Genomic DNA, 55773 nt, shown 5'->3' with positions numbered 1-55773 from the left:
CGGCCTTGAGGACATCGACGGCACCGTCGCGGTCCTGGATGTCGGCGGTGTGGACCATGATGAAGATGAGAAAGCCGCAGGTGAGGGTCAGGATATGCCGCTTCCGGCCCTTGATCTTCTTGCCCGCGTCATACCCGCAAGGGCCGCCGCTTTCGGTGGTTTTCACTGACTGGCTGTCGATCACACCGGCACTCGGCGAGGCTTCGCGCCCTTCGATCTCGCGCAGGTTCATCACCAGCACCGTGTTCATGGCCTCGAGCAAACCGGTGTTGCGCCAAGCGTAGAAATAGCGCTGCACCGTCGAGACCGGCGGAAAGCATTTGGGCAGAAGCCTCCAGGCGCAACCGCTTGCTGCTATGTAAAGCAAGGCATTCACCACCTCGCGCATGTCTGTCGTCCGACGACGACCTCCGCGCTTGGCCGGCGGGATGAACGGCTCCGCCAAAGACCACTCACGGTCCGTCATATCACTGGAATAGCGCAATCCTTTCCGGCTATGCTCCTGCCCGGCAATACCAGTCCATGTCATTGATCACTCCATCTCTCGCAGGACGGCGTGAATCACAACATGCTGGTATTGCTCAACAACTTTCGGGGCGGGCTCTAAGGCAAAGCGTCCGTTCCTGCGGCCGACCGACACCCGCCAAATTCGTTCTCCCTCGGGACAACGAATCTTCCGCCTGTTTCGACTTTATGTAAAGCTATTTGCGGGACAGGATACTAGGTGTTTAGTCCCAACATGTGATGGTTAGGTTTGACGATAAAGATGTGAGGCTTTGATTTCCAGAGTTCCTCGACAGCTTCGTAAGGCGTTCGGAACTTGAGCGCCTTGAGCTGCTTGGCGAAGTTGTAGGCGGTCAGCCAGTCACGGACGTGCCGTCGCAGTTCGTTGATCGAGGCGTAATGGAAGGATTTGACGGTCGCCTCCTTGATGGTTCGCACCATGCGTTCGGCCTGCCCGTTGGTCCAGGGATGATAGGGCTTGGTTAGCCGGTGCTCGATACCGTTTTCCTGACAGACGCGGCCGAAGATGTGCGGGAAGGACAGGCCGGTGCCACGCTCGAACTGGGCGAACTGCACGCCGTTGTCGGTGAGGATGGTGTGAATCTTGTAGGGCACCGTCCTGATCAATGCTTTCAGGAAGCCGGCTGCGACCAGCTTCGTCGCTCTGCGATAGATGCGTGCGAAGACCAGCTTGGATGTGCGGTCCACGGCGACATAGAGGTAGGCCTTGCCATCCTCATAACGCAGTTCGGCGATATCGATGTGGAAGTAGCCGATCTCGTAGTTCTTGAACTTCTGCGGCTTCTCGCGATCGGCTTTGGGCAACTGGCTGATCCCATGCCGTTGCAGGCAGCGATGCAACGACGAGCGGCTCAGATGCGGGATCACGTCCTTGAGCGCGATGTAAACATCGTCGAGTGGCAGCCGGGCCTGCACCCGCAGCGCCACGATCGCGGCTTCCTCCATTGGGGAGAGCACAGTGCTGCGCCGCTCCCTCGGTCCCATCGGCAAGTCTTCCACCGATTGCCGCTTGCGCCACTTCAGGACCGTTTTCTCGTTGATCCCGTACTTCTTGGCGAGGTGCGCGACCGAAGCTTGCGATCGCTGTAGCTCTGCTCGAATGGCGTGCGTGGTCTTGGCGCTGCCATGGAGAACCTGGCCCATAAATCCCTCCGCTGTGATGGGGATACTTTTACACCATCACATGTTGGGACCAAACATAATCCGCTCACGCAGGAATTCCATGTAAGGAGCGATCTTGCATGGTCGTCCCAATTTACGAGGGCCGTAAGCGGGCACCTCAACGCCGCGCTCGATGTATTTGCGAACGGTCTTGGGATCGCGGCCCGTCCGACGGGCGATGGCGGTCACCGACAGCCCCTGCCGGTTCAGCTCCAGTATCATCATGGCTTCTCCAAGTCGGATCATCGGGCGCTGCCTCCTGCAGGAGATCATCGCGCCGAATTTGGAGTTCCCCAATGAGCCGGGGTTAACCCCGGCTCATTGGGGAACCAGGTCCAACAATCAGGGAATTTTCAAAGCCCACATTTGCGGAGAATTACACGCCCACTGACAGATTGAACGTAAATCAGTTGGATGATGTCTGCGGGAGGTGAGTAGAAGATGGCCTGACAGTTGACCGGTGTCCGGGAACCCTATGGCGCAAAATGGCACTCGATGCCGGCCCCTTTATGAGGACCTGGACGCGCGGATCTCCATCTTGGCCAACGGCATAATGCCATAAGAGCCCGATCCAAAAGTTGTTGAGCAATACCAGCATGTTATGATTCACGCCGTCCTTGCGAGAGATGGAGTGATCAATGGCATGGACTGGCATTGCTCGAGAGGAGCATAGCCGCAAGGGACTGCGTTATCCAAGCGACATGACGGATAAGGAGTGGGCGCTGGTGGCCCCGTTCATTCCCCCGGCAAAGCAAGGCGGTCGGCGGCGCAGCACGAATATGCGCGAAGTGGCCAACGCGCTGCTCTATCTGGCTTCGGCCGGGTGTGCCTGGCGCCTGCTGCCCAAGTGCTTTCCACCGGTCTCGACGGTTCGGCGCTATTTCTACGCTTGGCGTAACGCGGGATTGTTCGAGGTGATGAACACGCTGCTGGTCATGAACCTGCGAGAGATCGAGGGGCGCGAAGCCTCTCCCAGTGCGGGCATCATCGATAGCCAGAGCGTGAAAACGACCGAAAGCGGCGGCCCGAGTGGATATGACGCGGGCAAGAAAGTCAAAGGCCGCAAGCGTCATATCCTGACCGACACCTCCGGTTTTCTGATCTCCATCCTCGTGCACACCGCCGATATTCAGGACCGTGATGGCGCCGTCGACGTGCTCAAAGGCATATGCCAGCGCTTCCCCTGGCTGCGCCATATCTTCGCCGATGGTGGCTACGCCGGAGACAAGCTCAGGAGAGCACTCGCCAAAGTCGGGAATTGGGTAATCGAGATCATCAAGCGTTCCGACAAGGCCGAGGGCTTCGAAGTCCTCCCGCGCCGCTGGGTCGTCGAGCGCACGTTCGCCTGGCTGGGGCGGTGCCGCCGCCTCGCAAAGGACTGGGAGGCGACCATCGCCTCGTCTACCGCCTGGGCCACGATCGCTTCTATCCGCATGCTCATCCGCAGAACCGCAAGATATTGCTACGCTTGAGACACTTTTGAATCGGGCTCTAAGGCCGGATACGTTTTCGCAAACTGTTCAGATCATTCGAAACAATCCGCTTGCCGACGGGGCGGGCCATACGTTAGCGCCAGCGGCCGACACGCGGCCCCGGATCGTGGTGCTGTCGATCATGTGCTGCCAGTCATCGGTCAAGCCGAGATCGACAAGCGTTTGGAGCATGGCATCCCAGACGCCTTGCTCGGCCCAACGACGGAAGCAGACGTAGACCGAATTCCACTTCCCATACCGCTCATGCATGTCGCGCCAGGGGCAGCCAACCCGCAGGACGTGCAGCATTCCATTGAGATAGCGCCGGTTATCTCCGGCCGGGCGAGCATGCCTGCCCTTCCAAAAGGCAGACTTGAATCAGAACTTCACCGGGTTGGGAATCCCTTTTGTCAACGCAACCTAGACACTGCGGCAAGCGGGGGTAGAAAACGAGCGGACATTTGCCCATTTCCGGTACACTCAGAGGTCGCTGGCGTTCTGCGTCGCAGTAAGTTAATCAAGTCATTCCATCTAAGGCAACCGGAATGGTCGGGTGACGGTTTTCTTGCACAGAACGGGATTCTGCTTCTTACCCATCGGCTATGCCCGGATATCCGCCGAGGACCAGTACCTCGACTTTCAGCGCGATGCATTGGCCCGCGCCTGCTGCGAGAGGGCGTTCGAGGACAAGAAGTTGGGTGCGAGGGATCTCGCTGGCCTTACCGCAGCGCTCGACGATGCGCATGCGCGCGGTCTTATGGGAAGGCGCCAGCGTGGGCGCTCGCTCGCGACGTGCTGTCACGCGGTCGAACTGCACCGTGCCAGAGGCAAAACGGTACGCGAGGCGTATCGGTTGATTGGCATAAGCAAGCTCATGCTCTACGCTCATGTCGCCGAAGTTGACGAGCAAGCCGCAGAAGAACGCCGGGCCGCGTGACGCGCGGTAGCGCAGTTTCGCCGCAGGCATCTGACCTGATCAGGCGGCGCGTACAACTTCCGAATGTGCGGCCGGCGCCTTGGCGATGGATCGTCGTGTCTGACGTCGTCCGGCTGGACCTCTTACACCGGGTGATTGAGGCGGCGATGGGCAGGGAGGGTGGACATCTTTGGCGGCTCTACCTCCACGGCGTCGACCATGGCGTGGAGTTGGGCCGGAACCTGCCGGTACCGTTATCCCGGTTTCGGTTGCGCGCAAGGGAGCACTTCTCTTACGTGTACGCTTCCGGCGACAAACGAGCGCGCAGCAGCATTGACGGGGGCGAACGAGGAGATGTCGCCATGACCCTGCGCTGCACCGCCCCCATCATGATAGAATTGCGATGCGAGGACGATCGGCACGGTATCGATGCGGCGATCAATCGCTTGGATGCGCCTGCGTTCGAGGTGCTCGGACTCATAGTGGCGGCGGTACATCCGCTCCGCCGGAACGTGCGGGCCCGGTTGATCGCGGCTCTAGTGGGCGAGTGGCAAACTGCACAGCGCGCGCGTCGGGCTAGCTGTGCCGCTTGCGGGCCGAAGGATTTCCGGCCGGTGGCGATACGCATCGCCTTCGATGAGCGGCGTGTCAGGCCTGAGCAACTCCGGTGTCGCGGATGCGGCAGCGATGCGGGACCGGATGCGAGGGCGACGCTGCTACCCATTCGCCTGATATCGATGGAAGGAATCCGCCGGCAACTGCACGCAGTGGCGGAGAGACAAGAGGAGGAACGCGAGTTCGAAGAGGGCAACTATATGGAGCAGCCCGACGGGCCTGTGATTCTCGGGATCAAAGGTGCTTACGTTCGTGACCGCGATGCTTCTTGGTTCTAGGTCATCGTACGCAAGGGCAGGGGCTCATTCAAGCGAAGCAGGGGGGGGAGGGGCAGTTGATCGCGCAGATAAGGCTCAACATGCCAGTATTGATCGACAATGTTGGATCAGGTTATTGGCCATAATCACGCTGAATTAGGAACAAGATTATGAATTATATTAGCGGAAGGCGAACCTTTTTAAGGAGGGTGGTGTTTGGTTATTTTGGGGCATTTACTTTAAATTGGGGTAAAAAATCGCACGGCGCTACTAAACCGTTTTCGGTAGGGGTCTGTGCACACCTCTGGAGTGCATCCCCGCAAGAGCTAGACAAGACATTTGCAGCTTTGTCGCGTAGCACCTTTAAATTTGTACGATGGGACCTGCCATGGAAATCTGTGGAGGTTACCAAGGGCGTTTTGGTTATGCCGGATAGATTCGATGATATAGTCAATCGTATTAATTCACTGGGCATGTCAAGTATTATAATTTTAGATTATGGAAATAGTTTCTATGACAACGGGGATAAGCCAATATCGTTCGAGGCTGTCCAGGCATTCGTAAGGTACGTCAAATTTGTAGCATCCCATTTTAAGTCAAAAATTGATTATTATGAAATTTGGAATGAGTGGGATACGAGGAATGGGGGGACAAGTTATACTAGTGTTGAGCGTTACCTTGATATAATTAGGTTATCAAGCGATGTGATTCATGAGGTTGATCCTAAAAATAAAGTTTTAGCAGGGAGTTTTTCTGCGTTCACTCTTAATAGATTTAATGACAATCCTTCTATGGATAATTATATGAGGAAATTTATAAATTCTGATGTGGGAATTTATATAGATATAATTTCTGTTCATCCGTATGTGAGAGGGGGGTCTGTCGAAAATATTTTATTGCGCACGAACTCGTTCCTTAAAAATATAAAAAATTGGTTTGATTATGGGGATTTTTCAAAAAAACCAATTATGATTACTGAGTTTGGTTGGAGAACCGCCGGGAATGATCTGGACGTGGTTAGCCAGGAAGGTCAAAATATTCTTATAAAGAATACTCTGCGCATCGCCCGCGAACAGGGCTATTTGGCTGCGTGCCTTTATGAGTTAAAGGACAGTGGACACGATGAGGATTATGGAATTTACTCCGAGAATTGGGAGAGGAAAAAATCTTCCAGTGCATTTGACGTAATATAATTCAGAAAGAATTTTTGAAATGAAGTTCTTGTTATTATTTTCAATAATTTTATGCTTTGTTCCAATATCTATTGGAACTCCAGTGGGTTATATTAGCCCGGTGGATGTCTCTGTTTCTTTGATGGCGGTGTATTCTTTTGGGGTTTTGCTGTCTCGCCGGGGAGTTGTTAACGGGAGAGATTTAAGGATATTAATAATATCCTCGCTATCATATTTGATTATTATTGTATGCACCATTGTTGGTGGTAATAGCGTCGATTTTGGTGCTTTGTTTAAGTATTTTGTTTTTCTGTGCATTATACCATTCTCTTTAATGATTGCTAAGGCGCAATACATTCGGAATGTTGGGCGCATGCCTATAGAGAGTGTAATTGCAATATCTGGATCTTTTCTTTCGGCATTTGTTGTGCTGCAAATACTACGTGGGCAGTATGCCTCAAACGGACCTGAAGAGTACTATATATATATAGCCGGGAACATTGTTCATAAAAATTACATTGGCGCCCTTTTGGTTTTTAGCTCGCTGAGTTCCTTGTGGTGTGCGTTGCAGAATAAGAAAATAAAATATATTCCTATGTATTTACTGCAAATAATGGTGACAATTTTAATAGGAAATCGGTCTTCATTCGTGGTTGAAATTATATTTAGTTTTATTATTTTGTTACGTGTTCGCCAAAACTCGCGCTCAATCGTAATAATAATTTGTTCTGTGGTGTTTGTTTTTTCAGCAATTTTCATAATACAATTGATGGGCTTGTTCCACGCGCAGACAGAAAGATTGTTATCGCTCAATGAAGTTGGTAATGGGCAGATGTCCTCTGCAAGTGCGCGACTATGGCTATGGAGCTATGCTTGGGATTTAATTGTTCAACGACCAATTTTTGGCTATGGTTTTGGGAATTTTCTTTACATTGCACCCAACTGGTTAAATGGTCGTGAAGAGCCTCACAATGCTATTCTGCAGATACTTTATGCTGTTGGATTCACAGGTGCAATCTGTATTTACGGCATGATTTTCTGGGGGTTGCTGCCGAAGCGAACAAATAGTTATAACGCGAGGATATTTGCGTTGATGGTAATGGCCAATATCGTCAACGCAATGGTCGGTATCATCTGGATACGTGGCGAAGGTCACTTGTTCTGGATGTTGTTTTTCATCCTCGCGATGGGCTATTTCCGCAAGTTGGACACCTCGAAGAACCGAACAATTGGACACCTCGAAGAACCGAACAATTGGACACCTCGAAAAACCGCTGGCGCCTAGCGGCTTGAGGTGATTCACTGTCTTTGCGCGACGGTGGAGGCGATGATTGCGGGACAGTCGAGTTTCTTCGATCTTTCGGACTGATACGAGGCGTTGAGCGCTGCAGGCGATCCGCTTGAACGGCTTGCGACTGTCGCCGACCTCGAGGTTTTCCGCGGCCCGTGGGTGGCAGCACTGCGGCGGAGTTGACGTGACCCCTTATACCAAGCTGGACACCTCGAAAAACTCGTGGCGCCTGACGGCCTGAAGTGATTCACTGCCTTTACGCGATAGCGGAGGCGATGATGGCAGGTCAGCCGGGTTTCTTCGATCTTTCGAACCGATATGAGGCGTTGAGCGCGGCGGGCGATCCGCTGGAGCGTCTGGCGGCGGTTGTGGATTTCGAGGTTTTCCGCGGCCCGCTGGTCGCTGCGCTGCGTCGTAGTCCTCGCGGCAAGAGTGGCCGCCCAGCCTTCGACCCGGTGCTCATGTTCAAGATCCTGGTGCTGCAGGCGCTGTACTCGCTATCGGACGAAGCGACCGAGTTCCAGATCAAGGACCGCCTCTCATTCCAGCGCTTTCTGGGGCTCGGGCTCGACGGCACGGTGCCCGATGCGACGACGGTGTGGCTGTTCCGGGAGCGTCTGGTGAAGGCCAAGGCGATCGACAGGTTATTTGCCCGCTTCGATGCCGCGCTGACCGACCGAGGCTACCTCGCCATGGGCGGGCAGATCATCGACGCCACCGTGGTGCCAGCCCCGAAGCAGCGGAACACCGAGGAGGAGAAGGCGGCCATCAAGGAGGGCCGGATCCCCGAGCGCTGGCAGGATAACCCTGCGAAGATCCGGCAGAAGGATCGCGATGCCCGCTGGAGGTAAGCGTACGGCCTCCCGCGTGTTGCGGCATTTCGGCTTGGCGCTGATGGACCTCCGCTAAGGAGTCTCTTTCTGGACTCCAGAAGGAGGCCAAGTGAAGGATCGGGTGGAGATCATCGCGCGCACCGAACGGCGCAGGAAGTTTTCGGATGCCGAGAAGGCGGCGATCCTTGCCGAGGCAGATGCGGACGGCGTATCGGTCCGTCAGGTGGCTGAGCGCCATGAGATTGCCGAGAGCCTGATCTATAACTGGCGGTCGGCGCGCCGCCAGGCAGCAGCCATTGCCAGTGAGGCGCTTGAGTTCATTCCCTACGGCGCGATCATAACGACGGAGCCCGCAGCTGCGCCAGCGGTGCCTGAACCCCAGAAGGCGCCGCGACCTGTTTCGCCGCCGGTGCCATCAGTGTCGGAGGAACTCATCCGCCCCCATCCAGGTGCGCGCCCCGGCGCGATAGACATAGATTTGCCCAGCGGCGTTCGCCTGTCGGTGGACAGCTACGTCAACGAGAAGGCGCTGGCCCGAGTGCTGCGAGCATTCCGGGATGTCTCGTGATCTCGCTTGCGCCCGGAACGAAGGTCTATCTGGCGAGCAAGCCGGTCAGCATGCGGCTCGGTTTCGATGGGCTGGCGGCGCTGGTCCGCCCGCTATTCGCAGTCGAGCCCTACGGCGGGCATGTCTTCCTGTTTCGCAGCAAGAGCGGCAATTACCTGAAGGCGCTGCACTGGGATGGCACCGGGCTTTGCCTGTTCGCCAAGCGTTTGGAACGGAGCCGTTTCGTATGGCCGCCGCTCATCGAAGGCGGTGTCGTGCTGACCCCGGCGCAGTTTGCGCTGCTGATCGAAGCGATGGATTGGCGGCGCACAGTGGCCCCCCGATCCGCCCCGCCTGCCGGAGCAGATTTGACGCGATAATCGCCGCATTTCCGGGCTTTCTGCTTGGGCGGAAGGCCGGATTCTGCTATCGGGAAGCGTGTCTCCCGACGATCTCGAACTCCCTGTTGATCCCGCAGAATTGCGCGCTTTTGCGGAGGCGATGCGCGCACGTCTGGCGGCTTCGGAGCAGGCACTGGAGGCGGAACGGGCGGCCCATGACGCGACCCGCGAGAAGCTCGAGACCACCCAGAACTCGATTCTGCTGACGGCGCTTCAGATCGAGAAGTTCAAGGTCCAACTGGCCCGCCTCCGGCGCATGAAGTTCGGTCAGTCGTCGGAGCGCCTTGCTCTTCAAGGCGATCAGCTCGAGTTGACGCTGGAGGATCTCGAGGCCGAGCATGCCCATGCCGAGTGTGTGGTCGACGGCCATGTGCCCGAAGAAGCCCCGGCCAGGACTGCCCCTCGCAAGCCTCGCCGTGCACCACTGCCCGACCACCTTCCTCGCGATGAGGTTATGCATGCAGCACCGGATGCCGACGGCTGCTCCGCCTGTGGGGGCACGATGGGCAAGCTCGGCGAGGACGTGACCGAAGTGCTGGAGTATGTCCCCGGTCGCTTCCGCGTCGTCCGTCATGTCCGGCCCAAGCTTTCCTGCAACCGCTGCGATATGATCAGCCAGGCGCCGGCCCCGGCGCTTCCCGTGCCGCACGGCCGTGCTGGTCCCGGCCTGCTGGCCCACGTCATCGTTTCCAAGTTCGCTGATCACCTGCCTCTGTACCGCCAATCGCAGATCTACGCGCGAGAGGGTGTCGAGATCAGCCGCTCGACGATGGCGGACTGGCTGGGTCAGGCAAGCTGGCTGCTGCAACCGATCGTCGATCGGATCGCCGATCACGTCATGGCCAGCGTGAAGCTCCACGCCGACGATACACCCGTTCCCGTGCTGGCGCCGGGGACCGGGAAGACGGCAACGGGGCAACTATGAGTCTACCTTCGCGATAACCGACGATGGAGCCATCTGGATAAGCCGGCAGCGCTGTTCCGCTACAGCCCCGATCGCAAGGGCGAGCGACCGCGCGAACATCTCAAGGCCTTTGCAGGCTTCCTGCAGGCCGATGCCTATGCCGGTTTCGAGCGTCTCTACGCGAGTGACCGCAAACCGGCGCCGATCACGCCCGTTGCTTGCTGGGCGCATGCCCGACGTAAACTGAACGATGTCTACAAGGCAGACCCGAACTCGGCCGCGCTTCAGGGGCTGCGGATGATCGGCGAACTTTACGATGTCGAGCGGCAGATCGTGCGTGAGCCAGCAGATTTCCGTCGCAAGGCTCGTAAACTCTCGAAACTCAAGGCGCTGGATTTCTTCGCCTGGGCCGACGATGTGTTGTCCAAGGCCTCGGCCCGATCACCGCTAGCCGAAGCGCTGCGTTATGCAGTGAGGCTGAAGCCGCAGTTGCTCTCTTACACCGAGGACGGCAGGCTGGAGATCGACAACAATCCGGCGGAGAATGCCCTCCGGGGCATAGCCGTGGGCCGCAAAAACTGGCTTTTTGCTGGCGCCGATTGCGGAGGTGAGCGCGCCGCTTCCATGCTTTCGCTGCTGGAGACGGCCAAGCTCAATGGCGTCAATCCGCAGGAATGGCTTGCTGATGTGTTGGACCGCATCGGCAACGGGCATCCGATCAACCGGATCGACGAATTGCTGCCTTGGCGATGGTCGGCGCCACTGTAATTAGCGGCTGATTTTGGTGGGAACGGTCCTTCGTCTCAATCAATAGATCACACCGATAGCCTCAAGGAAAAACGCTCCAGTCACGATAGTCAGCAGACCAAAAAAGAAGGTTCTGTAATGATCCTGCGCCAAAGCGAACTTGAAAAAAGTCGGATTACGATCGCGCTCCCCCCAACCAGGGATGTGCCAGAACAAGAATCGGAGGCGACCTGTTTGCTTGGCCTCTCTATTCGCGCGGAACGACATCACTGTGGCCCATGCACTGAGCGTCATGACGATAAGGGCGAGCCATGCGGGCATGACTGGATTTATGCTTCGGTTTAGCAAAGCCGGCAAGGGGGCGCAATTCAATGACGGGAGAAACCGGACGCTTACCGCTGGAGCGTCAAGTACACCAAGGCCAAGGTCAAAGAAGGCGCGGACCCCAAGGCCTTCAAGCCGGTCGATCTGGCCATCCCGATGTTCGGCTACAAGAACCATATCGGCATCGACCGGGCGCATGGCCTGATCCGCACCTGGGATGCCAGCGCCGCCAATGCCCACGATGGCGCAAGGCTGCCGGCGCTGATCAGTCCGGACAACACGGCCTCGGGGGTATGGGCCGATACGGCCTACCGCTCCAAGAAGAACGAAGCCTTTCTCGCCAAGGGCATGTTCACCAGCCACATCCACCAGCGCAAGCCGCACCGCCGAGCGATGCCTGAGCGTATTGCACGCGCCAATGCCAAGCGGTCGGCGGTCCGCTCCGCCGTCGAGCATGTCTTTGCCGGGCAAAAGCACCGCATGGGTCTGGTGGTGCGCACCATCGGTATTGCTCGTGCCCGCATCAAGATCGGCATGACCAACCTTGCCTATAACTTCCAGCGCCTGGCCTGGCTCGAGGGGCGAATTGCGCCCGCGTGACGCCAAAGATGGCCTGTGAAGGCGCCTCCCCGACGAAAATCAGCAGATCAGACCCCGAAACCGAGGCTCATACCAAGACTCTCTGATCATGACCCATGCGCCCATTGGCGTAACCCGATTGACATGATGCGCCATGGCTGATCGATGAGGCGGTTCCAGGCGTGGCAGCAGTGATCGACGACGTTGTCGTAGGACGAGAAGATGCGGTTCGAGAGCCAATTATCGCGCATGAACTGCCACACGTTTTCTACGGGGTTGAGTTCGGGGCACTTGGGCGGCAGCGGCAGGAGGGTGATATTGGCCGGAATGTCGAGTTTGCCGGACATGTGCCACGCGGCTTGATCGAGCATGAGCACGGCGTGAGCACCGGGTGCGACCTGGCTGCTGATTTCTGCCAGATGCATGTCCATGGCCTCGCTGTTGCAGCGTGGCATGACCAACGCCGCACCTTTCCCTTCAGCAGGACATATTGCGCCGAAGATCCAGGCCGAAGCCCGGCGTAGATCACGGGGCGCAACGGGTCTGGTGCCACGCTTGGCCCAGCGTCGGGTGATCTGCGTTTTCTGCCCGATCCGGGCCTCATCTTGCCACCACAGTTCTATCGGGGTGCCTTTGGGCAGGCGCCTTCGGATTTGCGCCAGACGGGCGGGGAAGGCTTTTTAAAAGCGGCAATATCTTCAGGGCGCTGCCCCTGATGGCGTGGCCGGGCCGAGAGCTTGCGATAGCCCATGGTCCGGAGTTCATGCCCCAGCGCCTGCTTGCTGATCGAGATTTCGAACTCCTCCCATAGCCATTGGACGAGGTTGCGGATTCCGAGGTCATCGCGCGCAGCATTCCGATTTGAAGGCGCGCGGGATTCCGAAATGATCGCGCGCAGCGTTCCGAGAATTGTCCGCGCAGCATTCCGAGATGATCGCGCGCAGTTTGCGGTGGGGAGCACCTGATCGTTGGGCCATTTCGCCGGTCGGATAACGGCCGGAGGAAATGGATGCCGACGAGGAGGGTAGCGATGCGCCATGTGCGCGAGATTTTGCGTTTGAGCCTGGATGCGGGGCTTTCGACACGGGTGGTTGGAGAGCGGGTCGGCGTTGGGCCTACGACGGTCCGCGACACGTTGAGGCGGTTCGGGTGGTCGGGACTGACCTGGCCGGTTCCGGCGGAGATGACCGACGCCGATCTGGAGGGGCGCCTTTATGGCGTGTCCGGTGTGAAGCCGGGGCGGCGCAAGCAGCCGGAACCGGACTGGTCGGTGGTGGCGCGTGAGTTGAAGCGCAAGCACGTGACGCTGCAGGTCCTCTGGGAGGAATACTACGCCGCGCACCCGGACGGCTATCGGTACAGCCGATGGTGCGATCTGTTCCGCCGCTGGGAAGGCCGGTTGCCGCTGGTCATGCGCCAGAGCCACGCCGGCGGCGAGAAGATGTTCGTCGACTATGCCGGCGACACGGTGCCGGTCGTGGTCAATCGCCGTACCGGCGAGGTGCGCGGTGCCCATCTGTTCGTGGCGGTGCTGGGCGGCTCGAGCCTGTCGTTCGCCTGTGCGACCTGGACCGAGCAGTTCCCTGACTGGGTCGAGGGGCACAATGCCGCGTTCCGGTACTTTGGAGGCGTCACCCAGCTTCTCGTGCCCGACAACGCCAAGGTCGCGGTGATCAAGGCCTGCCACTTCGACCCGATGGTCAACCGCGGCTACACCGACCTGGCGCGCCACTACGGCACGGCGGTGCTGCCGGCGCGGCCGAGGAAGCCGAAGGACAAGGCGAAAGTGGAAGCCTGCGTCGGCATTGTCGAACGCTGGGTGCTGGGGCGCCTGCGCAACCGGATCTTCTACAGCCTGGCCGAGGTCAACGCCGCGATCGCCGAATGTCTTGCGGATCTCAACGAGAGGCGCGTGCTTCGCCAGTTCGGCAAGACGCGGCGCCAGCTGTTCGAGGAAATCGACGCGCCGAACCTGAAGCCGCTGCCGGCGGAGCCATGGGTTCACGCCGAGTGGAAGCGGTGCCGGGTCGGGCTCGACTACCACATCGCGCTCGACCGCCATCATTACTCTGTGCCCTGGCGCTTTGCCCGCCGCGAGGTCGAGGCCCGCTTCACCGTGCGCACCGTGGAAATCTTCCTCGATGGCGAGCGCATCGCGGTGCACATGCGCGGGTCCGGCAACGGGCGGCACACGACGATCCCGGAGCACATGCCGTCGAGCCACAGGCGCTACCGGGAATGGACGCCGGCGAAGATCCGCGAGGAAGCAGCGCGGATCGGGCCGATGCTGTCGCTGCTGGTAGAGAAGATCATCGAGGATAGGCCCCATCCCGAGCAGGGTTACCGCTCGTGCCTGGGCATCATCGCCCTTGCCAAGCGCTTCGGCGCTGAACGCCTCGAGGCGGCCGCGCTGCGCGCGCTGGAGATCGGCGCGCGCAATTACCCCTCGGTCAAATCAATCCTCGAGAAGGGGCTCGACAGGATCCCGGCGCCGAAATCCCCGGAGCGCGAGCCGATCCTCCACACCAACATCCGGGGCTCCGGATATTATCACTGAAAGGACCTGTGAATGCTGAAACACCCGACACTTGAGCAGCTTAACCAGCTCGGTCTGACCGGTATGGCCCATGCGTTCGCCGAACTGGAGAGCAACGGCGATGCCGCCAGCCTCAGTCACGGCGAATGGCTGGCCCTGCTGCTCGATCACGAAGCGACCTGGCGCAACGACCGGCGTCTTGCCCTCCGCCTGCGTCATGCCAAGCTGCGCCACCATGCCGTGCCCGAGGACGTCGATTATCGCGCCGTGCGCGGCCTCGACCGGCGCCTCTTCGATATGCTGCTCAAGGGCGACTGGATCGCTGCCCATGAGAACTGCGCGATCATCGGGCCAGCGGGGGTCGGCAAGAGCTGGCTCGCCTGCGCCATCGGCCACAAGGCATGCCGCGACAATCGCTCGGTCCTCTATACTCGGCTGCCGCGGCTGATCGACGACCTCTCGCTCGCCAAGGGCGATGGTCGCATCGCCGCGCGTATGAAGAGCCTCGCCAGGGTAGACGTCCTCATCCTCGATGACTGGGGCCTCGAACCGCTCGACGGCAACGCTCGCCACCACCTGCTCGAAATCCTCGAAGACCGCTACGGACGCAAATCGACGATGGTCACCAGCCAACTCCCCGTGGCCCGCTGGTTCGACCTGATCGGCGATCCGACCTACGCCGATGCCATCCTCGATCGCCTCGTTCACAACGCCCACCGGCTCGAACTCACCGGCGAATCCATGCGTCGTCATCACGCCGCAGCCGCGGCTTGACCGCGACACAAACACGATGACATCATCACACAACGATCAGGTGCTTCACCTGCGCGCGATCAAATCGGAACGCTGCGCGGCATCAGATCGGAATATATGCGCGCGATCCTCGGAATCCGCAGACGAGGTCGATGATCCGCCAGCGAACCACACCATGAACAGCAGGAATAGGGCCCGCTTCGATGGTTTCGGCCAGCGCGCGTCGATGGCAGTCGTCGAGGATGGTATCCGGCCCCGGCGCCCTGCGGGTTTCGAGACCATCAGGGCCATACGCGTTGAAGCGCAGCACCCAGTCCCTGACAATCTGCAGCGTGACCCCGCCGACCTTGGCGGCCTCGCTTCGGCTGCCGCCGTCTAGGATCGTCGCAATCGCAAGCAGACGGCGAACTTGGTCTGCATCCTTGGCGCGGCGAGCAAAGGCCCGAACCTGCGCAGAACTGAAATCACCTCGAAGTCTGACCGGCGCTGCCATCGCAAAACTCCAACCGTTTGCGATGGTGAATCACGTCATGCCCCGGCCGCATACCCTCCGTGAGTCAGATTCCACAGGTTTTGGTATCATACTTCCCTCGTGAGCCTTCACGCCGCCATCATGCCGAAATCAGGCGGTTCTTCGAGGTGTCCAACTGCCACACGTTTTCTACGGGGTTGAGTTCGGGGCACTTGGGCGGCAGCGGCAGGAGGGTGATATAGAAGTGGCCCAGCTCGTCTGAACGTAACCGTCCGATTGTTACCGCGGTGGTTGGGCCTTGAAGCGAGTGGCGAGTTCGGGATCGTCAACGAAGTCATCGAGGAAGCCGTGCCAGGTCTGGGTGGTGCGGCGTGCTTCTCGAAGCATATCTGACAGTTCGTCGACGCCGTCGTCGGTGAGCGCCGTAATGGTCTCATCGGGGCCAGTGTAAACGCTGATGATGCTGCCGTATGTCAGATTGTCGCCGCTCCGGATGATGGCTTGCAACAGCTCCACGTCCTCGCCGAGCATTTCGGCAGCATAGGCCAGTGTGTGCACATGGGTGATCGTGGCCATCAGGCTACCTCTGCCAACGGTACCAAGGGCACCCATTTCCAAGGCAGCAATTCCTCGATCCGGTTGATCTTGTGATCATGGATACGGCCGAGCACGTCGGCGAGATAAGCCTGCGGATCAAGACCGTTCATCTTGGAACTTTCAATAAGCGTCATGGCTCGCGCCAGTGTTTCAGCGCCTGCTTCGGAGCCGGCGAATAGCCAGTTGCGTCTTCCTAGACCAATAGGTCTGACGGCTCGCTCAGCGGCATTGTTATCGATGGCGACGCGCCCGTCCTCGGTGAACAATGAGAAGGCTTGCCAGCGACCCAAGCCGTAACGAATAGCGCTGGCCAAGTCGCCCTTGACGGGAATGCGGGTGAGTTGCTGCTCGGCCCAGGCGCGCAACGCCTCGAGTTTGGGTTTGCTATGCTCCTGGCGGACGGCACGCCGAACATCGGCAGGTTTCCCGACAATTTCGCGTTCAATGTCGTACAGCTGGCCGATGCGATCGAGGGCTTCTCGCGCTATCGGGGATTTGTTCGCTTTCCAGATGTCGTGGAAGTCACGCCGCCAATGGGCGAAGCAGGCAGCTTCCCGGAAGCGCGGTTCGCCGTCCGCGCCGGGCTCATAGAGCTTCGCATATCCCTTATAGGCGTCGGCCTGGAGAATGCCGCTCGCATTGCAAAGGTGGCTTTGCACGTGCTCCGCCTTCCAGTTGGGGGCAAAGCGATAGACCACACCCGGCGGTGCCGGCCCGTTCCACGGGCGCTGATCGCAGACATAACCCCAGATCCTGCCTTGCTTCACGCCCTTGCCGAGCCCCTTGGCCCGCCTTGTGTGATCCAGCACCTGGATCGGTGTATCATCGGCGTGGATGACGGTGCTGGCAAGGACCGATGCCTCAATACGCTCGATCAAGGGCTGCAGGCTTCGCATCGCCTTGCCGCACCAGTCAGCCAGCGTGCTGCGGGGAATGTCAGCGCCCATGCGGGCAAGGATTTCGTTCTGCCGGTACAGCGGCAAGTGATCGTCGAACTTTGAGACGAGCACGTAGGCAAGCAGGCTGCTTCCGGCCATGCTGCCGGGGATCGGGCGGCTCGGAGCCGGCACCTGCACCATTTTCTCACAGCCGCGGCAGGACTTCTTCGGCCGCGCGACCTCGATCACCTTCAGCTTGGCGGTAATCATTTCGATGATTTCGCTTACGTCCTCGCCGACGAGGCGTAACTGGCCCCCGCAATCGGGACAAGCGCTGCCCGGGTCGAGTTCTTTTCGCTCGCGCGGGGTGTCAGGCGCAACGCGCGGGCGCCGGGCCATGGCCCGTGCACTGTCTACGTGCGCAGTGGCCTCATCCTCTTCGACATCACTCGGCGAAGCGACGGTTTGTGCCGCGGCGACCAGAATGTCCTCTAGGGCCAGTTCCAGCTGCTCGATCTCGCGTTCGATCTTTTCCGAGGATTTGCCGAAGGCCTGTTTCTTCAGTTTGGCAATGCGCAGACGCAGGGCCTGAACCACCAGATCATGTGCACGGACCGTTGCCGCCAGCTTCGCGTTTTCCGCCTGCAAGTCGGCGATTATCGCCTTCAGCAAAGCTGGGTCTTCGGGAAGATTTTGCGCCGCGCTCAGCATGATCCTGCTTACCAGCCAGGGGCAGGAATATCCATGAAAACAGGTAGATTCAGGAACAAAAATCAGCCCACATGGGCAGGCGGCGCGCCCCAATTTGGGCGCCTCCAGTCGATGCCTTCCCAAAGCATCGCGAGTTGTGCCGACGTCAGCCGCGCCGTCCCGTCTGCAGCGGAAGGCCAAGGAAAACGGCCACGCTGCAAGACCTTGTAGTACAGGCAAAATCCCTGCCCATCCCAGTACAGGAGCTTCACCCTGTCGCCGCGACGTCCTCGAAAAGCGAACACCGCGCCGCTTGTCGGTTTCTGTCGCAGCACCGTCTGGGCCAGCTGACCAAGACCAGAGATGCCTTTGCGCATGTCAGTGACGCCGCAGGCCAAGTAAACCCGCACGCCAGTTCCCGGCCCTATCACGCCGCCTCCACGCAGCGGATGAGCCGTGCCAGGGAGATGACCTCGATGTCGCTTCCAAAGCGCAAAGTCCGGCCTTTCGTCAGGCGCAGCTCAACCATGGACGTCGCGTCTGGGCCAGGGTCGTAAGCAACTTCAGGGGCTCGAACGGCAGGCAAGTCCAGGGGGAGAAAGACAGGTTCGGGGGCGGCTCCCAAGAGCCCGCGTTTCTTCAAATCATACCGCCAAGTATAAATCTGCTGTCGGGTTACATCGTGGCGCTGCGCCACCTCTGTCAGTGTAGCGCCATTCACGCCAACGGCACCAATGATCTCCAGCCGCTGCTGATCCGTCCACCGGCGCCGACGTTCCTGACCCAGTATCTCCACCCTCATCGCAATCCCCGATCAAGAGACGTCGTTAGCGACGTCGCTATGACCGTCTCTTAAGAGATTATCGCGCCATCAGGCAGGCGGTCCCAATCGGACGGTTACGTCTGAACAGCCTTTGACGTTTGATAAGTGGATCGTCTGCGGGTTGGTTGTTCAAGTTGCCGCCTGCGGGGCGTCATGGAGGTCGGGCGTAGCCCGGCCGGAGTGACGCCCCGCAAGTCGCGACCAATTCACGCTGCCACGGCCTGTGGCAGATTGTCAAAGTAGGTTTGATCGGGCGGACGCCCACCGAGGCTCGAGTGAGGTCTCCGGGCGTTATAGAAGCCCAGATATCGGCCGATCGCGTTGCGCGCTTCGCTGACCGAAGCGTAGGCGTGCAGGTAGACTTCTTCGTACTTCACCGAGCGCCACAGCCGCTCGACCACGACATTGTCGCGCCAGGCGCCGCGGCCGTCCATGCTAATCGCGATACCCTCGCGCCGGAGCACGCCGGCGAAGGCCTGGCTCGTGAATTGGCTCCCCTGATCCGTATTGAAAATCTCCGGCTTGCCATAGCGCGCCAGGGCTTCCTCGAGCGCTTCCACGCAGAAGTCGGCCTCCAGCGTGATCGAAATCCGATGGCTGAGAACCTTGCGGCTGAACCAGTCGACGATAGCTACGAGATAAACGAAGCCCCGCGCCATGGGGATGTAACTGATGTCTGTCGCCCAGACTTGATTGGGCCTCACGATCGGAAGCTTGCGCAGGAGATAGGGGTAGATCTTGTGTCCTGGCGCCGGCTTCGAGGTGCTGGGACGGCGATAGACCGCCTCGATCGCCATCTTCTTCATCAGGCTCGCGACATGGCAGCGGCCGATCTCGATACCCTCCTGGCGCAGGAAATCACGTAGCATTCGGCTTCCCGCGAACGGAAACTCCAGGTGCAACGCGTCGATGCGCCGCATGATCGCGAGATTCTCCGACGAAACCGGCCGGGGCAGATAATAGACACTGCCCCGGCTGATCCCCAGTTCCTTCGCCTGACGCTTCACCGGTAAGGTGTGCGTTCGGTCGATCATCGCTTTGTCCTGCCTTGCCGAGCGCGCCTTCCAAAAAATCATTCGCCAACGTCAGCTCGCCTATCTTGGCATGCAGCGTCTTCACGTCGACGGCGGGCTCGTCCGAGGACTTCTCCGACCCGAATACGCCGGCCGCTCCTTCGAGCAACTGCGTGCGCCACGTCGTGATCTGGTTGGGATGCAAGTCATAGTCCTGCGCCAGCTCTGCCAGCGTCCCCTCGCCCTTGATCGCGGCAAGCGCTACCTTCGCCTTGAATGCCGGGCTGTGGTTGCGCCGGGGTCGTCTGCTCATTCTCTGCTCCTGTCTTGCAGCCTTCCTGGCTGCTATCAGGCAGAAAATCCAATTATCTCAGTGTGCAGATTCTCCAGGCCACCTCTGTGGCACGAAATGATCGGTGCTCCGACGATCGCTGACGCCATTCTCGACCGCCTCGTACACAATGCCCACCGCATAACGCTCGAAGGCGACAGCATGCGCAAAACCCGCGCAGCGCCCCTCTTGACCGACACCGAGAAAGCCGAAATCATAACAGCCTGAACCTCAACAAGGCACCTACGACCAAACTGCGCCAGCTGTCCGGGATTTAGCGAAACGCTTGTCCGCGATTTTGTGAAACGGCTGTCCCGAACTTCTGAAATACGCAATTTCATGCCGTCAGACGCCCCGAGTCTTTCGAGATGTCCAGTTGCCAGCAACATCTATGGCTCTTCGGAAACAATCCTCGTAGCACGTGGTGGCGTGAGCCAAGGAATAGCGGAATGGTAGTCTTGAGCCTCGGTCGGCCGTGCCGAACGGGGGTAGGCTGGACAGGATCGCTTGGGCCACGCCATTGGCATCGTCGGGATCGACCAGCCACGTGTCGAGTTCGGCAATGGCGAGATGGCGCGAGAGAATGCAGGGCAGGCCGGTTGCCGCCGCTTCCAGCGGACCGAGGGCGAGGCCCTCACGCCGTTTCGAGGTAAACAAGAACACATCACCGGCGCTCAACATGCGAGGCAGGGTTTGACGGTCAACAGGTCCGACAAAATGCACTGCTCTAGCGATGCCAAGTTGTGCCGCATGTTCGCGCAGTCGCGCCTCGGCGGGGCCAGCACCAGCGATGATATAGACGAGGTTAGGGCGGGTTTGGCGCGCGCGCGCGAATCCGCTCAGCGATTCCGCGAGCCCCTTCTGGACGTGCAGGCGGCATGCAGAGACCACCGCCGGCGCGTTCAAGTCAATGTCTAGCTCTGTCCGGACTGCGGTCCGTGCCGCAGCATCGAAGGTGAAGCGCCGTTCGTCGATGCCGTTCGCCACCACCGTCACTGGTGTGTCGCCGAGCAACCAGCGAGTGGGCGGAGCGCGCAGCACGTCTTCGACCGCCGGGCCGACCGCTATGATCTCGTCGAAATGGCGAAGGGCTCGGTCCCGCGCTAGATCGAGTAGGTTCTTGGGTGCCTTGAGCCATGACACTGGGGAGGGAACGCTGAGCTTTGATATTAACTCGCCCCACGCTTGGCCGTGCGACTGCATCAGAACCGGCGGGCTATCGCGGTGGCGGCGTGTGAAGGCGATGGCATAGGCACCCATGCCGATGCTTAGGACGAGATCGACGCTATTGCGATATTCGGTTTCGAACAGATGCGCAGTCTGTCGCCAATAGGCGGCAGAGTAGCGACCTGATCGGATGTCCATCGTACGGATACGTACGCCGTCGCGTTTGCAGCGTTCGGGCAGGGCTGCAGTTTGGGTGGTAAGGATTTCCACGTCATGTCCACGTTCCGCGAGAGAGCGCGCCAAATCCCAGGCGACCGCCTCCATGCCGCCGACATGGTGGAAGGGCAATGAGCGGGTGAGGAACAGCAGGCGCATCTGACGTGTGGCTTCCTTATGCCATTTGGTGGTTATGGCCGCATCCGATATATATATGCTCTGGTTGCGCATCATGCTTCGGCACTTGATCGTACAAGTTTGGCGGGTGCCCCGACATAGGTACCTGGTTCGGTGATCGATCGGCTTACCACCGAATTCGCGCCGATCTTCACATCGTTGCAGATGGTCAGTCCGGAATGGAATGGCGTGACAATGACGGTGCCAGCACCGATTACGACGCGATCGCCGATCACCAGGCGTGAAGGGGCCTGAGGCGAATCCGAAACGGAGAGAGTGACGCCGTGCCAGATCATCACATCCTCGCCGATCGTCACGTTAGGATGAACAACGATGTTCATCGCCCAATGCCCGAGTTCGGGTTTACCGCGCAGAACCGCCTCAGGCGGCAGCACGGCGCGGAAGATGAAGAACAAATAGGCTTTGATGATGCGCGCGCTCCGAGGCTTGCCGTTCTGGTAGAGCTTGGTCGACAACAACCACAGTCGCGGCGGATCAAACAACATGATTGGCTTCGGCATCCGCGCCAGGCGCGGATCGCTTGGCTGGGCACGCTTGGGGCGGCGTAGTGGGAGCAGTCCCGCGAATAACACCGAAACTGCAAGCGCTGCGACTTGCGAGCAGACACTGATCCACGCCGCCGTCAGTGCCGTCATCTGGTGCCACAGCAGCCAGAATAGAACCGCGGTAAGGAAAGCGGCCGCGGCCTGCCCGGACGAGCCGCGGCCGGGCAGGCCGCGGCCGGTCAGATAGGATGCCACGACATTCGCCCAATAACTGACGAACGTGCCGAGCAGTAGGATACGTATCAACCCGATCGCAGGACCAAAATCCGCCCCGAACACGATCGGCATGACATAGGGCAGCGAAATCGAGATCGTGAGAATCAGCACGAGTTGCCCGATGCCACCGATCAGCACGTGTTTGGCGATCTTCCAGACACTCCAGCCTGCGCTGGCCTCGGCGAGAACGTTGCGTGCGGCGACCAGGGTCAGTATCGTGGAAATCTCCGCGACGGCCACCGCAACCGAATAATAACCAAGCTCGGCCACCGGCACTACTGCTGGCATGAGCGCCTGATCGAGGCGGGCGCTCATAGCATTGGCGATGGTGCCGAAGCTGGAAAGCAGCGAATATTTTAGGAACGCCTGCGAAGTGAAAGTGATCACCTCTTTCGGTTCGGTCGTTTTCTCATTGCGCGGCAGGCGCAGCATTAGCGCTGCGCACAGCCCCGGAAGCATATAGGCACTGGCGAAGATCGTTACTGATTGGACCCCGGCGAGCCACAGCCCGATGATGATCACCACGCGTACGCCCGCGATCAGCACCCGCTCAAGATCCAGCGTAAAATATTGTCGGAGCCCTTGGACATGGGCGCGCCGGATCGAGATTAGCGCATTAGGTAGGAACAGCGCCCAGATCGCCAGCATCGTGATGCGATTGATGCCAATTTCTCCAGCTAACCTCGCTGAATAGGCAATGAGAATGGCACCGACAAGCAACGTCATCACTGCTGCGATCTTCAAGGCGGAACGGATTATCTGCTCAGCAGGCCCGCTGCGCGCTATGTAATAGGTGACGGCCGAGGGCACACCAACCGCTGCGACAGCGCTTGCCAGCGCCAACGGTTGTAGGATTGCAGCGAGTTGACCTCGTCCCTGTGGGCCGAGCGCGTGGGCCAGAATCGGCGCGGTGATGATACCGGCCGCTGGCAGTGCGGCATAAGCGGTCCAGCTCCGCACCAGCGCGAGGACGTCACGACCACCCTTGGTAACCATTCAGCCGATTTCCTTGTCAACAGCCAGCAGATTACAGATCTGCTCCAGCCGTGCGGTCCAACTGTTACCGCTGAAATCGCCATCGAGCATGGGCTGGGCGCCGGTGCAGATCGCGGCAACCAAGTCGGCGAAATCGGACTGCGCCACTACGTTCAGGTCGGGGATAGATTTGTCAACCAGACTAGGCAAGGGGGTCGCTACTACAGGGAGCCCGGCGCCAAGATACTCATAGACCTTCATCGGGAAAACGCCCGTCGTATAATCGTTGACGTGATAGGGGATGATGCCCATCCAACTCCGTCCCAACTCGGCTGCCAGCGCCTCTTGCGAGAGCACGCCAAGATATTCAACTAGCGGAGATTGTAGCAGTCGGTCGAGCGCTGCATCGCGCCGGGTGCCGTCGATACCGGAGGGGCCGGCTAGCGCGAGTCGCACGCCCTTGGCGACTATCGCCTCTAGGAGTTTAAAATCGACCTTGCCTGGCGTGAGGTTGCCGACGAAGATTGCTCTCCGCTCGCGCACTACGGAACGAGCTTGAACGAACAACTCAATATCAGCGACATTCTCCCACAGCAGAGGCTGTGCGCCCTGAGTACAGAGATGTTCGGCGACACCTTTGCTTGATGCGATAACCGCGTCGGCGCGGGAGATCAATTGGCGTTCACCATTGAGCAGCGCCTGTTCTGGAATGCCAGGGATAGTGTGGAGCAAATCGACCGAGTGATAAACCACCTTCGCAGCGCGATCCTCAAGCCCGTAGGTGAGCGGCGAGAAACTCCATAGCGCATAGCGTTCGGGCAGGCGCGGCAGAATGCTGCGAGCGATCAGGCGGTGGTTGAATGCCCGGACGGTTCCGAAAGCGTGGAAAGGAATGACGAGCGGCGCGTACAGGCGAATTTTCTCAACCCCTGCCCGAGGCGGGATGATCTGATTTTCAATCAATTTTTGAGAACTGAAAATGGCGCTCACCCGCTTAAGCACGCGTTTCAAATCTTTGGCACTGATGCTAGGTGAGCGGAGTCCGAGAGACTCAATATAATGGACGTCTCGTTCGGCAGCTAAGCGGCTGGCGATATGCTGCTTATTGGTCCAAATTGGCGCAGCTATGTCAGCAGTGGATAGGATAACCACTGGTAGTTTGGTATTGCCATTCGCTGCAGGAGATTCAGTCAAGCTATCGGCTCCAATATTGAGAAATTACCGGAATATACAATTTAGGTCGTAAACTCATAAACGGCGCCCCTTCGGGGTTTGCCCAAAATGGCCCAGCGCTGCGTCGGGAAGTCTTGAAATATCGACATATTCAAGCGCCTTCCCTCCTGCCGCTGCGCCATTTTGCCTCAAACCTTGATGGTGCCGTTTATGAGTTTACGACCTAGTATCATGATTGCCGAAAATTATTTCAATATCACTTGATTGAAAGTATCTTGCGACATTTAGGGTGGTTGTGTTCATGTAGAGGGTTATTTAATTATGGCCCTCTCGATGACCTCTGCTGCTTTTTTTGAAACAATATCGTTGTTGAATATGCTTAAAACCCTATTTCTGGCGCAAGTCGCTATGCGTGTTGAGAGTTTTTTATCTTCTAGTATTTTATTTAATCCGGAGGCAAGTGAATGTGAGTCATTGGGTTCTACTAACAGTGCTGAAACATTGTTAATAGACACATCGGTTACGCCGGTTGGGAGATTGCTGGCAACCACAGGCGTACCGACAATCATGGCTTCCAGTTGCGAAATCCCAAACGCTTCCGTAATCTCAGTGGAGGGAAACGCAAAAACATCCGCAGCCTTTAATATGGCCATTTTTTTTTCATGAGTTACGCGCCCTGTAAAAATTACGCGATCGGCAACGCCCAGTTCTGCCGCTGTTTTTTGCAGAAGTACAGTGCAGGGGCCATCGCCGGCCAGAATTAACCGCACATCGGGCAGTTGCGCTACAGCATGGAGTAGAATGTCTAGGCCTTTATAGCGCGCATGCCTTCCAACAAAAGCGATTAGTGGGCCGCCCCCTAGGGAATGGCGAAGCTCGCTAGCTTCGATTTCAATTTCCTTGGATAAGGCAAATCGCTTTACATCTAATCCTAGGGGAATTGACTCTATGGAGCAGTCAACTCGTAAATCCTCTGAAATTTTAGCATTCTTTAATGAAGTAACTATGACGGACTTTGAGTGTGAAACCAAAGTGTCATATAAGAATCTTGCAAAATACCGGAGTATTGGGCGGCCATATATATCCATATGGTGGGTTATAACTAAACGAGATTTACTTTTAAGTATTTTAAATCTTATAAAAAGAAATAAAGATCCCCAGACGTTGGGGGCGTGAAAGTGAATGACATCAGCCGGTTCTGTCAAGACTTTTGCTGCATACGATATGCTTACAGGCTGGGATTTCCACACAATTTGCGTCTTGCATCTAATAACCCTCACCCCATCTATTATTTCTACGCCATTGGATGCGTTGTGAGAAAATGATAATACGTTAACATTATTGGTTTCACTTAGTTTAGTTGATATATTTCGAATGTTGTCCTCTATTCCACCTTCAAATGGAAAGTAATACTTTCCTACAATAAGGCAGGTAGGGATATTTTTTTCTTTTTCCATAAATTTCACCACTTCAATTTAAAGTTGGTTGGTGATATTTTTCGTCATGAGGTATTTGTTCAATTTCATTGAATGTCTCGGGTTCTTATTAGTCTGATCCAAACAGGTCGCGCGTGAACACCTTGTTCTTCACGTCTTCGACTTCTGCAGTCATGCGGTTGGCGATGATCACGTCGCATTCGGCCTTAAAGGCACCTAGGTCACGCATCACCTTCGAGCCAAAGAAATCAGCTTGCGGCATGGCTGGTTCAAAAATTACAACCTCTATGCCCTTTGCTTTCAATCGCTTCATAATGCCCTGGATGGATGACTGGCGGAAATTATCCGAACCGGCCTTCATCACTAGGCGGAAGACGCCGACCTTGGTAGGCTTCTTGGCTATGATCTGATCGGCCAGAAAATCCTTGCGGGTGCGGTTGGCATCGACGATCGCGCGGATCAGGTTCTGCGGCACTTCCGAGTAGTTGGCGAGCAACTGCTTGGTGTCCTTGGGCAGGCAGTAGCCGCCATAGCCGAAGCTGGGATTGTTGTAGTGCGTGCCGATGCGCGGATCGAGGCCGATGCCGTCGATGATCTGGCGCGTGTCCATGCCGCCGGCAATCGCGTAGCTGTCCAACTCGTTGAAGAAGGCGACCCGCATTGCGAGGTAGGTGTTGGCGAAAAGCTTGATCGCTTCGGCTTCGCGGGCGTCGGTGAAGAGTACATCGACGTCCTTTTTCACTGCGCCCTGCAGCAGCAGATTGGCGAACGTGCGTGCCCGCTCGGAGCGTTCGCCCACGATGATGCGCGAGGGGTGGAGGTTGTCGTGCAGTGCCCGGCCTTCGCGGAGGAATTCGGGGCTGAAGATGACCTGATCGGTGCCGTAGCGTGCCCGTGCCTCGTCCACGAAGCCGACCGGGATGGTGGACTTGATGACGATTGTGGCGTCCCGGTTCACGGCGATGGCGGCGCGGATGACTGCTTCCACTGACGAGGTATCGAACTTGTTGGTGTCGACGTCGTAATTGGTCGGCGTGGCGACGATCACGAAATCGGCACCTGCCAGTGCGATTTCGGGATCGAGCGTGGCGGTCAGGTTTAGTTCGCGCTCGGCGAGGAAGGTTTCCAGTTCCGCGTCGACGATCGGCGACTGGCGTGCATTGAGCATGGCAACCCGTTCGGCGGTAATGTCGACGGCGGCGACTTCATTGTGCTGGGCAAGCAGTGCTGCGTTAGAAAGGCCGACATAGCCGAGGCCGAAAACCGCGATCTTCATTGGGGGATACTCGCGCAGATCGTTGACAAGTCAGGCAGGGGCCTTTGGAGCATGCCAAAGAAACCCGACGCCCGGTGGTACGGAAAGCGTGATCCGCCGCCGTTTCCGGGTTTCGGTCTTCGTGGGTGTGCCGCAGACCTCGCATGTTAGGGGTCTATTCGGCATTGCAGCATGATCCGTCAATGCCTTAATCGGCGATCCGCCTGCGGATGCGGCTCATACGCAATAGGCAAGCGACGAATGGAAGTTCTCGTGGGACCAGTATCCGCAAGTACTTGCGCGTAAATTCACGAACGTGGGAATTTTGATCGCCGAAAATCCGTTGCGTATCAATTCATCGGCCAGCATTCTCTTTAGCGGGTCGCTGCCGTGAAATTCGCAGAAGAGCGAATTTCACGGCAGCGACCCGCTAAAGGGGCTTTGTTGCGCAAATACCCAAGGGATTCCGTTGGTGAATCCATGAGGTTACGGGGCAGCGATGAGTAAACCACTCCGCGCCCGTTACCGCGCGACAAACTGGAAGTCCTACAACGCAGCGCTGGCGCAAAGAGGGTCGCTTCAAGTCTGGTTTGATCCCGGGATGCAGTGGCTTGCCCCACCCACCGGCAAGCGTGGGCGCCAGCCTGTCTTCTCGGATGCGGCGATCCAGGCCTGCCTGACGTTGAAGGGAGTGTTCAAGCTTGCCTTGCGCCAGACCACCGGCATGGTCGCAAGTCTTCTCGGGATGGCCGGGCTTGATTGGCCGGTGCCGGATTTCAGCACACTGAGCCGGAGGCAGAAGACCTTGCTTGTCGAGATCCCCTGCCAGCCCAGTTCCGGACCGTTGCACCTGCTGATCGACAGCACAGGCTCAAGGCCGTGGGTGACGGGGAATGGTGCAGGCGCAAGCATGGTCCTTCCAAAGTAAGCGCCGACGGAAGGCGGCGTTGACGTAGGGTTATTTGGGTTTCCGCGGGCGCGGCGCCCATTTCTTGGCGAGTACTGCGAAGCGAGCGTGGATCACCTCGATGTTAGGTTGAGTGTGGGGGTCATGGTCGTCGCCAAGAGCATCCAACGCCTCTTCATGGTATTCATGCGACGGATCGGTGAGAGCCTCCAGCTTCTCGGCATAGCCCCAAGGCCCTCCCGAGTCCTCCGGTGGGCGCATTCCGGTAGCTTCCAGTAGGCGCGGATAGCTGCCTTGCAGGTCAGGTGGAGCGATGCCGTGGATCCTGACGCTGTGCTCCCATCCGTCGCCAAAGTCGTAGAGGTACTGGAAGGTCTTGCCGCGCATTCCCTCCAACGCCTCAGCGAGGGTCGTCTTTCGGGCATCAAGTGGGCCACCAAAGCCGTAGGACGGGTCAGGGATACCGAAGCCCGTGCGCCCGAAGGTTAGCTCCCACAGATGGCTATCGGTCCATCCCCACGCTTCCTGGAAGGTAGTGTGCAAACGATCGAGCCGGATGCTGAGCGGTACTTCGATCATGCGGGTCACGGCGGGCGTCACGTCATCCAGAGTGATCGTCATGTGCACGACGAAGGCGTTGCTCAAGCAGCTTGCTCCAGGTTCAGGATCGCTTTTGCGGCCTGCCAGTTCCACGGCAAGAGTTCGTCGATCCGGTTGATCGGATGATTGCCGATACGCTCAATTACGTCGGTGAACCAGCCTTCGGGCTCAACACCGTTCAGGCGGCACGTTTCGGCAAGCGAGTAAAATAGCGCCGAGGCATCACCGCCCTTGGTGGACCCGACGAACATCCGTCCGTTCAAGCCGGCGGTTTGGCAGAGCAATCTGGAAACGATGGAGCGGCTATCACCAGCGCAGTCTGGTCGAGACAAAAATGCATTGCTTCAAGCTGCTGGGGGAACGCATCACCGCGCGAGACTTCGATCGCCAGGTCGCCGAACTGCAAATCCGCGCTGCCATCCTCAACCGATTCACCGCTCTAGGAAGGCTCTAAACTCAACGTGTCGCGTGACCGGCGCCTTCAAACGCCGACTGCCGCAATCCGACCGATTTGCGCAACAAAGCCCGCTAAAGGGCGTTGAAGTGATGCAGGATCCGGTCGCTCAATGGCTCCTTGAAGCGCACGGCCATCTGACCGGCCTCCTTGTGCCAAGCCGTGACTTCGATCGGACCTATCGCGCCGATCCACAGCGCACAGTCGCAATCGACCACGCTGGTTTCGCTGCCTGCCGTTTCGCCTTTTTCCGGTTCGATGTCGCAATCGACCTCGGTGAGTCCGGAAATGCGCACGGGCCTGGTCATGCCGGACCAGACGCATTCGCCGTACAAAATCTTGCCCATGGTTGTTCTCTTGACCCGGTGTGCCAGGTCTCTCTTTCATCATCCCATTACCAGCGGCGTGTCCCGCTGGCTCTCGCGAACTCGAAGGTCCGCGATCTCTCTGTAGACGTGTTAAAGGTCAGAACGACTTCAGGCGAGTATCAAAACGAAGATGACGGTGCTTTTCATGAGGAAAGAGCCCGTTTCAGGCGGCCGGCTCGTCCGCGGATCGTTTCGCCTGTTCACGCATTTGCGGCGCGGGAGGAGGCGATCCTTTGGTCTCTTCGCTCTTCCCATGCGGTATGGGGACCGTCCCGGAGAGCGCTTGCACGAATTCTGCGAGCCAGCGCAGTACGTCCTGTTCGCGGACCGACGCCAGTAGCGTGGCATGGCGTCGCTTGCGTTCTTCCAGTGGCATTTCCATCGCCTGCTTTATAGTTTCGCTCACGTGCTCGATCGAGTGCGGATTGACCAGCAGGGCGTCCTTGAGCTGGTGCGCGGCGCCGGCAAACTGGGAGAGGATCAGCACGCCGGGGTCTTCCGGATCCTGCGCCGCGATATATTCCTTGGCGACGAGGTTCATGCCGTCACGCAAGGGGGTGACCAGGCCGATCGCGGCGGCGCGGTAGAACCCGGCGAGCTCGTCGCGCGGGAAGCCCTGGTTGACGTAGCGGATCGGCACGAAGGCTACATCAGCGTGGGCGCCGTTGATGTGGCCGGTCTTGCGCTCGAGGTCCTCGCGGATCATCTGGTAGCTGGTGACGTCCTCGCGCGATGGCGGGGCGATCTGCAGCAGCACTGCCTTGGCCGCCTGGTCGGGGTTGTCGGCCAGGAAACGGGCAAAGGCCTCGAAACGCTCGCCCAGGCCCTTGGAATAGTCGAGCCGGTCGACCCCGATCAGGATCTTGCGGCCGCGCACGCTTTCCTTTAGGCGGTCGTGGGCCTGCCGGGCCTCGTCGCTGGCGGCAGCCGCGACGAATTCCTCGAAGTCGATGCCGATCGGGAAGGCGCGGGCGATCACCTTGCGTCCCTCGTAGTCGATCGAATTGTCGGGATTGACGGTGAGGCCCATTTCCTTCTGCACGTAGTGAAGGAAGCTCTCCAGCCATTCGGTGGTCTGGAAGCCGATCACGTCGAATTCGAGCATCGAGGCGACCAGCCGTTCGTGGAACGGCAGCGAGACCAGCAGGCGGGTCGGCGGCCAGGGGGTGTGCAGGAACAGCCCCATGCGGTTCTTCACGCCCTTCTGCCGCAAAAGCGAGCCGAGCGGCAGCAGATGGTAATCATGAACCCAGACGAGGTCTTCGTTCTCGATCAGGGGCAGCACCGAATCGGCAAAGCGCTCGTTGACCCGCTCGTAGCCTTCACCGAAGTTGCGGTCGTATTCGGTCAGGTCGATGCGGTAGTGGAACAGCGGCCAGAGCGTGCGGTTGGCATAGCCGTTGTAGTATTCCTCGATATCCTGCGGCTCGAGGTCGATGGTTGCGGTAGTCACCCCGTTGTTGCGCTGCATGTCGAGGTGTCCGGTGAATTCCTCGGTTTCCTGGCCGGACCAGCCGAACCAGATGCCGCCATGTTCGCGCAGCGCCGAATTGAGCGCCACGGCGAGCCCTCCTTGTGCACCGGCGGCCCCTGCCGCCTTGGGCACCGAGACCCGGTTCGAGATGACGATCAATCTACCCATTCAAATTCCCCTGTCGCGCGCCTCCCGGCGCGCTTTTGCAGGACCGGTTGTCCTTCGGGAATGCCTTGATGCTTTCCCGAAGGGACGTTCATCTCCAGTCCCGCCACGACCGGGACAGCTGCCCGGCACAGTTAATGATACCCACCAGCGAATAGGTCTGCGGAAAGTTCCCCCACAGTTCGCCGGTCTCGAAATCCATGTCCTCCGACAGCAGGCCCGATCGGGTGCGATGGGCCAGCATGGCCTGGAACAATCGGCGCGCTTCCTCGTCCTGCCCGGAACGGTGCAGGGCTTCGATCAGCCAGAAGGTGCAGATGTTGAAGGCCGTCTCGGGCAGGCCGAAATCGTCCTCGCTATCGTAGCGCAGCATGTGTTCGCCGCGTCTCAGTGCCTTCTGTACGGCGGCCAGGGTCGCCTTGAAGCGTGGATCGTCGGCGGCGACATAGCGCAATTCGACCATCTGCAGCAGGCTCGCGTCGAGTTGCTCGCCGCCGAAGGTGGCGGCGTAGTGGCCGCCGGCACCGTGATCCTCGAATTCCGGCGCTTCGACCTCGTGCCAGGCCTCGGTGTCGATGTGCTTGCGCACCGTGTCCGCACGTTCGCGCCAGAGTTCGGCGCGCTCGTGCAGGCCCAGGTGGTCGGCGGCATTGGCAAGCCGGTCGCAGGCCGCCCAGCTCATGACGCTGGAATAAGTATGGACTGCCGTGCGCGTACGCAGTTCCCACAGGCCTGCATCGGGCTGGTCGTGCATCTGCCAGGCCAGTTCGCCGACCTGCTCGAGCCCGGCAAAATCCTCGGCCGAGGCCATGCGCAGCAGGCGCTGGTCGGAAAAGGCCTGGATCGCGGGCAGGACGATCTGGCCGTAGCAATCGTTCTGCACCTGGTAGTAGGCGGCATTGCCCACGCGAACCGGGCCCATGCCGCGGTAGCCCGGCAGGTCGGGTGCTTCCCACTCGATGATCTCGCGGGCGCCGCTGACGGCATAGAGCGGCTGGATCGCGCCGCCTTCCGCATCGTCGACGATGTTGCGCAAATAGGCGAGGTACTTCTCCAGTACGTCCAGCGCGCCGAGGTGATTGAGTGCCTGAACAGTGTAGTAGGCGTCGCGGATCCAGCAGTAGCGATAGTCCCAGTTGCGCTGGCTGCCCGGCGCCTCGGGGATCGAGGTGGTGAGCGCGGCGACGATGGCGCCGGTTTCCTCGTGCTGGCACAGCTTCAGGGTGATCGCGGCGCGAATCACCGCGTCCTGCCAGTCGAGCGGCGTGGCAAGGCCGCGCACCCACAATCGCCAGTAATTGCCGGTGTGGTTGAGCATCGTCTCGAGCTGGCGCTCGACCTCGCCGTCGAAGGGCTCGTCCGGGCCGAGGAAGAAATGCAGGGCGGATTCGAGCCGGAAGAAACGCTCGTCGAGGATGTAGCCGACCGGGGCATTGGTCGTCAGGCGCAGGGTATTGCGCTCGACTAGGTAGCGGATGTGATTGGAGCCGCGCGTGATCGGTGCCAACTGCGAGCCGTAACCGCTCATCGGCGTCAGCACGCAGCGGATGCGCGGCGTTCCCGATACCGGTCGCACGATCCGGGCGAAGGCAACGGGGCGATAGGTTCGGCCAAGCCTTTCGTAGCGCGGGCAGAAATCGTAGACGTCGACCGCCCCGCCGGTCGCGTCCTCCAGCCGGGTGACGAGGATCGGGGTGTTACGCAGGTAGCCCTGGTGCACGGCCACCTGGTTTTCGAGTTCGAACCGCCAGGTGCCGCCGTCCTGCCCCTCGGGACCGCGCATCAGCGCGCAGAACGTGGGGTCGCCGTCGACGCGGGGGACGCAGCCCCAGACAAGCGCGCCGGCTTCGTCGATGAGGCCGGAGACCTGACAGTTGCCGATGGGCCAGAGTTCGAGCGTGCTCATGCCGGAGGTGTCTCCTTGGTCAGGACGGATGCGAGCCAGTGGTGGACGGAGGCGACGCCATCAAGGCGCCAGTGTGCGGCGGTCGGCCGCATCGGGCCAACCAGCACGCCGCTGCCACCGCACCGGGTGATCGCGCTGAAGGCGTCCTCGTCGGTCACGTCGTCGCCGAAAAACAGGGCTTGCGATCCCGCGAAGGGGGCGGTCTGCATGAAGCGGGTGACGGCGCTGCCCTTGTCGGAGCCCGGCATGGCCAACTCGATGACGCGCTTGCCATGCTTCAGCCTGAGGTTCAGGTCCGCGCTGATGTCGCCGGCAAGGGCAAGAAGGCGGTCGCGAGCCTCGGGGTGATGGCGGTAATGAACGGCGATCGAGTAGGGCTTGGGCTCAACCAGCAGCCCGCCGTTGTCTTGCGCGAAGGCCTCCAGGCGCTGGACTGCGGAAGCGGGCAGCGGGTCGGCAAGTGCCAGAGTGGCTTCGCCCGCAGGCCTGAATTCGCCGCCATGGGAGCCGGCCACCGAGACACTCAACGGGCCGAGCAGTGCTTCGAGGGCGGCGATCGAGCGCCCGGTGACGATGGCCAGCCTGCCGCCGAGCCGCGCGGCGATGGTGGCCAGCACGGCAGGCAGGTCGGGCGGGACGATGACGGCATCGGGGTGGTCGGCGATGTCGACTAGGGTTCCGTCGAAATCGAGAAACAGGGCAGGTGGAGGCGTCGTGCTTGCGCCTTGCTCGCCGGGCGCAAGGCGCAAGGGGGGCGGGGGCGGGAGATCGCGCAGGTTTGCGCCATGTTCCGCCGGAGGGATGGGGTCTCTCGGGCCGGTCATTGCGTTTACTCTGTCACGTTGCAGCGGCGAAGGCCACCCTTTGCCGGGAGGATGTGAGGCGGGGCATGGGAAAGGCAGTGCATCCGCAAGCAACGCGTTGAACAGGAATATGTTCCGTTTACATCTGCGTGCGGCGAGTGGAGGCCGTGATGCCAATTCGCGATTGCAACATGAAGTCGAACGGCTATCAACGGTGCTGCTTCACAGTATCCATTTAATCGAGTTTCTGACATTTCATGCCTCAGATAGTCCCGGTCATTCTCTGTGGCGGCAGTGGCACGCGGCTCTGGCCGCGCAGCCGTGCGGCCATGCCCAAGCCGTTCCTGCCGCTGGTTGGTGATACCACGCTGTTCGAGGCGAGCCTTGCGCGCTGCCCGGCGGACCTTGGTTTTTCGGCGCCGGTGGTGGTGACGGGGACCAGGCATCTCGATCACGTCGAGGCGCAGCTTTCGGGTGCCCCCGGCGCCACGGTGATCGTCGAGCCGGCCGCGCGCAACACGGCCGCCGCCATTGCGCTGGCTGCCTGCCGCCTGCCGGACGATGCGGTGATGCTGGTCTGCCCGAGCGACCACCACATCGGCCGCCCCGACGTTTTTGCCGAGGCTGCCGGCGCTGCCGCGGCGCTGGCGAGCGAGGGCTGGCTGGTGTCCTTCGGCATCGAGGCCACCGCGCCCGAGACCGGCTTCGGCTATCTCAAGCGCGGCGAGGCCATCGCCGGCACGCCGGGTTATCGCACCGCCCAGTTCGTCGAGAAGCCGGACCTTGAGCGGGCGAAGGGCTTCCTGGCCGATGGCGGTTATGCCTGGAACGGCGGCATCTTTGCCTTCCGTGTGGGCGACTTCATGGCCGAGCTTTCTGCCCATCGCCCCGAAATTGCCGCCAAGGTGCGCGAGGCGGTCGAGAAGGGGGTGGCCGACGGCCATCGCTTCCACCCCGATGCGGCGACTTTTGCCGCAGTGCCGAGCGATTCGGTGGACTATGCGGTGATGGAAAACACCAGCCGCGCGGCGATGGTGCCGGCCGACATGGACTGGTCCGACATCGGCAACTGGCAGGCGCTGCACGATGCGCTCGAACGCGACGAGAGCGGCAATTCGGTGCGCGGCAGCGGCGAGGCGGAACTGGTCGATTGCCGCAATGTGCTGGTCGACAGCGACGGGCCGCGCGTCTCGGTGATCGGGCTCGACAACGTCATTGTCGTGGTGGACGGCAACGAGGTGCTGGTCACCACGGCCGAAGGCGTGCAGAAGGTCGGAAAGCTGAACGGGGCCGTAAATCAGTAAGGCGCTGTCTTGTCCCCGGATTGCCATGTTTCCAGTCCAGTTTCGGATCGGAATCGGCCTTGGGGGATTTCCAATTCGCGCGGTCGATGGCAGGGGCGCGCACCAAGTTGCACCTACTCGCAGGGAATTGCCGGAATGAAGAAACTCGTTGCCTTCGATCTCGACGGTACGCTGGCCAAGAGCAAGCAGCCGCTTACCGATGAGATGGCCGAGGCGATGGCCCGGCTGCTCACGGTGGCCGATGTCGCGGTGATCTCGGGAGGGGACTGGCCACAGTTCGACAAGCAGGTGGCCAGCCGCCTGCCCGCCCATGCCGATCTCTCGCGCCTGTGGCTGATGCCGACCAGCGGTGCCAAGCTCTACCTGCACGGTGAAGGCGGCTGGAATGCGGTCTATGCTGAACTGTTCAGCGATGCGCAGAAGCGCGAGATTCTGGACGCCTTTGACGCCGCGCTCGCGGCGACCGGTTTCACGCCCGAGGAAACCTGGGGTGAGCGGATCGAGGATCGCGGCAGTCAGATCACGTTTTCGGCACTGGGCCAGGAAGCCCCGCTCGAGGCCAAGGAAGTCTGGGATCCGGACTTTGCCAAGCGCAAGGTGATCCAGGCCGACCTGATGAAGCGGTTGCCCGGCGTTTCGGTCAATCTCGGCGGCGCGACTTCTGTCGATGTCACCCAGCCGGGGGTCGACAAGGCCTGGGGCCTGCAGCGCCTGTCCGAGCGCGGCAATTTTGCGCACGCAGAGATGCTGTTCATCGGTGACGCCATCTTCCCGGGCGGCAACGACTATCCGGCCAAGGCCATGGGGCTCGACACGATCTGCGTGCGCGATCCCGCTGATACGCTCAACGTGATCGATGCTATCGTCGTGTGCCAGAAGTGATCGAGGGAAAGGGGCCGGGAAACCGGCCCCTTTCGTTTCAGGCGACCTTGGCCGCGTAGATCAGGCGGCCCGAGCCGAGATGATCGAAGGCGCGGTTAAGCAGGCTGTCGCCCACCGCGAGGCAGCCCTGGCTGCGGCCGAGCTTGCCGTGCACCGCGATCATCGAGGGCTCGGCGTACCAGGCGCCGTGAATGACGATGGCGCGGTCGAGCGCGTTGTTGTTGGTCGCGTCCAGTCCGATCAGGCGCTGCGATCGGCCGTGGCGCCCGAAGTAGTAGTCCGAGGTCAGGTAGGCACCTTCGCTGGTGGCGTTGGAACCAGGACTGTTCGAGAAGCGTTGAAGCCATCCGGTGTGATTCGGATCCGAGCCGCTGCCGTGGGCGACATGCAGCGTCGAAGTCGTCCCGCCGACAAGGTCGACAAGATGGAGGCGCGGGTCCGATGACGAGGCCGAGAAGTCGACAATGCCGATTCGGTCCCGCATGACCCGGCCGCCGTGCTTGTCGAGCGCGGCCATGGCCGCGTCGAACAGCGCAGGGGCAACGCCCGCGCGGACGGCGGGCATGGCCGGCAGCACGGCGGATCCGCCGGCAATCGCGCCGGGCAGGGGAGCCCGCGGCAGATCGGGCAGCACGCCGCCCACGCCGAAGGGCGAGGAGGAAATCGCGCTGGCCGCAGTGGTGGAACTCGCCGCGAACGCCGTCGCGGCAACGATGAAGTTACGTCGGCTGAAATTCATATCCTCGCCCCATTAGGACAAATCAGTCGACAAGGTCTTGGGGAGAATCGCATGAATCGTCACAACGTGCTGAATTCGCGTTCATCGCCACGAAAGCTTTGCGCATGACAGCCAACCGAACCGGCGCTCCGACCAGTGAAGAATACCGCAAGGCGGTCTCCGCGATCCTTCGGCAGCTGCAAAAGAGCCTGAGTTTCAATGACCGGCAACTGGCCGAGCGGCTGGGTTGCTCCGCCGGCACGATCCGTAACGCCAAGACCGAGGCCACCAGCCTCGACCCGTTGCTGCTGCTGACGATCGAGCGCCAGTTCGGCCCCGGTGCGATCGATCGCTGTCTCCATCTGGCACAGTCGCGCGCGGTCGGCCTGCCCGAGCGCATGACCGGGGTGGATCCGATTTTGGCGCTTGTCGAAGCGCTGCACCGGCTGGTCGAGGCTCAGGCGGTGGACAGCGAGGGCGGCAAGCGGATCACCCGGCACGAACTGAGCAAGATCCTGCCGGAACTGAGGCAGGGCCGGGCGGCGCTCGATGCCTTGATCTCCCGCGCCGACAGCAAGTGAGCATGAGGGGCGACAGCATCGCGGGGTTCGCCTAAAGTGCTGCCCTCTCATGGGATTTTGGCGCGGGGTCGATGTCTGCCTTTTACCTGACGTGGATTGCGGTTCTGCTCGCGGGTTTCGGTTCCCGCGATCAGGCGACCGTGGCGGGGCTGGTCCGGCGGCAGGGGCCGAGGCCCGGCGTCCTGCTGGTCGCGCAGGCCTGCGCGGTGGTGACCGCCGGGCTGGCAGGCTGGGCGGCAAGCCTGCTGCTGGCTACGCTGCCGCCGCCGGCGCGGGCGATCTTTGCCGGTCTGGCGTTGGCGCTGGCCGGCGGGGAACTCTTGCTGCTGGTGCCCCGGCGCAGCCCGAGGGAGCCGACCAATTCGCTCGGCGCACTGATGCTTGTGCTTTTTGCGCAGGAACTGACCGACGCCGCGCGGTTTCTGATCCTGGGGCTCGGCGTCGGGCTGGCCGGTCCCGCTGCCGCTGCGGCGGGCGGCGCGCTGGGCGGCGGGGTTCTTGCCGGGCTGGCCTGGGGCGCGCCGCAAGTGCTGGAGTGGCGCATGGTGCGCTGGGCCCGCCGCGTGTTCGGCGGAGGGCTGTTGCTTGCCGCGATCATACTGTTTCTTCGGGAATTCTCACTTGTGTGATCGAAAATTCGCACGTGAACCGGACTTCAATTCAAGCGTTCACCTATCTAGAAACTTCCACGACGGACCAATCGAGGGAAACAAGGCATGACTTCCAAGGACAATTCGAAAGCCGCGTTGATCGACAGCCTCAATGGGCTGCTGGCCGATACTTTTGCGCTCTACGTGAAGACCAAGAATTTCCATTGGCACGTCCGGGGGCCGCAGTTCCACGATCTGCACTTGCTGTTCGATGCGCAGGCCACCGAGATCTTCGGTCTGACCGACCTGATCGCCGAGCGCGTGCGCAAGCTGGGCGGCAAGACGCTGACCTCTATCGGTTCGATCGGCGCCAAGACCACGATCAAGGATGAGGATGACACCTCGCTGGACGCGGCGGCCATGGTCAAGGCCCTGTTCGAGGACAACACCGCCTATGTCGCCACGCTGAAGGCGACCAAGGAACTGGCGGGCGAAGCGGGCGACAATGCCACTGACGGCATCATCGACGATTGGACCGACCAGGCCGAACAGCGCGCCTGGTTCCTGCGCGAAATCATCGCCTGATCCATTGCTTGAGACTGGCAACGGACATGGGGGGAGTGCTATTGCTCCCTCCATGCCCAAGCTAGAAATCATCGAAAACGCCGACAATGCGGCGATCGCCCAGTGGTTCGCCGAGCGTCTGAAGGCCGCACTCGCCACCAGCGCGGACGATATCGCGATCACCGTTCCCGGTGGTTCGACCCCGTTTCCGATCTTCGATATCCTCGCGCAGGAGGATCTGCCCTGGCACCGCATCGCGGTCTGGCCGGGCGACGATCGCATCGTCGAGGAAGATCACCCCGCCAGCAACGTCGGCAAGATCCGGGCCCGTCTCGAACCGGTGGGCGCGCGTATCGTCCCGCTCACCGAAGATGCCCGTCCTCCCCATTTCGCGATCGCCTGGCTGGGCATGGGCGGTGATGGCCATATCGCCTCGCTGTTTCCGAACACCAACCCGCAGCCCGGCGATCCCCATCCGGTGCGGCATCTCACTCCCGATCCGCTGCCGCCCGAGGCGCCGTTCGACCGTCTCAGCCTGACCATTCCGGCGCTGACCGACAGCGACGAGATCGTTTTCGTGATCCGCGGCGACGACAAGCGCGCGATCTTCGAGGCGGCGGTGAAGGGTGAGCATGATCTTCCCGTCGCCCGCCTGCTGGCGGCGGCGCGGCACAAGGTCACCTGCTTCTGCTGAGCCTGTTGCCGGCACGGTGGCATCGCGCACTGTACCGCCTTGCCCACCGGGTCAGGGTCACGGTCTGGCGGTTCCGGCGCTCGCGGCTCGAAGGCGTCCAAGTGCTGGCACTCGATGGGCAGGACCGGGTGCTGCTGCTGCGCCATTCCTACGGGTCGGGCAAGTGGATGGCGCCGGGCGGCGGCCTCAACCGGGGTGAGGACCCGCTTGCGGCGGGCCTGCGCGAATTTGCCGAAGAGACCGGCTGCGAACTGACGCAGGCGCGCCTGCTGCAATTCGTCGAGGAAGATCTCCACGGTGCCTGCAACCGCGTGAACATCGTTGCCGGGCGATTTTCGGGGCAGCCCAGGGCCGATGGGCGGGAGATCGTCGAGGTCGGAGTGTTTCCGCTGGACGGCTTGCCCGAATGGATGCCGCAGGGGCGCGCCGGGAAGATTGCCGAGTGGGCGGGATGGTTCCTCGCGCTTTGACCTTGCGGCTGGAGGATCGCCTATAGCAGCGAAAGCTGGCCGTCCTTCGGCTGGCTTTGCTCATCCTCGCCGCGTTCGAGAGCGGAGAGTGTCAGGCCCATCAGCCGGATCGGCTGCGGCAGGGGCTGGAGATCGTTGAGCAGGGCATGCCCGATCGCCGAGAATTCGGCCTTGCCGGTCACGAAATGGTGCAGCGAGCGGGCGCGGGTGATCGTCGTGAAATCCGCATAGCGCAGTTTCAGGGTAACGGTGCGACCGCGCGCGCCGGAGCGGTCGATGCGTCCCCAGACGATCTCGACGATCTCGTCCATCGTCGTGCGCAGGGCATCGGTCCCGGCAATGTCGTCGAAGAAGGTGCGCTCGCCGCCGACCGACTTGCGCGGACGGTCGGCGCGTACTTGCCTGAGGTCGACGCCGCGTGCCGCGCGGAACAGATACTCGGCGAAGCTGCCGAAGTGGGAGCGCAGGAAAGCAAGGTCTTTCGCTGCAAGGTCGGCGCCGGTCTCGATGCCGAGGCGCGCCATCTTTTCCGCGCCGCGCGGGCCGACGCCGTGGAAGCGGCGCACCGGCAGTCCGGCCACGAACCGGGCGCCCTCTCCGGGGCGGATCACGCAGAGGCCATCGGGCTTGTTCTGGTCGCTGGCGAGCTTGGCGAGAAACTTGTTGTAGGACACCCCGGCACTGGCGGTGAGGGCGGTTTCGGCCTTGATCCGGTTGCGGATCTGCTCGGCGATGCGGGTGGCGGAGCCAATGCCCTTGAGGTCGGCGGTAACGTCGAGATACGCCTCGTCCAGCGAGAGCGGTTCGACGTGAGGGGTGTAATCGAGAAAGATGGCGCGGATCTGGTCGCTGACTTGCCGGTAGACGTCGAACCGGGGTTTACGGAAGATCAGGTCTGGGCAGAGCCGGGCCGCCGTTACCGAGGGCATGGCAGACCGCACCCCGAAGCGCCGTGCCTCGTAGCTGGCCGCCGCGACGACACCGCGCTTGGAGGAACCGCCGACCGCGACCGGCTTTCCGCGCAGCGAGGGGTCGTCGCGCTGCTCGACGCTGGCGAAGAAGGCGTCCATGTCGATGTGGATCACCTTGCGCAGGCCGTCGGCTTCGTCCTCGCGGTTATGATCGGCCGATGACATGGGCGGGCTTATAGCGATGCGCCCGGCAGTCTCCACATGCGAAAACGCCCGCCGGGAGACCGGCGGGCGTTTCGTCGAGCGCAGATGGCCGCGATCAGCGCAGGCGCACCGGCACGAAAGCCGGCGACTGGCCGCGCGGCTGGACGCGCAGCAGGATCGCAGGCCGATTGTCGGCCTTGGCCGCCTTGATCACGTTTTCAAGATCCGCCTTGGTCGTAACCGGCTGGTTATTGGCCGAGAGGATGATGAAGCCGCGGGCAAAGCCCTTCTGGCCGGCATCCGAGCTGGGATCGACCGAGACGATGACCAAGCCCTTGGTACCTTCCGCAGCGCCCAGCTGCCGGGCGATCTGCGGAGTGAGGGTGGTCACGGAGAGGCCGGTGGCCTTCTCGATCACGCCCTGGGTCTGCTGGGCCGGCGGGTTGTTGTAGGCGTCGGTATCGGAATCGCCGTCGCCGCTGCTGTCGAAGCTCTGGGCGAGATCGTCCTCGGTCGGGCGCTGGTCGACCGTCGCGGTCACCGTCATGCGGCGGCCATTGCGGATCAGTTCGACCGGGATCTTCGTGCCGGGCGCGGTATTGGCGACGAGGTAGGAGAGGCTCTGGTCGCGCGTCACTTCCTTGCCGCCGACCTTCACCACCACGTCGCCGGCCTGGATGCCGGCCTTGGCGGCGGCGCCTTCCGGTACCACGCTCTGGATGAACTCGCCCTTGTTGTGTTCAAGACCCATCGAATCGGCAAGATCCTCGTTGAGCGCCTGGATCTGCACACCGAGGTAGCCGCGCTGGATCTTCTCGCCCTTGATGAGCTTGTCGACGATGGGCGAGGCGATCTCGGCGGGAATCGCGAAGCCGATGCCGACGCTGCCGCCGGTCGGCGAGAAGATCGCGTTGTTGATACCGATCACCTGCCCGTTCATGTCGAACATCGGGCCGCCGGAGTTGCCGCGGTTGATCGAGGCATCGGTCTGGAGATAGCGGTCGTAGGCGCCGCCGGCGCCGGTGTTGCGGTAGACCGCCGAGACGATGCCCGCGGTGACCGTGCCGCCAAGGCCGAAGGGGTTGCCGATGGCGACCACCCAGTCACCCACGCGCGCCTTCGAACTGTCGCCGAACTTGACGAAGGGCAGCGGTTTGGGGGCGGTGATCTTGAGTACCGCGAGGTCCGAGGCGGCGTCCTTGCCCACCAGCTTGGCGGGCATCTCGGTGCCGTCGGGCATGATGACGGTGATCGATTCGACCTCGCCCTTGCCCTCTGCGGTGATCACGTGGTTGTTGGTGACGATGTAGCCGTCGGCCGAGACGATGAAGCCCGAGCCGAGCGACTGGGCCTCGCGGGTCTGCGGAGCGGAACTGCCGCCGCCGCCGAACAGGCCTTCGAACGGCGTTCCGGCAAAGGGATTGGCGCCGCCGCTGCCTTGTACCTGGACGCGCTGGCGGGTCGAGATGTTGACCACTGCGGGGGCCAGTTGCGCCGTCAGGTCGGCAAAGCTGGCCGGAGCGCCCGCGCGGGGCACCACGTGGGCCATCTGGCTGGCTTCGTTCTGGGCAACTTGCGCCCCGGCGGGATAGCCGGTGAGCAGAGTGGCGGTCGCGCCTCCGAGCAGGAGCGCTGTGGTCAGTCCATAAGCGTATCGCACGGGCTTCACGTCCTTTGATTCCTCCGTCCTGACAGTGCAGGGTCACAACCTGTCGTCGCCTGCCCGATTGACGCTGGATCAGCTTAACCGGGTTTGAATGGTGGTACTTGTGCCGGGCCGGGGCCTTGCGGCGATGCCCCGATCATGGCTTGGCAATGGATCGATCGGGAGCGCTTATGGTTCCCGGAAATGCTGAAGATAGGCGTTGTCAGGCGAAAGCAGAAGCGTCTTGCCCGTGTCGCCCTTGGCGAAGGACACGGAATAGCTCTGCATCGCGCGGTAGAAGTCGTAGAACTTGGGGTCCTTGCCGAAAGCATCGGCATAGATGCGGGCGGCCTGGGCCTGGGCATCGGCGCTGATGATCTGCGCGTCCTTCTGGCCCTGTGCCTTGATCGTCTTGGCTTCTTCCTCGCGCGCGGCCTGCATGCGGGTGAAGGCGCTTTCCAGCGCGCTTTCGGGAAGATCGGCGCGCTTGATCCGCACGTCCACGACTTGCGCGCCGTACTGCCGGGCCTCGCGGTCGAGGCCGTCGCGGATATGGGCCATGGCCTCGCCGCGCTCCGCCGTCAGCAGCGACTGGAACGTGCGCTTGCCGAGTTCCTGGCGCAGCACCGAGGAGAGGATCGATTGTAGCTGGTCGGTCACGCCCTGCGCGGTTCGCGCGGTCTGCACCACCTTGATCGGATCGACGATGCGGAAACGGGCGAAGGCATCGACATTGAGGCGCAGCTTGTCGGTCGAGAGGACTTGCTCCTGCTCCATGTCCACCGAGAGCAGCCGCTTGTCGATGTGGATCGCGCGCTCGTAGAGCGGGATCCGCCAGTGGATGCCGGCATCGGTAGAACCATAGGGCGCGCCGGGAACATAGGCGTTGTAGACCCGCTCGGGGCTGCCCGAACGCAGGATCACCACCTGCTCGGTTTCCGGCACGACGATCACGCTGGAAAGGCCGACGACGGCCGCGGTGCCCAGGGCTACCCAGGCAGGCATGTACTTGCGCAAGATATCGCTCATCACTGGCCTCCCTGGGTGCTTGCCTGAGTAGCCGCCTGAGTGCTGGACGAGGGCGAGGCGGTCACCGTGATGTCTCCGGACGGCTGCTCGGCCCGGCGCTTGAGGTCGGGCAAGGGGAGGTACGTGTTCATGTTCTTCGGTTCGGCGACGACGGTGTCGTTCTGCGAGATCACGCGTTCCATCGTCTCGTAATACATGCGCCGCTTGGTGACTTCGGGCGCGAGCTTGTATTCCTCGTAGACCTTGTCGAACTGGGCGGCATCGCCTTGCGCGCGGGCGAGCACCTGCTGGGCGCCCGCGCGTGCATTCGAACGGTCACGATCGGCGTCCTGCCGGGCGACGTTGACATTGTCGAAGGCGGCGCGGGTCTTTGATGGCGGATCGGCCTTCTTGATTTCGACGCCCTGGATGGCGACACCGACGCGGTAGGCATCGAGAATGCGCTGTGTGCGTTCGCGCACGTCCTGTTCCACCCGCGCGCGCCCGGCGCCGGAAAGCGCATCGTTGAGCGAGATCTGCCCGATCGAGGCACGCATCGCGGCTTCGGCGACTTCGCGCACCGTGCCCTTGGGGTCGGTGAGGCGGTAGGAATAGTCGGTCAGGTTCTTGATGTTCCAGCGCACCTGATAGCTGAGGTCGACCAGGTTCTGGTCGCCGGTCAGCATCAGCTTCTCGCCGTCGCCATCGGGAATGGTGTCGACCGAGAAGGTGCCGACATCGGTCACTTCGACCTGCTCGATCGGCCAGGGCAAGGTGAGCGAGAAACCGTCATCGATCACGCGCGAGAAATGACCGAGGCGGGTGACGATGCCCTTTTCCGACGGGCCGAGCACGTGCACGCAGGATGCCCCGAGCATCGCCACGACCGCCACCGCGATGCCGATGGGCAGCCACGAGCGACCGTCGGCGCGGCGCGGCAGGTTGGGGAAGCCGCCGGGGCCGTTGCCCGGGCCGCCGCCCCGGCGCGGGTCGCGGGCACGGAAGATGTCCTCGATGCCGGCCGCGCGGCGCGGCGGTGTGCCGCTGCTGGGCAGCCAGGGATTGCGGGGACCACGCGGTTCGCCGGGCGTTTCCTTGCCAGAAGACGGCTCGCGGTCCGGGGCGGGACGATCGGGCTTGTCGGTGCCGTCGCCGGATGCTTCTTCGGGCCGGGACCCGTTCTCTTCGCCGTCATCATTGCCGTCGCCGTTGCCGCCGTCCGAACCCCAGGGGCTCTTGCGGCCGGTCATCGCCAGAATGTCCATCGTCCGTGCTTCACCTGAAGGGGCGTCGTGTGCTGGGCCGGAGCCGGCGCGAGAGATTGCGTCACCGAATGCTGTCATGCGGCTATCTATAGGAACCCTTTTTCGTCAAAAACAGTGCCTCTCTTGCCCTTTTTCCTCGACTGCGCCACCTGAGCGGACATTACGCCAGCCAAGGGCCGCCTGTTTGCGGCCGGATCAATCCTGCAAGGACCTCATGAACAGCCTCGATGCCGACCGCCTCAAGTCCCTCTTGCCCGCGGCATTGGCGGACCGGGTGCGGTCCCTGCGCCTGTCCGAAGAACGGGTCACGCTGGTGGTCGATGCAACCGGCCTCGAGGTGCAGGAGCGTCCGGCGCTGGAGGCACAGCTGCGCGCCGCGCTGACGGGTGCGGACGGCGTTGCGCAAGTCCACGTGGCGATCATGGCGGACAAGGTGCAGCCGGTTATCCTCGCGGTGGGATCGGGCAAGGGCGGGGTCGGCAAGTCCACGCTCTCTGCGAACCTCGCGGTTGCGCTGGCACGGCTTGGGCGCAAGGTCGGACTGGTCGATGCCGATATTTCCGGGCCGTCGCAGGCGCGCCTGCTGGGTACCGAGGGGCAGCGCCCGGTCGCCCACGAAAACCGGCTGGTGCCGGTGGCAAGCCGCTGGGGGGTGCCGATGCTGTCGATGGCGCAACTGACCGAGCCTGGGGCCGCGATCGCCTGGCGCGGATCGATGGTGGCGGGTGCGGTCACGCAGTTCCTCGAGGCGCACTGGGACAACGCCGAGATCATCGTTGTCGACCTGCCGCCCGGCACCGGCGACGTGCAACTGACGATGCTGCAGAAGTTCAAGCCGACCGGAGCGGTGATCGTTTCGACCCCGCAAGACCTTGCGCTGATGGACGCGGCGCGCGCGGTGAGCCTGTTCGAGAAGGGCGGCGTGCCGGTGGTCGGCGTGATCGAGAACATGGCCGGTTATGCTTGCCCGCACTGCGGCGAAGTCAGCGATCCCTTCGGGGTCGGCGGCGCCGAGGCGGCGGCCGGCACGATGGGCCTCGATTTCCTCGGGCGCATCCCGCTCGACATCGCGATCCGGCGCGAAAGCGATGCCGGGAACCCGATTGCCGCCGGGGATGGTCCGCAGACGCAGGCCTTCCTGGCGCTGGCGACCCGCGTCAACGACTGGCTGGTCCAGCGTCCGTTGCAGCCCGGCTTGCAGGCGGCGCTTTGATGAAGCTGTCCCGTCGCGGCGTGCTGATCGGCGGGCTCGCGGGCGGCGGGCTGGCAGTCGGTTTCTTGCTGCGACCACGGCGTTTCCCTTTGCCGCTCGAGCCGGACCGCGACGAATATGCCTTTGGGGCCTGGATCAAGATCGCGGCCGACGGGGTGGTGAGCGTGGCGGTGCCGCAAGTCGAGATGGGACAGGGCGTGACCACGCTGCTGCCGCAGATCGTGGCCTGGGAGCTCGGCGCGGACTGGCGGCAGGTCGCGGTCGAGCCGGCGCCGGTCAGCGCGCATTATGCGAACTCCGTGCTGGCGGCAAAGTGGGCGCCGTTCTGGGCACCGCAGTGGCTGCCGGGCGTGCCGAGCCTAGCGGAACAGCCGGACGGCTATCTGGCGCGGCGCTGGGCGCAGGACCACCGCTTCAACGTGACCGCCGATGGCACCGCGCAGGCTGCCTACGAGGCGCCGCTGCGCGCGGCGGCGGCATCGGCGCGGGCCTTGCTGGCGCAGGCTGCAGCGGCGCGCTGGGGCGTCGCGGCGGAAGCTTGCGAGGTGTCGCAAGGGCTGGTCCATCATGCGGGCAAGGTGCTGTCGTTCGGCGCATTGGCGGCCGAGGCGGCGGCGTTTTCACCGCCCGACCCGCCGCCGCTGCGGCCCGACTTCCCGGCCGAGAAGCCCGGCGAATTTCCGCCGGGTGCACCGCTGCGCTATCCTCGCCTTGATCTGCCTTCGAAAGTGGACGGTTCCTGGGTCTTTGCCGGAGACGTGCGCCTGCCCGACATGCTGCGCGCCTCGATCCGCCACGCTCCGCTGGTTGGCGGCACGGGGGCGATGGCGGAAGTCTCGGATGTGGGCGAGGCCGCAGCGAGGTCGCTTCGCGGCTTCCGGCGGTTCGTCAAGGGCGAGGGCTGGATCGCCGCGCTTGCCGATGACTGGTGGAGCGCGGAAACCGCTCTGGTGCGCGCGCAGCCGCGTTACCGGGTGATCGGCGCGCTCGACAGCGATGCGATCGACAATGCCCTCGACGGCGCGATGCGCAGCGGCGAGGCCGAGCGTATCCATCTGGCCGGTGACAGCAAGGCGGTAGACGGCTTGCTGCCGGTGCAGATCCGCTATGAAGTGGCACCCGCCACCCACGCCATGATCGAGACCGCCAGCGCCACCGCGCGCTACGCCGATGGCCGGCTGGAACTGTGGATCGGTACCCAGGCGCCTGAGGCGGCACGGGCGGCGGCGGCACAGGCCATCGGCATCGGCAGCGGCGATGTCGTGCTCTACCCGATGGCGCTGGGTGGCAGTTTCGACCGGCGGCTGGAATGTCTCCATGCGGCCCAGGTGGCTGTGCTGGCGAAGGAGGCGGAGAGACCCGTCCAGCTCACCTGGCCGCGCGGCGAGGAATTTCGTGCCGCTTTCCCGCGCACGCCTGCGGTTGCCGTCATGGCCGCGCGTCCCGATGCCGAAGGCGGAATCGCGGCCTGGCGCGCGCGGGTCGCGGCCCCGGCCAGCGCGTGCGAATTCGGCCGCCGCATGTTCGCGGGCGACAGGCCGGGGGAGGCGATCGCCGCGGTTGCCGGCATGGCTGATCCCCAGGCGCTTGAAGGGGCGGTGCCGCCTTACGCGATCCCGGCCGTCGCGGTCGACCACGCGCCCGCTGCCATCGACCTGCCTACCGCCCGCATGCGTGGCAATGCCCATGGCTATACGGCATTTTTCAACGAGAGTTTTGTCGACGAACTGGCCCACCGCGCGGGCCGCGAACCGCTGTCCTATCGCATGGCGATGCTGGGGCAGGACACCCGCCTGGCGGAGTGCCTTCAGCGCGTGGCCACACTGTCCGAATGGGGCGGCGGCAACGACAACAGCGGGCAGGGCATTGCCTGCCATGGCATCGGCGAGGGGCGCATAGCGCTTGTCGCCAGCGCCCGGCGGGACGAGAACGGCGTGCGGGTCGACCGGCTCAGCGCGGTTGTCGACATCGGCCGGATCGTCAATCTCGACATCGCCCGCCAACAGATCGAGGGCGGTCTGGTTTTCGGGATCGGTCTCGCGCTCGGTTGTGCGCCGCGCTACGTGGGCGGGCGGCCCGACAGCGATCGGCTCGGCGAGATGGCGCTGCCGGTGCTTGCCGATTGTCCGCGGATCGAGGTGGATTTCATCGAAAGCGATGCGGATCCCGCCGATCCGGGTGAACTGGGCGTGGCGGTTGTCGCGCCGGCCATCGCCAATGCCCTCTATTCGGCGACGGGCCTGCGTTTCCGCCGCCTCCCCCTGTTTGCCGAGGAACTGTGATGCGTCCTGTCGACCACCCTGATGCCCGCACCGGACGGATCGGCGTAATGCTGGTCAATCTGGGTACGCCCGATGCGCCGACCGCGCCCGCAGTGCGCCGTTACCTGGCCGAATTCCTGTCCGACCCGCGCGTGGTGGAGATCCCGGCGCTGGTGTGGAAGCCGCTCCTCCACGGCGTGATCCTGCGCACGCGTCCGGCCAAGTCCGCCCATGCCTATGGCCAGGTCTGGACCGAAGCGGGCTCGCCGCTCGCCGCGATCACCGCCGCGCAGGCGCGGGGCCTGCAGGAGCGTCTGGATGGACGCGCCATGGTCGACTGGGCGATGCGCTACGGCAATCCCTCGATCCCGGAGCGCCTTCAGGCGATGAAGGACGCCGGGTGTGACCGTATCCTGATAGCACCGCTCTATCCGCAGTATTCGGGGGCGACGACTGCCTCGGTCTCGGACAAGGTGGGCGAGGCGATGGCGCGGATGCGTTGGCAACCCGCGTTGCGCAGCCTGCCGCCCTATTACGATGATCCCGCACACATCGACGCTCTGGAAGCCGATCTGGCGCGGCAGGTCGAGGCGCTGGCCTTTGTGCCTGAAGTGCTGCTGCTTTCGTTCCATGGCATGCCGCAGCGCACGCTCGATCTTGGTGATCCCTACCATTGCCACTGCCGCAAGACCGCTCGCCTGCTGGCCGGGCGCCTCGCGTCGCGCTTTGCGGACTTGCGTGTCGAAACTGCGTTCCAGTCGCGGTTCGGGCGTGCCAGGTGGCTGGAACCGGCCACCGAGAGCGTGCTGGAATCCGAGGCGAAAGCCGGCACCCGGAGCCTTGCGATTGCTGCGCCGGGCTTTTCGGCAGACTGCGTGGAGACCCTGGAGGAACTGGCGATCCGCGGACGAGAAGTGTTCGAGGCGGCCGGCGGCAAGGACTTCGCGGTACTGTCCTGCCTCAACGATACGGTTGTCGGCATCGACATGCTGGAAACCCTGGTGCGGCGGGAACTGTCGGGCTGGTGACGCGGCCGGGAAGACGTGACTCCGGTAAAGCGCCCCGGATGACAAGGTTTTAACCCGGCAATTCTTGACTCGAAGGCGTCCTGTTCTAGTCCTGTTCCCTTACGTGGTAACACGGAAGGCACGCGCATGGATGATACGGATTTCACCCTCGGCGGTCCTGTCACGGACGATTTTGCCTATGGCGGCGGCAGCGCTTCCGGCCAAGGTTCCGGTCTTTCGGTTTCGATCTTTGCCGACCGCGCCCATGTGCGCGCCGGGATGCGGGAGGATGCCGGGGCAGCGGGCTTGCGGGTCACGGCCACGTCGCTGACGGAACTGCTGGAACAGGGCGAGCGTCCGCTCGGCGATGTTGTCCTGCTGGATTGCCCGCAGGTCGATGGCGCGGCGCTGGCAGCCCTGTCGCGGCTGGACATGCGGGCGCCGCAACTGGGGGCGCGGCTGATCGTCTCGACCAGTGTCGAGGCGCTGGATGACGTGTTTGCCTGCATGGACCATTCCAATCCGTTGCTGCTGGTCGATCCCAGCCGGGCCGAGCGGGTGGTTGCCTTGGGGCGGGTGCTGGCAACGATGTCGCAGGGACGCGTGCGCGAGCTTTCCGACGACGACCGGCTGATGATCCTGCGGCTGACCGAGCAGGTCGGCGAGATTGCCGGGCGGATCGATCGGCTGGCGCCCTCTGGCGGCGGGGGGGATGGTGCTTTGGAGCCGGCAATTCCGCTGGCGCGCGAAGCACCGCCACGCTGTGCAGTGGCGCAGTTGCCCGATGCCCGGCTTGTTCGCAAGATCCTGCGCCAGCGTCAACTGCGCGCGCGTTTCATCGAGGGCGACCTGTTTGCCGATCCGGCCTGGGACATGCTGCTCGATCTTGCTGCCGCGCAAGGGGAAGGCAAGCAGGTCTCGGTGACCTCACTGTGCATCGCGGCTGCGGTGCCGCCGACGACGGCGCTGCGCTGGATCGGGCAGATGGTCGACGGCGGCCTGTTCCGCCGTGTGCTGGATGACAACGACAGACGCCGGGCCTTTATCGAACTGACCGACAAGGCCGTCGAGGGGCTTGGTCGCTATTTCGGGGAAATCGGTCTGGCGGCCCCGGCGCCGGTCTGAACAACCGCGAAGCACCGGGCTGCCTTATTGGCAGACCCGGCATTCGCGGTCAGCTGCGGGTCTTCTGGCGGATGAGGCGCAGATACGTATCGGCCACTGCCTGGTTGATGCGGTCCCAGCTGAATTCCAGTGCGCGGCTCTCGCCGGCAAGGCCGTGGGCCTCGCGCATGTCCTGGTTCTCGACATAGCCCTTGATCGCTTCGGCGAACTGGTGGATCGCGCCGGGAGGCACGAGGCGGCCGGACTCGCGGTCGTTCACGAGGCTCTGGCTGCCGGTGGCGGCCGCGGCGATTACCGGCAGGCGGCAGGCCATGGCTTCCAGTGTCACGTTGCCGAACGTCTCGGTGACCGAGGGGTTGAACAGCATGTCCATGCTGGCCACGGCGCGGGCCAGGTCGGCGCCTTGCTGGAAGCCGACAAAGACCGCCTGCGGCAGGCGTGCTTCGAACCATTCGCGGGCGGGGCCTTCACCGACCACCAGCACGCGGTGGGCGATGCCGCGCTGGGTTAGTTCGTCGAGCGTGTCGGAAAAGACGTCGAGGCCCTTTTCCATGACCAGGCGGCCCAGGAAGCCGATGGTCACTTCATGGTCGGCGATGCCATGCGCGCGGCGCCAGGCGAGGTCACGGCGGCCGGGGTGGAAGATTTCGCGATCCACTCCGCGCGACCAGATCGACACATCGTAGTTCATGCGCTGTTCGCGCAGCAACTGGGCCATCGATTCCGAGGGAGCTACCAGTGCATCGCAGCGGCGGTAGAAGCGGCGCAGGATCGCCTCGATCAGCGGTTCGCCCCAGGCCATGTTGTAGTAACGAAGGTATGTCTCGAAGCGCGTGTGCACCGAAGCGAGCACCGGCAGGTTGCGCTTGCGCGCCCAGGTGACCGCCTGATGGCCGACCGGATCGGGCGAGGAGACATGCACCACATGCGGCGCAAATGCCTTGAGATCGCGGCGCGCCTTGCCCGAGATCGAGAGCGGGATGCGGTATTCCGAACGGGTCGGGATCTGCACCGCGCGAATGCCGACAAGATCGCCGGTCGGCTCGAAGGCGGGCTTGTCGACGACCGGGGCATAGACGCGCACTTGCGCCCCCTGGCGGAGCAGGTAGCCCACGAGACGGTTCAGGGCCTGGTTGGCGCCGTCGCGCACATAATTGTAGTTGCCCGAAAAGAGGGCGATCCGAAGGTCGGCGATATCCATGATGGGCAGCCCCATAGCCTCCCGGGCGGGGATTGGCGAGTGCGGATCATGGAAGGCCATGTGCGGGAAGCAGTGCGCGGCGGCATTTTCCATGAAATGCCGCCGCGCATCCTTTCACTCGAAATTCTTGACGCGGTTATGACGTCCGGGGGCGATCAGCGGCGCCAGTCGTGATGGCGGTCCCGATCATGCCGGTCCCGGTCGCGGCGGTCCCGGTCGTGACGACCCCAGTGGCGCCGATCATCACGGCCCCAGCCGCGGCGGTCGTCGCGCCAGTCGCGGTTGCCCCAGGCATGGCCGCGGCTCCAGCGGTCGCGGTAATACGGCGCGTAATAGCGGTCGTAGTAGCGATCCTGGTAGTAGCGGTTGGGGTAGCCTTCGTAGTAATAATAGTACCCCGGGCGGCCGCGCACGGTCACGTAACGGCGGGAATCGTAATAGCCGCGGTCGTAATAGTGGCGATCGCCGTGATCGGCGAGGGCAGCGCCGAGCGCGAGGCCGATGACGCCGGCACCGATGGCGATGGCCGCATCGTCGCCCCGGTCGTGGTAACCGTCACGGGCCATGGCGGGGGCCGAGGCCGTCAAGGCGCTGGCCGCAAGGGCTGCGGCGAGGCCGAATTTCCTGATCCTGATATGCATCGAATTGAACTCCCTTTCCGGGCCAACCAGGTAACGGCGGTTCCAGCGGGCACGTGCCACATTTCTGCAATGTTGCCACTGAACAGGCCGTGAACTTCCGGTTGGTCTTGCGAAAGCTGGGCGCTTGGCGGGCCGTGCCGGGGAAAGCCGCTGCGCACAAAAAAAGACGCCCGGCCAGGAGGAGGGGCCGGGCGTCTCGTCGCAGCCGGGGAGGGGGACCCGGCTGCTCGGTGGTCTTTATCGATCAGTAGCCGCGGCGAAAGTCGTCGCGGTCGCGGTCGTAGCCGCGGCGGTAGTCGCCGTGGTCGCCGCCGCGTCCGTCGTGGCCGCCCCAATTCTGGCCTCGGCCGTCGTTGCGGTGGAAGCGAGCATATTCGTCGCGGCTGTGGCGGCGGCCATCGCGGTCCCAGTACCAGCCGTCGCGGAATTCCCAGCCGCTGGTCCAGGCTCGGCCATATCCGGTGTCATAGCCGTAATCGGCATAGTCGCGGTGGTGGTCGTTGCTCGAGGCGAGGATCGCGCCGAGCGCGAGGCCGACGACGCCGGCACCGATGGCAACCGCCGCGGTGTTGTCGCCGCCGCGGCGATAGTCCTGAGCCATGGCCGGGGTCGCAGCGGCAAGTGCCGTCGCCGCGAGCGCACCGGAAAGGCCGATCTTGCGCATGATGGACATGGTTCGAAACTCCTTGTCAGGAGAACCGAGGCCCGCGTCCTGCGGTGCCTTACGTCTCCTGCGTTGAGTTCCTTCTAGGTGAGCCTGGCTGAACGGAATTGGAGCAGCTTTGGCAGAATTTGTTCAGGTTGGTATTTGATTGTATGAACTGAATTCAGGCGAGCACGCCGCGTCCGCGCAGGCGGACCGTATAGAAGAACAGCAGGAGCGCGGCGATCCAGATCGCCAGCCGCAGCGCCAGTTCGGCGGCATTCGCCGTCATGGGCATCGGCGACAGCAAGAGGTAGGCCTGGTTCGCGGCCAGCCCCAGCAGCGACAGGGCAAAGGCATGGGCGGCCCAGTGCAAGCGCATGACCAGCAGCAAGGCGCCCAGCAGGCCGGCGCCGACGCCGAGCGCCCAACTGGCGAGGGCCCAGGCCGGGGCGGCGTCGAGCCAGTCGATTACGGCAGGCGGGACCTTTGCCATCCAGGCGGGATCGCGCGTGACGGTCATCGCATAGTCGAGGCAGCCAAAGCCGTTCCACAGGATCGCCAGCAGGCCGACCGGCCAGAGATGGAAGGGCGTGCGTGCCGCTGCAGTTCGTGTCATGGTGCCGTCTTCCTTCCCTGTGCGAGCCGGGAGGCAGCCTAGGGGTATCGCGCAGGCGGTGCAATTGCGCGGGATAGTCGCTAGATAGCCCCCATGGCCGACCTTTTTGCCGATGATCTTCCGCCCTCCAGCCGCCCCGACATGCCGGGAGAGGATGCCCCGCTGGCCGACCGCTTGCGCCCGCGCACCTTGGCCGACGTGGTGGGGCAGGAGCACCTGACCGGTCCCGAAGGGCCGATCGGGCGCATGGTGGCGGCGGGCCGGCTGTCCTCGATGATCCTCTGGGGGCCGCCGGGAACCGGCAAGACCAGCACGGCGCGGCTCCTGGCCGACGCGGTGCGCATGCGCTTTGCGTCGGTGTCGGCGGTGTTTTCGGGCGTCGCCGATCTCAAGAAGGCCTTTGCCGAGGCCGACGTGGCCGCGCGCGCCGGGCAGCGCACGCTGCTGTTCGTGGACGAGATCCACCGTTTCAACCGTGCCCAGCAGGACGGTTTCCTGCCGTTCGTCGAGCGCGGCACGGTGACCTTGATCGGTGCGACGACCGAGAATCCCAGCTTTGCGCTCAACGCGGCCTTGCTGAGCCGGGCACAAGTGCTGATCCTCCACCGGCTCGGGCCGGAGGCGCTGGAAAGCCTGCTGGACAAGGCGGAAGCGCTCGAGGGGCCGCTGCCGCTTGACGGCGACGCGCGGGCGGCGCTGGTCGCCTCGGCCGACGGCGACGGGCGGTTCTTGCTCAATCAGGCGGAAACGCTTTATGCGGCGCAGATCGGCGAGCCGCTCGATCCCCGCGGGCTGGGGGCCTTTCTCCAGCGCCGCGTGGCGGTTTACGACAAGGACCGCGACGGCCACTACAACCTGATTTCCGCGCTGCACAAGTCGGTACGCGGGTCGGATCCCCAGGCCGCCCTCTATTATCTGGCGCGCATGCTGACGGCGGGCGAGGAACCGCTATACCTGCTCCGCCGCCTGACCCGCATGGCAAGCGAGGATATCGGACTTGCCGATCCGCAGGCGTTGCTTCAGTGCATCGCCGCCAAGCAGACCTACGAGTTCCTTGGCAGTCCCGAGGGGGAAGGGGCGATCGTGCAGGCCTGCCTCTATCTTGCCACCGCGCCCAAATCCAACGCGGCCTACATGGCGCAGAAGGCGGCGTGGCAGAGCGCGCGGGAAACCGGATCGCTGCCGCCGCCCGCCAACATCCTCAACGCACCGACCAAGCTGATGAAGGACATCGGCTACGGCAAGGACTATGCCTACGACCACGATGCCCCGGACGGCTTCTCGGGCGACAACTACTGGCCGGAAGGCATGGCGCCGCAGACCTTCTACGAACCGGTCGAGCGCGGGTTCGAGCGGGACCTGCGCAAACGTATCGAGTGGTGGGACCGCAAGCGCGCAGAGCGCCGCGCAGAGTGATGGCTCCGCGCTTTCGCCATTTCATGGCGATCGACTGGTCCGGCGCCCTTGGCCTGCGCCAGAAGGGTATCGCGGTTGCGCTCTGCGGGATCGAGGGCGCGCCGCAACTGCTGCGGCCCAAGGGCTTGTGCCACCGGGAGCCGGGCCCCTGGTCGCGCGAGGAGGTGCTTGACCTGCTGCGCGATGACTTGCCGCAAGACACGCTGGTCGGGCTCGACCTCGGCATTTCACTGCCTTTCGCCGATGCCGGGGCGTTTTTTCCCGGCTGGGCGCGGAGCCCGCCCGATGCCCGTGCGCTTTGGGCCCTGATCGATGGGATCTGCGCCGGAGACGAGCATCTTTCCGCCTCCAGCTTTGTCGATCACTGCGAACTCAGCGCCTATTTCCGCCGTCATGGCGGGCGCGAGGGTGCGCGGTTCCATTTGCCCCGAGCCTCGCACCGCAAGGGGCGCATGCGGGTGACCGAAGAGGCGCAGGCGCGTGCGGGCTGCAAGCCCTATTCCAATTTCAACCTTGTCGGTGCGGCGCAAGTGGGCAAGTCGAGTCTCACCGGAATGCGCATGCTGCACCGGCTGGGCGCGGCACTGTCGGTCTGGCCGATAGACCCTTTGCCGGAGAGCGGATCGGTGGTGACCGAGATCTACACGACGCTTGCCGCCGTGGCCGCCGGGCGCTCTGCTGGGCGGGCGAAGATGTCCGATCACGCGGCGCTCAATGCAGGGCTCGCGGTGCTGGGATCGCCGCCTGTCTCGGGCGAGGGACCGATCGACGACCACAGCGCCGATGCCTTGCTCACCTCGGCCTGGCTGCGCACCGCCGCGCCGCGTGCGGACTTGTGGAAACCCGCTGAATTGACGGCCGAACTTGCCCGCACCGAGGGCTGGACCTTCGGCGCAGTCTGACGCACAACCCGTGCCCATGGGGCTTTGCCGTCGGGGGCGACCGATGCGGCCCGCACACCATGGACAGGGATCGCACGAAGACATGAAACACAAGCTGCTGGCCGGGATGGCCTGTCTCGCACTGGCCCTCGGCGCAGGCGCTGCTCCCGCACAGGCACCGGTAACCGCCGCGATGGGGACCCCGGCAACGCCGTGGAAGGCCTATGTCGGCAAG

Annotated in this window: 53 protein-coding genes and 10 pseudogenes (2 of these 63 running past the window's edge); 31 read left to right on the top strand and 32 right to left on the bottom strand. The window is 62.3% G+C overall.

The features are described 5' to 3' along the window. The 3 genes and pseudogenes from CA833_RS03360 to CA833_RS03350 form a co-directional block, all read right to left on the bottom strand. Positions 1-529, bottom strand: the 5' portion of a protein-coding gene (locus tag CA833_RS03360; RefSeq protein WP_207079245.1) for an IS5 family transposase. It extends 305 nt beyond the left edge of the window; the window shows 529 of its 834 coding nt (coding positions 1-529); it begins with the start codon at positions 527-529; the stop codon falls past the left edge of the window. Between the two features lie 191 nt (positions 530-720). Then, positions 721-1668 (bottom strand): IS481 family transposase, encoded by a 948-nt coding sequence (locus CA833_RS03355; RefSeq protein WP_142632503.1) that lies wholly within the window; start codon positions 1666-1668, stop codon positions 721-723. A 39-nt stretch (positions 1669-1707) separates the two neighbouring features. Then, positions 1708-1932 (bottom strand): annotated as a pseudogene (locus CA833_RS03350) (helix-turn-helix domain-containing protein); the annotation flags it as partial. Between the two features lie 392 nt (positions 1933-2324). On the opposite strand from CA833_RS03350, the gene CA833_RS03345 reads away from it, so the two are divergent. Beyond that, positions 2325-3158, top strand: a complete 834-nt coding sequence (locus CA833_RS03345) for an IS5 family transposase (protein ID WP_142632654.1) — start codon at positions 2325-2327, stop codon at positions 3156-3158. A 48-nt stretch (positions 3159-3206) separates the two neighbouring features. On the opposite strand, the pseudogene CA833_RS03340 reads toward CA833_RS03345, so the two are convergent. Next, positions 3207-3500, bottom strand: a pseudogene (locus tag CA833_RS03340) (transposase); the annotation flags it as partial. 211 nt (positions 3501-3711) lie between these two features. Between CA833_RS03340 and CA833_RS27275 the strand changes: the two are divergent. The 9 genes and pseudogenes from CA833_RS27275 (at position 3712) to CA833_RS03295 (ending at position 10862) form a co-directional block, all read left to right on the top strand. Continuing rightward, positions 3712-4095, top strand: coding sequence for a recombinase family protein (locus tag CA833_RS27275; RefSeq protein WP_207079244.1), 384 nt, complete (start codon positions 3712-3714; stop codon positions 4093-4095). Continuing rightward, the gene (locus CA833_RS03330; protein ID WP_207079243.1) at positions 4092-4967 is read left to right on the top strand and encodes a hypothetical protein; all 876 of its coding nucleotides are present in this window, start codon (positions 4092-4094) and stop codon (positions 4965-4967) included. Before CA833_RS27275 ends, CA833_RS03330 begins: the two co-directional genes overlap by 4 nt. Before the next feature lie 149 nt (positions 4968-5116). Beyond that, positions 5117-6139 (top strand): glycosyl hydrolase, encoded by a 1023-nt coding sequence (locus CA833_RS03325; protein ID WP_207079242.1) that lies wholly within the window; start codon positions 5117-5119, stop codon positions 6137-6139. A gap of 19 nt (positions 6140-6158) precedes the next feature. Continuing rightward, positions 6159-7403: an O-antigen ligase gene (locus CA833_RS03320; protein WP_207079241.1), complete on the top strand. Its 1245-nt coding sequence runs from the start codon at positions 6159-6161 to the stop codon at positions 7401-7403. Between the two features lie 45 nt (positions 7404-7448). Beyond that, positions 7449-7586: pseudogene (locus CA833_RS03315) on the top strand (IS5/IS1182 family transposase); the annotation flags it as partial. 101 nt (positions 7587-7687) lie between these two features. Next, positions 7688-8254, top strand: a pseudogene (locus tag CA833_RS03310) (transposase); the annotation flags it as partial. A gap of 97 nt (positions 8255-8351) precedes the next feature. Further along, positions 8352-8810: a transposase gene (locus CA833_RS03305; RefSeq protein ID WP_207079240.1), complete on the top strand. Its 459-nt coding sequence runs from the start codon at positions 8352-8354 to the stop codon at positions 8808-8810. Further along, on the top strand, positions 8807-9169 hold the full coding sequence (gene tnpB, locus CA833_RS03300) for an IS66 family insertion sequence element accessory protein TnpB (RefSeq protein WP_207079239.1): 363 nt from the start codon (positions 8807-8809) through the stop codon (positions 9167-9169). Before CA833_RS03305 ends, tnpB (CA833_RS03300) begins: the two co-directional genes overlap by 4 nt. 58 nt (positions 9170-9227) lie before the next feature. Further along, positions 9228-10862: pseudogene (locus CA833_RS03295) on the top strand (IS66 family transposase). A gap of 39 nt (positions 10863-10901) precedes the next feature. On the opposite strand, the gene CA833_RS03290 reads toward CA833_RS03295, so the two are convergent. Next, positions 10902-11162, bottom strand: a complete 261-nt coding sequence (locus CA833_RS03290; RefSeq protein ID WP_207079238.1) for a hypothetical protein — start codon at positions 11160-11162, stop codon at positions 10902-10904. A 69-nt stretch (positions 11163-11231) separates the two neighbouring features. On the opposite strand from CA833_RS03290, the pseudogene CA833_RS03285 reads away from it, so the two are divergent. After that, a pseudogene (locus CA833_RS03285) lies at positions 11232-11765 on the top strand (transposase); the annotation flags it as partial. A gap of 86 nt (positions 11766-11851) precedes the next feature. Here CA833_RS03285 and CA833_RS03280 read toward each other — a convergent pair. Beyond that, positions 11852-12570, bottom strand: a pseudogene (locus tag CA833_RS03280) (IS630 family transposase); the annotation flags it as partial. 204 nt (positions 12571-12774) lie between these two features. On the opposite strand from CA833_RS03280, the gene istA reads away from it, so the two are divergent. Together istA and istB are read left to right on the top strand one after the other, a co-directional pair. After that, positions 12775-14301, top strand: a complete 1527-nt coding sequence (gene istA, locus CA833_RS03270) for an IS21 family transposase (RefSeq protein WP_207079236.1) — start codon at positions 12775-12777, stop codon at positions 14299-14301. 12 nt (positions 14302-14313) lie between these two features. Beyond that, entirely contained in the window at positions 14314-15054 is a 741-nt protein-coding gene (istB, locus tag CA833_RS03265; protein ID WP_207079235.1) for an IS21-like element helper ATPase IstB, read from the top strand. An 82-nt stretch (positions 15055-15136) separates the two neighbouring features. On the opposite strand, the gene CA833_RS03260 is transcribed toward istB, so the two are convergent. The 6 genes from CA833_RS03260 to CA833_RS03235 all read right to left on the bottom strand — a co-directional run bounded on the left by CA833_RS03260 (position 15137) and on the right by CA833_RS03235 (position 19819). Further along, positions 15137-15526: a helix-turn-helix domain-containing protein gene (locus CA833_RS03260; RefSeq protein WP_207079234.1), complete on the bottom strand. Its 390-nt coding sequence runs from the start codon at positions 15524-15526 to the stop codon at positions 15137-15139. Positions 15527-15784: 258 nt separating this feature from the next. After that, positions 15785-16081 (bottom strand): hypothetical protein, encoded by a 297-nt coding sequence (locus CA833_RS03255; RefSeq protein ID WP_207079233.1) that lies wholly within the window; start codon positions 16079-16081, stop codon positions 15785-15787. Beyond that, on the bottom strand, positions 16081-17691 hold the full coding sequence (locus CA833_RS03250) for an IS66 family transposase (protein ID WP_207079232.1): 1611 nt from the start codon (positions 17689-17691) through the stop codon (positions 16081-16083). Before CA833_RS03250 ends, CA833_RS03255 begins: the two co-directional genes overlap by 1 nt. A gap of 62 nt (positions 17692-17753) precedes the next feature. Beyond that, positions 17754-18080 carry an IS66 family insertion sequence element accessory protein TnpB gene (gene tnpB / locus CA833_RS03245; protein WP_348635608.1) on the bottom strand — a complete coding sequence of 109 codons (327 nt, stop codon included), beginning with the start codon at positions 18078-18080 and terminating at the stop codon, positions 17754-17756. 17 nt (positions 18081-18097) lie between these two features. Next, on the bottom strand, positions 18098-18472 hold the full coding sequence (locus CA833_RS27270; RefSeq protein ID WP_370584539.1) for a transposase: 375 nt from the start codon (positions 18470-18472) through the stop codon (positions 18098-18100). Positions 18473-18699: 227 nt separating this feature from the next. Further along, positions 18700-19819 (bottom strand): IS3 family transposase gene (locus tag CA833_RS03235; protein ID WP_370584538.1). Its coding sequence is split into 2 segments (ribosomal slippage): positions 18700-19563 and positions 19565-19819, totalling 1119 coding nucleotides; the frame shifts between segments, so codons are not numbered across the junction. Positions 19820-19906: 87 nt separating this feature from the next. Between CA833_RS03235 and CA833_RS03230 the strand changes: the two are divergent. Further along, positions 19907-20065, top strand: a pseudogene (locus tag CA833_RS03230) (ATP-binding protein); the annotation flags it as partial. A 117-nt stretch (positions 20066-20182) separates the two neighbouring features. Here the strand turns inward: CA833_RS03230 and CA833_RS03225 are convergent. The 5 genes from CA833_RS03225 to CA833_RS03205 all read right to left on the bottom strand — a co-directional run bounded on the left by CA833_RS03225 (position 20183) and on the right by CA833_RS03205 (position 27039). Continuing rightward, entirely contained in the window at positions 20183-21379 is a 1197-nt protein-coding gene (locus CA833_RS03225; protein WP_207079230.1) for a glycosyltransferase family 4 protein, read from the bottom strand. 71 nt (positions 21380-21450) lie between these two features. Beyond that, positions 21451-23175, bottom strand: coding sequence for an oligosaccharide flippase family protein (locus tag CA833_RS03220; protein ID WP_207079229.1), 1725 nt, complete (start codon positions 23173-23175; stop codon positions 21451-21453). Continuing rightward, positions 23176-24348, bottom strand: coding sequence for a glycosyltransferase (locus CA833_RS03215; RefSeq protein WP_207079228.1), 1173 nt, complete (start codon positions 24346-24348; stop codon positions 23176-23178). It abuts the gene before it with no gap. Between the two features lie 290 nt (positions 24349-24638). After that, positions 24639-25784 carry a glycosyltransferase gene (locus CA833_RS03210; RefSeq protein ID WP_242526359.1) on the bottom strand — a complete coding sequence of 382 codons (1146 nt, stop codon included), beginning with the start codon at positions 25782-25784 and terminating at the stop codon, positions 24639-24641. An 88-nt stretch (positions 25785-25872) separates the two neighbouring features. Next, complete coding sequence (locus CA833_RS03205) at positions 25873-27039, bottom strand: nucleotide sugar dehydrogenase (RefSeq protein ID WP_207079226.1); 1167 nt, start codon at positions 27037-27039, stop codon at positions 25873-25875. A 478-nt stretch (positions 27040-27517) separates the two neighbouring features. Between CA833_RS03205 and CA833_RS03200 the strand changes: the two are divergent. Beyond that, a pseudogene (locus CA833_RS03200) lies at positions 27518-27942 on the top strand (IS5 family transposase); the annotation flags it as partial. 34 nt (positions 27943-27976) lie between these two features. Here CA833_RS03200 and CA833_RS03195 read toward each other — a convergent pair. Together CA833_RS03195 and CA833_RS03190 are read right to left on the bottom strand one after the other, a co-directional pair. Next, positions 27977-28570: a plasmid pRiA4b ORF-3 family protein gene (locus tag CA833_RS03195; protein WP_242526243.1), complete on the bottom strand. Its 594-nt coding sequence runs from the start codon at positions 28568-28570 to the stop codon at positions 27977-27979. Further along, on the bottom strand, positions 28567-28776 hold the full coding sequence (locus tag CA833_RS03190) for a transposase domain-containing protein (RefSeq protein WP_207079225.1): 210 nt from the start codon (positions 28774-28776) through the stop codon (positions 28567-28569). Before CA833_RS03190 ends, CA833_RS03195 begins: the two co-directional genes overlap by 4 nt. Before the next feature lie 14 nt (positions 28777-28790). Here CA833_RS03190 and CA833_RS03185 point away from each other — a divergent pair. Continuing rightward, positions 28791-28979: pseudogene (locus CA833_RS03185) on the top strand (IS5/IS1182 family transposase); the annotation flags it as partial. Positions 28980-29053: 74 nt separating this feature from the next. On the opposite strand, the gene CA833_RS03180 reads toward CA833_RS03185, so the two are convergent. The 4 genes from CA833_RS03180 to otsB all read right to left on the bottom strand — a co-directional run bounded on the left by CA833_RS03180 (position 29054) and on the right by otsB (position 33641). Next, positions 29054-29326: a hypothetical protein gene (locus CA833_RS03180; protein ID WP_207079224.1), complete on the bottom strand. Its 273-nt coding sequence runs from the start codon at positions 29324-29326 to the stop codon at positions 29054-29056. A gap of 184 nt (positions 29327-29510) precedes the next feature. Beyond that, the gene (gene otsA, locus CA833_RS03175; protein ID WP_207079223.1) at positions 29511-30989 is read right to left on the bottom strand and encodes an alpha,alpha-trehalose-phosphate synthase (UDP-forming); all 1479 of its coding nucleotides are present in this window, start codon (positions 30987-30989) and stop codon (positions 29511-29513) included. Between the two features lie 88 nt (positions 30990-31077). Next, positions 31078-32892, bottom strand: a complete 1815-nt coding sequence (locus CA833_RS03170; RefSeq protein WP_207079222.1) for a glycoside hydrolase family 15 protein — start codon at positions 32890-32892, stop codon at positions 31078-31080. Beyond that, positions 32889-33641 carry a trehalose-phosphatase gene (gene otsB / locus CA833_RS03165; RefSeq protein ID WP_242526242.1) on the bottom strand — a complete coding sequence of 251 codons (753 nt, stop codon included), beginning with the start codon at positions 33639-33641 and terminating at the stop codon, positions 32889-32891. The genes CA833_RS03170 and otsB overlap by 4 nt, the downstream gene beginning before the upstream one ends. Positions 33642-33952: 311 nt before the next feature. On the opposite strand from otsB, the gene CA833_RS03160 reads away from it, so the two are divergent. Continuing rightward, the gene (locus CA833_RS03160) at positions 33953-34999 is read left to right on the top strand and encodes a mannose-1-phosphate guanylyltransferase (protein WP_142632314.1); all 1047 of its coding nucleotides are present in this window, start codon (positions 33953-33955) and stop codon (positions 34997-34999) included. A gap of 135 nt (positions 35000-35134) precedes the next feature. Then, positions 35135-35881, top strand: coding sequence for an HAD-IIB family hydrolase (locus tag CA833_RS03155; protein WP_142632315.1), 747 nt, complete (start codon positions 35135-35137; stop codon positions 35879-35881). A 37-nt stretch (positions 35882-35918) separates the two neighbouring features. On the opposite strand, the gene CA833_RS03150 is transcribed toward CA833_RS03155, so the two are convergent. Then, the gene (locus tag CA833_RS03150) at positions 35919-36620 is read right to left on the bottom strand and encodes a murein L,D-transpeptidase catalytic domain family protein (protein ID WP_207079220.1); all 702 of its coding nucleotides are present in this window, start codon (positions 36618-36620) and stop codon (positions 35919-35921) included. 104 nt (positions 36621-36724) lie between these two features. On the opposite strand from CA833_RS03150, the gene CA833_RS03145 reads away from it, so the two are divergent. The 5 genes from CA833_RS03145 (at position 36725) to CA833_RS03125 (ending at position 39498) form a co-directional block, all read left to right on the top strand. After that, positions 36725-37180: an XRE family transcriptional regulator gene (locus CA833_RS03145; RefSeq protein WP_207079219.1), complete on the top strand. Its 456-nt coding sequence runs from the start codon at positions 36725-36727 to the stop codon at positions 37178-37180. Between the two features lie 71 nt (positions 37181-37251). After that, positions 37252-37809, top strand: coding sequence for a hypothetical protein (locus CA833_RS03140; RefSeq protein ID WP_207079218.1), 558 nt, complete (start codon positions 37252-37254; stop codon positions 37807-37809). An 87-nt stretch (positions 37810-37896) separates the two neighbouring features. Next, the gene (locus CA833_RS03135) at positions 37897-38355 is read left to right on the top strand and encodes a Dps family protein (RefSeq protein ID WP_142632319.1); all 459 of its coding nucleotides are present in this window, start codon (positions 37897-37899) and stop codon (positions 38353-38355) included. A gap of 52 nt (positions 38356-38407) precedes the next feature. Continuing rightward, positions 38408-39028, top strand: coding sequence for a 6-phosphogluconolactonase (locus CA833_RS03130; protein WP_207079217.1), 621 nt, complete (start codon positions 38408-38410; stop codon positions 39026-39028). Positions 39029-39129: 101 nt separating this feature from the next. Continuing rightward, positions 39130-39498, top strand: coding sequence for an NUDIX domain-containing protein (locus tag CA833_RS03125; protein WP_242526241.1), 369 nt, complete (start codon positions 39130-39132; stop codon positions 39496-39498). Positions 39499-39518: 20 nt separating this feature from the next. Here the strand turns inward: CA833_RS03125 and dinB are convergent, their stop codons facing one another. From dinB to hflK, 4 genes are all read right to left on the bottom strand, one after another. After that, positions 39519-40634, bottom strand: a complete 1116-nt coding sequence (gene dinB, locus CA833_RS03120) for a DNA polymerase IV (protein WP_207079216.1) — start codon at positions 40632-40634, stop codon at positions 39519-39521. 94 nt (positions 40635-40728) lie between these two features. Continuing rightward, positions 40729-42273, bottom strand: coding sequence for a Do family serine endopeptidase (locus CA833_RS03115; RefSeq protein ID WP_207079924.1), 1545 nt, complete (start codon positions 42271-42273; stop codon positions 40729-40731). A gap of 174 nt (positions 42274-42447) precedes the next feature. After that, complete coding sequence (gene hflC / locus CA833_RS03110) at positions 42448-43287, bottom strand: protease modulator HflC (protein WP_142632323.1); 840 nt, start codon at positions 43285-43287, stop codon at positions 42448-42450. Beyond that, positions 43287-44516 (bottom strand): protease modulator HflK, encoded by a 1230-nt coding sequence (gene hflK / locus CA833_RS03105; protein ID WP_207079215.1) that lies wholly within the window; start codon positions 44514-44516, stop codon positions 43287-43289. The genes hflC and hflK overlap by 1 nt, the downstream gene beginning before the upstream one ends. Before the next feature lie 229 nt (positions 44517-44745). Here hflK and CA833_RS03100 point away from each other — a divergent pair, with 229 nt between their 5' ends. The 4 genes from CA833_RS03100 (at position 44746) to CA833_RS03085 (ending at position 50137) form a co-directional block, all read left to right on the top strand. Next, entirely contained in the window at positions 44746-45744 is a 999-nt protein-coding gene (locus tag CA833_RS03100) for an Mrp/NBP35 family ATP-binding protein (protein ID WP_207079214.1), read from the top strand. Then, positions 45744-48026 (top strand): xanthine dehydrogenase family protein molybdopterin-binding subunit, encoded by a 2283-nt coding sequence (locus tag CA833_RS03095; RefSeq protein ID WP_207079213.1) that lies wholly within the window; start codon positions 45744-45746, stop codon positions 48024-48026. Before CA833_RS03100 ends, CA833_RS03095 begins: the two co-directional genes overlap by 1 nt. Continuing rightward, positions 48026-49033: a ferrochelatase gene (gene hemH, locus CA833_RS03090; RefSeq protein WP_207079212.1), complete on the top strand. Its 1008-nt coding sequence runs from the start codon at positions 48026-48028 to the stop codon at positions 49031-49033. The genes CA833_RS03095 and hemH overlap by 1 nt, the downstream gene beginning before the upstream one ends. A gap of 126 nt (positions 49034-49159) precedes the next feature. Beyond that, positions 49160-50137 (top strand): MarR family transcriptional regulator, encoded by a 978-nt coding sequence (locus CA833_RS03085; RefSeq protein ID WP_207079211.1) that lies wholly within the window; start codon positions 49160-49162, stop codon positions 50135-50137. Positions 50138-50186: 49 nt separating this feature from the next. Here CA833_RS03085 and CA833_RS03080 read toward each other — a convergent pair whose 3' ends face one another. Then, positions 50187-51338 (bottom strand): glycosyltransferase family 1 protein, encoded by a 1152-nt coding sequence (locus tag CA833_RS03080; RefSeq protein WP_207079210.1) that lies wholly within the window; start codon positions 51336-51338, stop codon positions 50187-50189. Positions 51339-51386: 48 nt separating this feature from the next. Here CA833_RS03080 and CA833_RS27155 point away from each other — a divergent pair, with 48 nt between their 5' ends. Next, complete coding sequence (locus tag CA833_RS27155) at positions 51387-51512, top strand: hypothetical protein (RefSeq protein WP_255535861.1); 126 nt, start codon at positions 51387-51389, stop codon at positions 51510-51512. Here the strand turns inward: CA833_RS27155 and CA833_RS03075 are convergent. The 3 genes from CA833_RS03075 to CA833_RS03065 all read right to left on the bottom strand — a co-directional run bounded on the left by CA833_RS03075 (position 51494) and on the right by CA833_RS03065 (position 53241). Beyond that, positions 51494-51979 (bottom strand): hypothetical protein, encoded by a 486-nt coding sequence (locus CA833_RS03075; RefSeq protein ID WP_207079209.1) that lies wholly within the window; start codon positions 51977-51979, stop codon positions 51494-51496. The two genes, CA833_RS27155 and CA833_RS03075, sit on opposite strands and share 19 nt — an antisense overlap. A gap of 244 nt (positions 51980-52223) precedes the next feature. Continuing rightward, positions 52224-52652, bottom strand: coding sequence for a hypothetical protein (locus CA833_RS03070; protein ID WP_207079208.1), 429 nt, complete (start codon positions 52650-52652; stop codon positions 52224-52226). Between the two features lie 154 nt (positions 52653-52806). Next, positions 52807-53241: a hypothetical protein gene (locus tag CA833_RS03065; RefSeq protein ID WP_207079207.1), complete on the bottom strand. Its 435-nt coding sequence runs from the start codon at positions 53239-53241 to the stop codon at positions 52807-52809. Between the two features lie 93 nt (positions 53242-53334). On the opposite strand from CA833_RS03065, the gene CA833_RS03060 reads away from it, so the two are divergent. From CA833_RS03060 to CA833_RS03050, 3 genes are all read left to right on the top strand, one after another. Next, positions 53335-54657, top strand: coding sequence for a replication-associated recombination protein A (locus CA833_RS03060; RefSeq protein WP_207079206.1), 1323 nt, complete (start codon positions 53335-53337; stop codon positions 54655-54657). Then, positions 54657-55559, top strand: a complete 903-nt coding sequence (locus CA833_RS03055) for a hypothetical protein (RefSeq protein ID WP_185928678.1) — start codon at positions 54657-54659, stop codon at positions 55557-55559. Before CA833_RS03060 ends, CA833_RS03055 begins: the two co-directional genes overlap by 1 nt. Positions 55560-55641: 82 nt before the next feature. Beyond that, a protein-coding gene (locus CA833_RS03050; RefSeq protein ID WP_207079205.1) for a DUF885 domain-containing protein crosses the window boundary here: on the top strand, positions 55642-55773 show its beginning. It continues 1590 nt past the right edge of the window; the window shows 132 of its 1722 coding nt (coding positions 1-132); the start codon lies at positions 55642-55644; the stop codon falls past the right edge of the window.

The sequence above is a fragment of the Novosphingobium sp. KA1 genome, assembly GCF_017309955.1.
In the GTDB taxonomy this organism is placed as follows: domain Bacteria; phylum Pseudomonadota; class Alphaproteobacteria; order Sphingomonadales; family Sphingomonadaceae; genus Novosphingobium.
This window is presented reverse-complemented; position numbering and strand designations above follow the sequence as displayed.

Excerpts from the sequence above, each read along its gene's own strand:
- CA833_RS03290 (WP_207079238.1), bottom strand. The coding sequence starts at position 11,162 with ATGCCCGCATGGCTCGCCCTTATCGTCATGACGCTCAGTGCATGGGCC.
- CA833_RS03135 (WP_142632319.1), top strand. The coding sequence starts at position 37,897 with ATGACTTCCAAGGACAATTCGAAAGCCGCGTTGATCGACAGCCTCAAT.
- istA (WP_207079236.1), top strand. The coding sequence starts at position 12,775 with ATGCGCCATGTGCGCGAGATTTTGCGTTTGAGCCTGGATGCGGGGCTT.
- CA833_RS03225 (WP_207079230.1), bottom strand. The coding sequence starts at position 21,379 with ATGCGCCTGCTGTTCCTCACCCGCTCATTGCCCTTCCACCATGTCGGC.
- CA833_RS03220 (WP_207079229.1), bottom strand. The coding sequence starts at position 23,175 with ATGGTTACCAAGGGTGGTCGTGACGTCCTCGCGCTGGTGCGGAGCTGG.
- CA833_RS03070 (WP_207079208.1), bottom strand. The coding sequence starts at position 52,652 with ATGTCCATCATGCGCAAGATCGGCCTTTCCGGTGCGCTCGCGGCGACG.
- CA833_RS03150 (WP_207079220.1), bottom strand. The coding sequence starts at position 36,620 with ATGAATTTCAGCCGACGTAACTTCATCGTTGCCGCGACGGCGTTCGCG.
- CA833_RS03355 (WP_142632503.1), bottom strand. The coding sequence starts at position 1,668 with ATGGGCCAGGTTCTCCATGGCAGCGCCAAGACCACGCACGCCATTCGA.
- hflK (WP_207079215.1), bottom strand. The coding sequence starts at position 44,516 with ATGACCGGCCGCAAGAGCCCCTGGGGTTCGGACGGCGGCAACGGCGAC.
- CA833_RS03205 (WP_207079226.1), bottom strand. The coding sequence starts at position 27,039 with ATGAAGATCGCGGTTTTCGGCCTCGGCTATGTCGGCCTTTCTAACGCA.
- istB (WP_207079235.1), top strand. The coding sequence starts at position 14,314 with ATGCTGAAACACCCGACACTTGAGCAGCTTAACCAGCTCGGTCTGACC.
- CA833_RS03160 (WP_142632314.1), top strand. The coding sequence starts at position 33,953 with ATGCCTCAGATAGTCCCGGTCATTCTCTGTGGCGGCAGTGGCACGCGG.
- hemH (WP_207079212.1), top strand. The coding sequence starts at position 48,026 with ATGCGTCCTGTCGACCACCCTGATGCCCGCACCGGACGGATCGGCGTA.
- hflC (WP_142632323.1), bottom strand. The coding sequence starts at position 43,287 with ATGAGCGATATCTTGCGCAAGTACATGCCTGCCTGGGTAGCCCTGGGC.
- CA833_RS03130 (WP_207079217.1), top strand. The coding sequence starts at position 38,408 with ATGCCCAAGCTAGAAATCATCGAAAACGCCGACAATGCGGCGATCGCC.
- CA833_RS03345 (WP_142632654.1), top strand. The coding sequence starts at position 2,325 with ATGGCATGGACTGGCATTGCTCGAGAGGAGCATAGCCGCAAGGGACTG.
- CA833_RS03155 (WP_142632315.1), top strand. The coding sequence starts at position 35,135 with ATGAAGAAACTCGTTGCCTTCGATCTCGACGGTACGCTGGCCAAGAGC.
- CA833_RS03255 (WP_207079233.1), bottom strand. The coding sequence starts at position 16,081 with ATGGCCACGATCACCCATGTGCACACACTGGCCTATGCTGCCGAAATG.
- CA833_RS03210 (WP_242526359.1), bottom strand. The coding sequence starts at position 25,784 with ATGGAAAAAGAAAAAAATATCCCTACCTGCCTTATTGTAGGAAAGTAT.
- CA833_RS03170 (WP_207079222.1), bottom strand. The coding sequence starts at position 32,892 with ATGAGCACGCTCGAACTCTGGCCCATCGGCAACTGTCAGGTCTCCGGC.
- CA833_RS03080 (WP_207079210.1), bottom strand. The coding sequence starts at position 51,338 with ATGGATATCGCCGACCTTCGGATCGCCCTCTTTTCGGGCAACTACAAT.
- CA833_RS03055 (WP_185928678.1), top strand. The coding sequence starts at position 54,657 with ATGGCTCCGCGCTTTCGCCATTTCATGGCGATCGACTGGTCCGGCGCC.
- CA833_RS03260 (WP_207079234.1), bottom strand. The coding sequence starts at position 15,526 with ATGGCAGCGCCGGTCAGACTTCGAGGTGATTTCAGTTCTGCGCAGGTT.
- CA833_RS03140 (WP_207079218.1), top strand. The coding sequence starts at position 37,252 with ATGTCTGCCTTTTACCTGACGTGGATTGCGGTTCTGCTCGCGGGTTTC.
- CA833_RS03180 (WP_207079224.1), bottom strand. The coding sequence starts at position 29,326 with ATGGGCAAGATTTTGTACGGCGAATGCGTCTGGTCCGGCATGACCAGG.
- CA833_RS03065 (WP_207079207.1), bottom strand. The coding sequence starts at position 53,241 with ATGACACGAACTGCAGCGGCACGCACGCCCTTCCATCTCTGGCCGGTC.
- dinB (WP_207079216.1), bottom strand. The coding sequence starts at position 40,634 with ATGTCATCGGCCGATCATAACCGCGAGGACGAAGCCGACGGCCTGCGC.
- otsA (WP_207079223.1), bottom strand. The coding sequence starts at position 30,989 with ATGGGTAGATTGATCGTCATCTCGAACCGGGTCTCGGTGCCCAAGGCG.
- CA833_RS03100 (WP_207079214.1), top strand. The coding sequence starts at position 44,746 with ATGAACAGCCTCGATGCCGACCGCCTCAAGTCCCTCTTGCCCGCGGCA.
- CA833_RS03320 (WP_207079241.1), top strand. The coding sequence starts at position 6,159 with ATGAAGTTCTTGTTATTATTTTCAATAATTTTATGCTTTGTTCCAATA.
- CA833_RS03250 (WP_207079232.1), bottom strand. The coding sequence starts at position 17,691 with ATGCTGAGCGCGGCGCAAAATCTTCCCGAAGACCCAGCTTTGCTGAAG.
- CA833_RS27270 (WP_370584539.1), bottom strand. The coding sequence starts at position 18,472 with ATGAGGGTGGAGATACTGGGTCAGGAACGTCGGCGCCGGTGGACGGAT.
- CA833_RS03325 (WP_207079242.1), top strand. The coding sequence starts at position 5,117 with ATGAATTATATTAGCGGAAGGCGAACCTTTTTAAGGAGGGTGGTGTTT.
- CA833_RS03085 (WP_207079211.1), top strand. The coding sequence starts at position 49,160 with ATGGATGATACGGATTTCACCCTCGGCGGTCCTGTCACGGACGATTTT.
- CA833_RS03095 (WP_207079213.1), top strand. The coding sequence starts at position 45,744 with ATGAAGCTGTCCCGTCGCGGCGTGCTGATCGGCGGGCTCGCGGGCGGC.
- CA833_RS03060 (WP_207079206.1), top strand. The coding sequence starts at position 53,335 with ATGGCCGACCTTTTTGCCGATGATCTTCCGCCCTCCAGCCGCCCCGAC.
- CA833_RS27155 (WP_255535861.1), top strand. The coding sequence starts at position 51,387 with ATGGAAGGCCATGTGCGGGAAGCAGTGCGCGGCGGCATTTTCCATGAA.
- CA833_RS03145 (WP_207079219.1), top strand. The coding sequence starts at position 36,725 with ATGACAGCCAACCGAACCGGCGCTCCGACCAGTGAAGAATACCGCAAG.
- CA833_RS03190 (WP_207079225.1), bottom strand. The coding sequence starts at position 28,776 with ATGTTCGTCGGGTCCACCAAGGGCGGTGATGCCTCGGCGCTATTTTAC.
- CA833_RS03075 (WP_207079209.1), bottom strand. The coding sequence starts at position 51,979 with ATGCATATCAGGATCAGGAAATTCGGCCTCGCCGCAGCCCTTGCGGCC.